44 protein-coding genes, 1 pseudogene and 1 riboswitch are annotated in these 44881 nt (G+C 70.2%); of the genes and pseudogenes, 20 read left to right on the top strand and 25 right to left on the bottom strand.

Translation table 11 applies throughout. From position 1 onward, the window contains the following. Positions 1 to 406 precede the first annotated feature (406 nt). Genes lnt through AC1DVZ_RS13940 form a run of 3 tightly spaced genes read left to right on the top strand, consistent with a single transcriptional unit; the run spans position 407 to position 3319 of the window. Complete coding sequence (lnt, locus tag AC1DVZ_RS13950; protein ID WP_477618800.1) at positions 407 to 2047, top strand: apolipoprotein N-acyltransferase; 1641 nt, start codon at positions 407 to 409, stop codon at positions 2045 to 2047. Next, positions 2040 to 2825 (top strand): polyprenol monophosphomannose synthase, encoded by a 786-nt coding sequence (locus AC1DVZ_RS13945; RefSeq protein WP_477618799.1) that lies wholly within the window; start codon positions 2040 to 2042, stop codon positions 2823 to 2825. Before lnt ends, AC1DVZ_RS13945 begins: the two co-directional genes overlap by 8 nt. Then, the gene (locus AC1DVZ_RS13940) at positions 2810 to 3319 is read left to right on the top strand and encodes an FxsA family protein (protein WP_477618798.1); all 510 of its coding nucleotides are present in this window, start codon (positions 2810 to 2812) and stop codon (positions 3317 to 3319) included. Before AC1DVZ_RS13945 ends, AC1DVZ_RS13940 begins: the two co-directional genes overlap by 16 nt. A gap of 77 nt (positions 3320 to 3396) precedes the next feature. On the opposite strand, the gene AC1DVZ_RS13935 is transcribed toward AC1DVZ_RS13940, so the two are convergent. The 4 genes from AC1DVZ_RS13935 to AC1DVZ_RS13920 all read right to left on the bottom strand — a co-directional run bounded on the left by AC1DVZ_RS13935 (position 3397) and on the right by AC1DVZ_RS13920 (position 7552). Further along, positions 3397 to 3756 carry an RNA polymerase-binding protein RbpA gene (locus tag AC1DVZ_RS13935; protein ID WP_179423005.1) on the bottom strand — a complete coding sequence of 120 codons (360 nt, stop codon included), beginning with the start codon at positions 3754 to 3756 and terminating at the stop codon, positions 3397 to 3399. 141 nt (positions 3757 to 3897) lie between these two features. Beyond that, positions 3898 to 5460 carry an MFS transporter gene (locus AC1DVZ_RS13930; protein WP_477618797.1) on the bottom strand — a complete coding sequence of 521 codons (1563 nt, stop codon included), beginning with the start codon at positions 5458 to 5460 and terminating at the stop codon, positions 3898 to 3900. Positions 5461 to 5541: 81 nt separating this feature from the next. Beyond that, positions 5542 to 6966, bottom strand: coding sequence for a D-alanyl-D-alanine carboxypeptidase family protein (locus AC1DVZ_RS13925; RefSeq protein ID WP_477618796.1), 1425 nt, complete (start codon positions 6964 to 6966; stop codon positions 5542 to 5544). 91 nt (positions 6967 to 7057) lie between these two features. Further along, on the bottom strand, positions 7058 to 7552 hold the full coding sequence (locus AC1DVZ_RS13920) for a GNAT family N-acetyltransferase (RefSeq protein WP_477618795.1): 495 nt from the start codon (positions 7550 to 7552) through the stop codon (positions 7058 to 7060). A 100-nt stretch (positions 7553 to 7652) separates the two neighbouring features. On the opposite strand from AC1DVZ_RS13920, the gene AC1DVZ_RS13915 reads away from it, so the two are divergent. The 5 genes from AC1DVZ_RS13915 (at position 7653) to AC1DVZ_RS13895 (ending at position 13238) form a co-directional block, all read left to right on the top strand. Next, complete coding sequence (locus AC1DVZ_RS13915) at positions 7653 to 9311, top strand: HAD family acid phosphatase (protein WP_477618794.1); 1659 nt, start codon at positions 7653 to 7655, stop codon at positions 9309 to 9311. Between the two features lie 154 nt (positions 9312 to 9465). Then, a complete protein-coding gene (locus tag AC1DVZ_RS13910; protein ID WP_477618793.1) occupies positions 9466 to 9807 on the top strand; it encodes a single-stranded DNA-binding protein in 342 nt (113 codons plus the stop codon). A gap of 89 nt (positions 9808 to 9896) precedes the next feature. After that, positions 9897 to 10346 carry a helix-turn-helix transcriptional regulator gene (locus tag AC1DVZ_RS13905; RefSeq protein ID WP_477618792.1) on the top strand — a complete coding sequence of 150 codons (450 nt, stop codon included), beginning with the start codon at positions 9897 to 9899 and terminating at the stop codon, positions 10344 to 10346. A 5-nt stretch (positions 10347 to 10351) separates the two neighbouring features. Next, positions 10352 to 10759, top strand: coding sequence for a VOC family protein (locus AC1DVZ_RS13900; RefSeq protein ID WP_477618791.1), 408 nt, complete (start codon positions 10352 to 10354; stop codon positions 10757 to 10759). Positions 10760 to 10847: 88 nt separating this feature from the next. Continuing rightward, the gene (locus AC1DVZ_RS13895; protein WP_477618790.1) at positions 10848 to 13238 is read left to right on the top strand and encodes an ATP-binding cassette domain-containing protein; all 2391 of its coding nucleotides are present in this window, start codon (positions 10848 to 10850) and stop codon (positions 13236 to 13238) included. On the opposite strand, the pseudogene helR reads toward AC1DVZ_RS13895, so the two are convergent. Continuing rightward, positions 13225 to 15398: pseudogene (helR, locus tag AC1DVZ_RS13890) on the bottom strand (RNA polymerase recycling motor ATPase HelR). The gene AC1DVZ_RS13895 and the pseudogene helR overlap by 14 nt on opposite strands. A gap of 225 nt (positions 15399 to 15623) precedes the next feature. Between helR and AC1DVZ_RS13885 the strand changes: the two are divergent. Beyond that, positions 15624 to 16481 (top strand): aldo/keto reductase, encoded by an 858-nt coding sequence (locus AC1DVZ_RS13885; RefSeq protein WP_477618789.1) that lies wholly within the window; start codon positions 15624 to 15626, stop codon positions 16479 to 16481. Here AC1DVZ_RS13885 and AC1DVZ_RS13880 read toward each other — a convergent pair whose 3' ends face one another. Beyond that, positions 16482 to 17102 (bottom strand): L-threonylcarbamoyladenylate synthase, encoded by a 621-nt coding sequence (locus tag AC1DVZ_RS13880; RefSeq protein ID WP_477618788.1) that lies wholly within the window; start codon positions 17100 to 17102, stop codon positions 16482 to 16484. It lies immediately after the preceding gene. A gap of 94 nt (positions 17103 to 17196) precedes the next feature. Between AC1DVZ_RS13880 and tdh the strand changes: the two genes are divergently transcribed. Both tdh and AC1DVZ_RS13870 read left to right on the top strand, forming a co-directional pair. Beyond that, on the top strand, positions 17197 to 18234 hold the full coding sequence (tdh, locus tag AC1DVZ_RS13875; RefSeq protein WP_477618787.1) for an L-threonine 3-dehydrogenase: 1038 nt from the start codon (positions 17197 to 17199) through the stop codon (positions 18232 to 18234). 4 nt (positions 18235 to 18238) lie between these two features. Beyond that, positions 18239 to 19447, top strand: coding sequence for a glycine C-acetyltransferase (locus tag AC1DVZ_RS13870; protein ID WP_477618786.1), 1209 nt, complete (start codon positions 18239 to 18241; stop codon positions 19445 to 19447). A 13-nt stretch (positions 19448 to 19460) separates the two neighbouring features. Here the strand turns inward: AC1DVZ_RS13870 and AC1DVZ_RS13865 are convergent, their stop codons facing one another. Genes AC1DVZ_RS13865 through AC1DVZ_RS13855 form a run of 3 tightly spaced genes read right to left on the bottom strand, consistent with a single transcriptional unit; the run spans position 19461 to position 21292 of the window. After that, complete coding sequence (locus AC1DVZ_RS13865) at positions 19461 to 19907, bottom strand: OsmC family protein (RefSeq protein WP_477618785.1); 447 nt, start codon at positions 19905 to 19907, stop codon at positions 19461 to 19463. Next, entirely contained in the window at positions 19908 to 20447 is a 540-nt protein-coding gene (locus AC1DVZ_RS13860) for a DUF1697 domain-containing protein (RefSeq protein WP_477618784.1), read from the bottom strand. Further along, entirely contained in the window at positions 20447 to 21292 is an 846-nt protein-coding gene (locus AC1DVZ_RS13855; RefSeq protein WP_477618783.1) for a PhzF family phenazine biosynthesis protein, read from the bottom strand. Before AC1DVZ_RS13855 ends, AC1DVZ_RS13860 begins: the two co-directional genes overlap by 1 nt. Positions 21293 to 21317: 25 nt before the next feature. Between AC1DVZ_RS13855 and AC1DVZ_RS13850 the strand changes: the two genes are divergently transcribed. Further along, on the top strand, positions 21318 to 21938 hold the full coding sequence (locus AC1DVZ_RS13850) for a histidine phosphatase family protein (protein ID WP_477618782.1): 621 nt from the start codon (positions 21318 to 21320) through the stop codon (positions 21936 to 21938). Between the two features lie 41 nt (positions 21939 to 21979). Here the strand turns inward: AC1DVZ_RS13850 and AC1DVZ_RS13845 are convergent, their stop codons facing one another. Next, positions 21980 to 22615 (bottom strand): RES family NAD+ phosphorylase, encoded by a 636-nt coding sequence (locus AC1DVZ_RS13845; protein WP_477618781.1) that lies wholly within the window; start codon positions 22613 to 22615, stop codon positions 21980 to 21982. Beyond that, positions 22612 to 23157 (bottom strand): hypothetical protein, encoded by a 546-nt coding sequence (locus tag AC1DVZ_RS13840; RefSeq protein WP_477618780.1) that lies wholly within the window; start codon positions 23155 to 23157, stop codon positions 22612 to 22614. The genes AC1DVZ_RS13845 and AC1DVZ_RS13840 overlap by 4 nt, the downstream gene beginning before the upstream one ends. Before the next feature lie 110 nt (positions 23158 to 23267). Here AC1DVZ_RS13840 and AC1DVZ_RS13835 point away from each other — a divergent pair, with 110 nt between their 5' ends. The 3 genes from AC1DVZ_RS13835 to AC1DVZ_RS13825 are packed head-to-tail and all read left to right on the top strand — an operon-like array spanning position 23268 to position 25164. After that, positions 23268 to 23942, top strand: a complete 675-nt coding sequence (locus tag AC1DVZ_RS13835) for a hypothetical protein (RefSeq protein WP_477618779.1) — start codon at positions 23268 to 23270, stop codon at positions 23940 to 23942. Next, positions 23939 to 24520: a hypothetical protein gene (locus AC1DVZ_RS13830; protein ID WP_477618778.1), complete on the top strand. Its 582-nt coding sequence runs from the start codon at positions 23939 to 23941 to the stop codon at positions 24518 to 24520. Before AC1DVZ_RS13835 ends, AC1DVZ_RS13830 begins: the two co-directional genes overlap by 4 nt. Before the next feature lie 38 nt (positions 24521 to 24558). Continuing rightward, the gene (locus AC1DVZ_RS13825) at positions 24559 to 25164 is read left to right on the top strand and encodes a hypothetical protein (protein WP_477618777.1); all 606 of its coding nucleotides are present in this window, start codon (positions 24559 to 24561) and stop codon (positions 25162 to 25164) included. On the opposite strand, the gene AC1DVZ_RS13820 is transcribed toward AC1DVZ_RS13825, so the two are convergent. Together AC1DVZ_RS13820 and AC1DVZ_RS13815 are read right to left on the bottom strand one after the other, a co-directional pair. Beyond that, a complete protein-coding gene (locus AC1DVZ_RS13820; RefSeq protein WP_477618776.1) occupies positions 25134 to 26453 on the bottom strand; it encodes a hypothetical protein in 1320 nt (439 codons plus the stop codon). The genes AC1DVZ_RS13825 and AC1DVZ_RS13820 overlap by 31 nt on opposite strands. A 69-nt stretch (positions 26454 to 26522) precedes the next feature. Continuing rightward, on the bottom strand, positions 26523 to 28004 hold the full coding sequence (locus tag AC1DVZ_RS13815; RefSeq protein ID WP_477618775.1) for a glutamate-cysteine ligase family protein: 1482 nt from the start codon (positions 28002 to 28004) through the stop codon (positions 26523 to 26525). A gap of 163 nt (positions 28005 to 28167) precedes the next feature. On the opposite strand from AC1DVZ_RS13815, the gene AC1DVZ_RS13810 reads away from it, so the two are divergent. Both AC1DVZ_RS13810 and AC1DVZ_RS13805 read left to right on the top strand, forming a co-directional pair. After that, positions 28168 to 29352 carry an exonuclease SbcCD subunit D gene (locus tag AC1DVZ_RS13810; RefSeq protein WP_477618774.1) on the top strand — a complete coding sequence of 395 codons (1185 nt, stop codon included), beginning with the start codon at positions 28168 to 28170 and terminating at the stop codon, positions 29350 to 29352. Continuing rightward, on the top strand, positions 29349 to 32426 hold the full coding sequence (locus tag AC1DVZ_RS13805) for an AAA family ATPase (protein WP_477618773.1): 3078 nt from the start codon (positions 29349 to 29351) through the stop codon (positions 32424 to 32426). Before AC1DVZ_RS13810 ends, AC1DVZ_RS13805 begins: the two co-directional genes overlap by 4 nt. Positions 32427 to 32445: 19 nt before the next feature. Here the strand turns inward: AC1DVZ_RS13805 and gcvP are convergent, their stop codons facing one another. The 10 genes from gcvP to clsA all read right to left on the bottom strand — a co-directional run bounded on the left by gcvP (position 32446) and on the right by clsA (position 41437). Beyond that, positions 32446 to 35328 carry an aminomethyl-transferring glycine dehydrogenase gene (gene gcvP, locus AC1DVZ_RS13800; RefSeq protein WP_477618772.1) on the bottom strand — a complete coding sequence of 961 codons (2883 nt, stop codon included), beginning with the start codon at positions 35326 to 35328 and terminating at the stop codon, positions 32446 to 32448. Between the two features lie 72 nt (positions 35329 to 35400). Beyond that, positions 35401 to 35508: riboswitch (glycine riboswitch) on the bottom strand. Positions 35509 to 35579: 71 nt separating this feature from the next. Further along, on the bottom strand, positions 35580 to 36170 hold the full coding sequence (locus AC1DVZ_RS13795) for a MerR family transcriptional regulator (protein ID WP_477618771.1): 591 nt from the start codon (positions 36168 to 36170) through the stop codon (positions 35580 to 35582). A gap of 213 nt (positions 36171 to 36383) precedes the next feature. Beyond that, a complete protein-coding gene (locus AC1DVZ_RS13790; protein ID WP_477618770.1) occupies positions 36384 to 36881 on the bottom strand; it encodes a bifunctional nuclease family protein in 498 nt (165 codons plus the stop codon). Positions 36882 to 36900: 19 nt separating this feature from the next. Beyond that, positions 36901 to 37602, bottom strand: a complete 702-nt coding sequence (ftsR, locus tag AC1DVZ_RS13785; RefSeq protein ID WP_477618769.1) for a transcriptional regulator FtsR — start codon at positions 37600 to 37602, stop codon at positions 36901 to 36903. Between the two features lie 60 nt (positions 37603 to 37662). Continuing rightward, positions 37663 to 38136: an FHA domain-containing protein gene (locus AC1DVZ_RS13780; RefSeq protein WP_477618801.1), complete on the bottom strand. Its 474-nt coding sequence runs from the start codon at positions 38134 to 38136 to the stop codon at positions 37663 to 37665. Between the two features lie 138 nt (positions 38137 to 38274). Further along, positions 38275 to 38661, bottom strand: coding sequence for a glycine cleavage system protein GcvH (gcvH, locus tag AC1DVZ_RS13775; protein WP_477618768.1), 387 nt, complete (start codon positions 38659 to 38661; stop codon positions 38275 to 38277). A gap of 73 nt (positions 38662 to 38734) precedes the next feature. Continuing rightward, positions 38735 to 39484, bottom strand: a complete 750-nt coding sequence (locus tag AC1DVZ_RS13770) for a DUF881 domain-containing protein (protein WP_477618767.1) — start codon at positions 39482 to 39484, stop codon at positions 38735 to 38737. Next, positions 39481 to 39813: a small basic family protein gene (locus AC1DVZ_RS13765; protein WP_056920954.1), complete on the bottom strand. Its 333-nt coding sequence runs from the start codon at positions 39811 to 39813 to the stop codon at positions 39481 to 39483. Before AC1DVZ_RS13765 ends, AC1DVZ_RS13770 begins: the two co-directional genes overlap by 4 nt. Continuing rightward, the gene (locus AC1DVZ_RS13760) at positions 39810 to 40811 is read right to left on the bottom strand and encodes a DUF881 domain-containing protein (protein WP_477618766.1); all 1002 of its coding nucleotides are present in this window, start codon (positions 40809 to 40811) and stop codon (positions 39810 to 39812) included. Before AC1DVZ_RS13760 ends, AC1DVZ_RS13765 begins: the two co-directional genes overlap by 4 nt. Next, positions 40808 to 41437, bottom strand: coding sequence for a cardiolipin synthase ClsA (gene clsA / locus AC1DVZ_RS13755; RefSeq protein WP_477618765.1), 630 nt, complete (start codon positions 41435 to 41437; stop codon positions 40808 to 40810). The genes AC1DVZ_RS13760 and clsA overlap by 4 nt, the downstream gene beginning before the upstream one ends. A 41-nt stretch (positions 41438 to 41478) precedes the next feature. Between clsA and AC1DVZ_RS13750 the strand changes: the two genes are divergently transcribed. Next, on the top strand, positions 41479 to 42636 hold the full coding sequence (locus AC1DVZ_RS13750; protein WP_477618764.1) for a MalY/PatB family protein: 1158 nt from the start codon (positions 41479 to 41481) through the stop codon (positions 42634 to 42636). Between the two features lie 61 nt (positions 42637 to 42697). Here AC1DVZ_RS13750 and AC1DVZ_RS13745 read toward each other — a convergent pair whose 3' ends face one another. Further along, positions 42698 to 43141 (bottom strand): YdeI/OmpD-associated family protein, encoded by a 444-nt coding sequence (locus AC1DVZ_RS13745; protein ID WP_477618763.1) that lies wholly within the window; start codon positions 43139 to 43141, stop codon positions 42698 to 42700. A 36-nt stretch (positions 43142 to 43177) separates the two neighbouring features. Between AC1DVZ_RS13745 and AC1DVZ_RS13740 the strand changes: the two genes are divergently transcribed. Together AC1DVZ_RS13740 and AC1DVZ_RS13735 are read left to right on the top strand one after the other, a co-directional pair. Further along, positions 43178 to 43846, top strand: a complete 669-nt coding sequence (locus tag AC1DVZ_RS13740; protein ID WP_477618762.1) for a DUF2461 domain-containing protein — start codon at positions 43178 to 43180, stop codon at positions 43844 to 43846. Next, a complete protein-coding gene (locus tag AC1DVZ_RS13735; protein WP_477618761.1) occupies positions 43843 to 44610 on the top strand; it encodes a class I SAM-dependent methyltransferase in 768 nt (255 codons plus the stop codon). Before AC1DVZ_RS13740 ends, AC1DVZ_RS13735 begins: the two co-directional genes overlap by 4 nt. 52 nt (positions 44611 to 44662) lie before the next feature. Here AC1DVZ_RS13735 and AC1DVZ_RS13730 read toward each other — a convergent pair. Further along, positions 44663 to 44881 (bottom strand): zinc-binding dehydrogenase (locus tag AC1DVZ_RS13730; RefSeq protein WP_477618760.1); only part of this gene is annotated, 219 nt, incomplete at its 5' end.

The following is a 44881-nucleotide window of genomic DNA, read 5'->3' as shown; positions in this document are numbered from 1 at the left end:
GGCGTGTCGCGCGCGACACGCCGACCGTTCGCCGATTGCCCGATGTTGCCTTGCAGCACAACGGATTTGGCGTGAGCACGCAACCGGCCGCAAAGCCGTCTCACACCGATGACCGCGGGGTTGACAGCCCTCGCGTCGGGGGTAAGTTTGCCCACGGTTGTATCACCGCAAGACCGTCGACCAGGGGGAATCCAGGCCGGAGACGTACGCATTGCCCGGTGGCTAGCGCGCGCAGCCACCGCTCGCCAGCAGTGACGTATGACCCGAACTGGTGCCCCGCTCTCGGCGGTGGTGGACGGCGGCTCGGCCCGCGCGCTTAGTAGACAACAGCAGGATGTCGGCACCCAGTCGGCCCCTTGCTGGTCCCAACGGCAGTGCGGGCCGTTCCGTGTCCTACCGTGGTCCCGTGCCGAAGCCGACCATCACCCTCCGCGTGGGAGCGAGACTCCTCGCCGCCCTGGTCTCCGGCCTCCTCACGTCGTACGCCTTCCCCGAGCACGACATCTGGTGGCTCGCCCCGGTCGGTGTCGGACTGCTGTCCGCGGCGGTGCTCGGCGCCCGGTGGCGACTGGCCCTGGTGCTGGGGCTGGCCCACGGCCTGGGCTTCTTCCTCCCCACGCTGTCGTGGACGGGCGTCTACGTCGGCAACCTCCCGTGGATCGCACTGGCCACGCTCGAAGCCCTCTACCTCGCAGCCATGTGCGCGCTGACAGCCGCGGCGCAGCGCCCCTTCCTCGACTCCCGGCTCCGCCCTCTCGCGTATGCCGCCGTCCCGCTTGCGTGGGTGCTCCAGGAGTGGGCGCGGGGGACGACTCCGTTCGGCGGCTTCCCGTGGGCGCGCCTGGCGTTCAGCCAGGCCGACGGCCCGTTGGCGCCGTTCGCCCGGTTCGGGGGAGCCCCCGGTCTCACCTTCGCCGTGGCCACCCTGGGCGTCCTGCTGCACCTCGCCGCCCGTGAGCTCACCCACAGGGTGGGCCGGCCCCGCCCGGCCCAGCCCGCGGCATACCGGCCCCTGGTGGTGGGGCTCGCGGTCCTGGCGCTCACACCGCTCGGGCTCGCCGTGGCGACGACGCCACCCACGGACGGGCGGAAGGTGTCGGTGCTGTTCGTCCAGGGCAACGTGCCCAAGCCGGGTCTGGACTTCAACGCCGAACGACGCAAGGTCCTCGACAACCACGTCCAGGGGACGCTCGGAGCCGTCGCCACGGGTCATCGGGCGCCGAGCCTGGTCGTGTGGCCGGAGAACTCCTCGGACATCGACCCGTTTCAGAACGCCGACGCGGCCGCCGACATCCGGCTCGCCGTCGAGACCGTCAAGGCGCCCATCCTCGTGGGCGCGGTGCTCAACGGCCCCGACCCCTACATCTCCAACGCCAGCCTGTTCTACCGCCCGGGCGAGACCGACCCGCAGCGCTACGTCAAGCAACACCCCGTTCCGTTCGCGGAGTACATCCCCTACCGCGACTTCTTCCGCACCTTCTCCGACAAGGTCGACCTCGTCACGCGGGACTTCACCAAGGGCGACGAGGCGGGCGGCTTCGAGGTGCCGGTGGCCGGGGAGCGGCCCTACTGGATCATCCCCACCATCTGCTTCGAGGTCGCCTACGACGGGCTGATGCGCGACTCGACGCTCCAGCCCGGGCGGGGTGCGAGCATCCTCGCCGTGCAGACCAACAACGCGACGTTCGGCTACACCGCCGAGTCCGAGCAGCAGTTCGCGATCAGCCGGATCCGGGCCATCGAGCACGGCCGCTCCGTCGTGCACGTCTCCACCGTCGGCGTCAGCGGGTTCATCAACCCTGACGGAACGTACGTCGACAAGACGACGTTGTTCACCGCAGCGGCCCGGTACGGGTCGCCGGTGGTCCGCTCCGAGGTCACCGTGTCCGATCGCCTCGGACCGCTGCCGGAGTATGCCGCGGGGCTGGCGTTCGTCACACTCCTGGCGCTCGGTCTGTGGCTACGGCGCCGGACCGCTAGGGTCGATCGCGCCACGGACGGACCGACCGCACCGGCTCAACCACGAAGGGATCCTGTCGTTGTCTGACGAGATCGTGTTGTCCGACCAGATCGACCGGGTGCTCGTGTGCATTCCGACGTACAACGAACGTGAGAACCTGCCCCGCATCGTCGAGCGCGTGCGGGCGGCGGTTCCGACTGCGGACGTCCTCGTCCTCGACGACAACTCCCCGGATGGCACAGGCCAGGTCGCGGACGAGATCGTCGCGGCCGACCCGCAGGTCCGCGTGCTCCACCGACCGGGCAAGCAGGGGCTCGGCAATGCCTACCTGGCCGGCTTCGCCTGGGCCATGGAGCAGGGCTACGGCGCCATCGTCGAGATGGACGCCGACGGCTCGCACCAGCCCGAGCAGCTGCCCGCTCTGCTGGCGGCCCTGACCGACGCAGATCTGGTCATCGGCGCGCGGTGGGTGCGTGGTGGCAGCGTGGTCAACTGGCCGCTGCACCGCAAGGCACTCAGTGTCGGCGCCAACATCTACACGCGGGTCCTGCTCGGCATGCCGGTCCACGACGCCACCGCGGGGTACCGCGTGTACCGCGCCAGCGCCCTGCAGGCCATCGGGCTGGACCACGTCGCGTCGCAGGGCTACTGCTTCCAGGTGGACCTCACCCAGCGCGCCGTCCGGCTCGGGCTGCGCGTCGTCGAGGTGCCCATCACCTTCGTCGAGCGAGAGATCGGTGACTCCAAGATGAGCGGCGACATCATGCGCGAGTCCCTGCACCGCATCACGTCCTGGGGGCTGGCGCACCGAGCCGACCAGGTGCGACGGCTCGGCCGCAGGGAACCCACATGGCACCGGCTGTAGGACGCACCCCCTATGCGCGGCGACGTCGGCCGCGCTGGCTGGCCGTTGCGTTCGTGCTCCTGCTCGTCGTCCCGGTCCTGGAGATCGCGGCGATCATCGCGGTCGGCAAGGTCATCGGTGGGTGGCAGACCCTCGTCCTGCTGCTGGTCGAGTCGGCCCTGGGCGCCTGGCTGGTCCGGCGCGAAGGGGCTCGCGCCTGGAAGGCGCTGACGACGGCGCTGACCACGGGGCAGATGCCGAGCAGGCAGCTCGCGGACGCTGCCCTCGTCCTCGTGGGCGGGACCCTGCTGCTCACCCCGGGGTTCCTCACCGACATCGTCGGGTTCTTCTTCATCCTGCCCTTCACCCGGCCCATCGCCCGGAACCTCCTCGAGGCCGTGGTCGCCAAGAAGCTCCTCGGGGGCGTCTTCGGCGGACGGGGCCCCGGTGCGTCCGGTGGCGCTGGGGGACAGCCGCCCAGCGGGCCCGACGTCATCGAGGGCGAGGTGCTCTAGCAGCTCGCCCCACGGCATACGGGGCATGACGAAGGCCGCGTCCCGTGATGGGGACGCGGCCTTCGTGGTCCTGCGGCTCAGGCGGTGCGCTTGCGGCGCGGCTTCTCGCCGCGCGACTCGCGCAGGAGCACCAGGCGCTCCTCGAGGAGCTCCTCGAGCTCAGGGATGGACCGGCGCTCCAGCAGCATGTCCCAGTGGGTGCGGACGTGCTTGACCTGCTTGACCTCGGGCTCGGGGCCGTCGACGAGACGGGCCTCCTCGCCGCAACGACATTCCCAGGTCGACGGGATCTCCGCCTCGATCGAGAAGGGCAGCTCGGTCCGGTGGCCCAGTGGGCACACGTAGGACGTGATCTGTCGCTCGCTCGGGACGACGTGGTCGTCTGTCTCGAGACTGTGCGAAACCATTCGGCTGCCCCGGAGGGTGCGCTCTGCCATGACGGGGTTCTCCCAACGTGCTTGGTACCCTGCCCGCTCGGGTGGGGGCTCGGGGATTCACTCGGCATAACGCCGTAGACCCGTGCAATGTTCCGACGTTGGGGACGTCCGTTTCGTTGGCAGTTGTGACGCAAATCACACTCAGACGATCGCGGGTACCTCATTGCCGGCGTCGAGGATCCCCTGGCGCACGTCGACCCTGCGCAGGAGCACGAACCCGAGCACGAAGAAGATGATCAACGCCACGATCGCCGGCCGGTAGGAGTCGGTCAGCTGGTGGACCAGGCCGAAGAGCAGCGTGCCGAACCACGACGTGCCACGTTCCATCGCTTGGTAGAAGGCGAAGAACTCGGCCTCCCGGCTCTTGGGCACGAGCTGGCTGAACAGCGACCGGCTCAGCGCCTGGCTGCCACCCAGGACGATTCCGATGAGGACGCCCAGGGCGATGAACGGGATGAACGCCTTGGCCGGGACGAAGAAGGCCGCGATCACGATGCCTGCCCAGGCCACCAGCGAGCCGAGGATGGTGCGCCACGCCCCGAAGCTGCGGGCGAACCGGCCGAAGAGCAGCGCCCCGCCGAACGCCACGAACTGGACCAGCAGGATCAGGGCGATCAGCTGTTCCTGGGCGAACTTGAGCTCCTCGGCGCCGTAGAGGCTGCTCGAGGAGATGACGGTCTGGATCCCGTCGTTGAAGAACAGGTACGCCAGCAGGAACATCAGCGTGTGGGGGTAGGTCCGCAGGTCGCGGAACGTGTGGCCGAGCTGGGCGTAGCTGCCGCGGATGATGCCCGAGGAGGGCTGGTCGACGCGAGCGATCTCGCCACCGCGCAGGTCCCACAGACCGCGCACGGGGATGAGGGTGAACAGGCCCCACCACAGCCCCGCCGACAACATGCTGATCCTGACCGCCATGCCCTTGTCGACGCCGATGAGGTCGGGCTTGGAGACGATGACCAGGTTGATCGCGAGCAGCAGCCCACCGCCGAGATAGCCCAGCGCCCAGCCGCGCGACGAGACGGCGTCGCGGTCGTCGGGGGAGGCGATCCGGCAGAGGATGGCGTCGTAGACGACCAGGGAGGAGCCGAGGGCAATGGTGGCGAGGATCATCATCAGCGCGCCGAAGCGCCAGTTGGACCCGTGCAGGAAGAACAACAGCGACGCGGCCACGGCACCCGCCCAGGCGAAGCCACCGAGCAGTCTGGCCGGGCGCGGGGTGCGGTCGGCGATCGCTCCCACGAAGACCAGCAGCACCGCCGAGATGATGGTCGCCAGGGTGACGGTGTAGGACGCGACCGACCCCGGGTCGAGGGGAGCCGTCAGGACGAGCACGAGGGCACCCACGGCGGCGACCGCCAGCGGGACGGCCGTCGGCATCAACGCCGGCTGGTTGCGGACCATCTGGACCACGGTGAACACCAGCGCGGCCAGGCCCAGGAGGGTGAGCACCAGCGCGACCTGCCAGACCCCGCTCGGCAGGTCGGCCGCACCCGGGACGACGTGCAGGTCGACGTGGCAGCTCGCGTCGTCGTCGAGTCCGGGACAGGCGGCCTCCTTGGCGACCGTCGTCAGGTACGGGGCGAAGAGCACCGTGCCCACGGTCGTGACGAAGGCGGAGTTCGCCCAGTCGTACCAGTACCAGGGCTTCTTGTAGTGCTCGTGCTCAGCCCACGTCGACTGTGCCGCGGCCGCCTCTGTTGTCATGCGTGAAGGGTGGCATAACGAGTACTCGTGAAGATGGGTATTCCTACCCAGAAGCGATGGCGAGTCGGGGCTCGGCGGTGACTAGCCGGCATACTCCCAGTGCCACGGCTCGGGCAGCGAACCGGAGGGTTCGGCCCAGTCCGGGTGGAACCACCCGTAGAGGGGCGCGTTCTGCTTCATCCACAGGTGCGCGGGCGTGCCGAAGCTGTTGATGCCTCCGCAGAGGTCCACGGCCCGGCCCATGCCGTGCTCACTGCGCCCGGGGGTGGCAGCCCACTTGCCCTTGACGACCTTCACCGCGACCTGCGCGGCGTACGAGCGGTAGGAGTCGGTGACGCAGATGGGGGAGCCCGTGTCCTTCTCGTAGGCGATGCTCATCGCGTTGAACGCGGCGGCCGCGCCGGGGCGAAGGCTCTGCCCCGCCGCGCCGACCAAGGGACACAGACCCGCCACCGGGATCTTGCCGTTGGGGTACTCGGTCTCGTTGGTGCTGCAGGCCTTGACCGACCCGTCGGCCAGCACGCCCGGCACGACGAGGGCGGCGCGCAGTCGCCTGGACGCCTCGACCGCTGCCGCGTTGCCGCTGCCGAGGAGCAGACCGGCCACCGGACCAGCCTTGACGACCTGCTCGGCATGCAGCTGCCTCGTTGCGTCCAGCTGGGCCTTCTGCTCCTGGACGACCACGTCGAGCTTCTTCTTGGCCTCGGCAACCTGCGTCGCGGCCTCCGTGGCCCTGGTGCTGGCCTCGACCGCCTTGATGGCGATGGTGCGCTGGAGCTGGGTCTGGTTCTGGACGCGTTCGATCTGCCCGGTGCGCTGGTCGGTGAGGTAGGACAGCTGGGCGGCGGTGTCGCTCGCCTCACTCGCCGACTTCGCGAGGGAGTCGAGGAGGGTGCCCATGTCGCTGATGGTGCCGCCGGTTCCGGCGTAGGCGAGGTAGGCCCACTGACCGAGGGCGCGGCGGTCCTCGCCAAGGCGGGTGCTCAGCTGCTGGTAGAGCAGCACGTTGCGGTTGGCCTCCTCGCGCGCAGCCCGTTCCGCGTCCCGTGCCGCGGCGTACTCCTGCAGGAGGGTGTTGGCTTCGAGGGCGAGCCGGTCGAGCTTGGTCGCGGCGGCCGCGATGCCGGCGTTGGAGGCGGTGAGGTCCCTCGTGAGCGCGTCGGCCTGGGCGATCTGCGCGGCCAGCTCAGCGGGGCTGAGCGTTGCCTCGCCGCCGGCGCCTGGTGTCGCTGTCGCGCCGGCCGTGACCGTCCCGCTGCCGGTCGTGAGGGCGTCCGTCGGGTGCGCGCTGGTGCCGTCGGTCGGGTCCGTTGGCGACGTGGAGGCCCTGCTCGACGTGGTCGACGGAGCTGGCGTCGACGACGTGGACGAGGTGGCGGGTGTGGACGAAGTGGCCGATGGTGCGGGTGGGGCCGTGGTGGCGGCRTACGCCGGTGTCCACCCTGCCAGCACCGCGGCGGTCAGGGCGCCTGCGGCTACGCCAGCTCTTCCTGCGAGCCCAAGCACGGTAAGCCAACTCCCTCTTCTGCCACCCTCCGGGCAGCTCTGAACTCCTCAACGCACCATAACCGCGATAGGTCACGTTTTCTCTCGTCCTTTAGTGCGAGAGCACCTGGGTCATCAGGCTGACCCGGTGACCGGGAGCGCCCAGCTGGGCGACCTCCCGATAGCCGCGGCGTCGGTGGAACTCCAGTGAGGGAACGTTCGGGGGATCGATGTTGACCTCGAGGACGAGTCGCCCCCGAGCTCGGGCGGCAGCTTCGACAGCCTCGTAGACGGCCGTCGCCAGGCCGCGTCGCCGGAAGCGGTCGTCGATGACGATCCGGTCGAGGTAGTCGAACTCGTTCCCGTAGCGCTCGCCGAACCAGCGGTAGTTCGCCGAGTCGTAGTCGGTCCCCGGCCCGAAGACGAGGACGAAGCCGGCCGTCTGCCCGTCGCACACGATCACGTCGGCGCGCGAGGCCCATCGGCGGAGGTCGTCGAGTCGGGGCCGGTCGAGCGGGGAGAGCAGCTCGACGTGGTCGGCGTTGAGCCGGAGCACGTCGGGCACGTCGCTGTCGACCATCGGGCGCAGCACTTCCGGGGCCTGCATGGCCGCGAGTCTGCCACCCGTGACAGTTGTCACTTCCGCCGAGGTCAGGGCTTACGTAGCCTCCGGCAGTCACCACCCCCACCTTCAGGAGCGTGCGTCCATGGCCATCCCCGTCCACAGCAGAAGGGGTGGCCCCACCGCCACCCAGGTCCGGAGGACGGCGGTGACGGCGGGTGCGGCAGTCCTGGCCCTCGCCGCTGCCACCCTCGCGGGCGCCGGGCCGGCCACGGCCCACGGCACGGACACCCGTCTGGCCCCGCGCACACACTTCACGGTGCAGGCCGACGGCTCGAGCGGGCTGACCGCCGGGGGAGAGGGCATCCCCAACATCGACTCGGTCAAGAAGACGATCTACGCCTACTACGGCGACCCGGCCGGCACCGGCGCAGCCGACCCGACCAGCTCGCCGTACATCTCGGAGCTGACCTCGATCCTGGACGCGCAGCGCCGCGCGCTGCCGCGCCTGCTGGCCGACGCCGAGCGGCACCACCAGAAGCCGGCCATCGTGTTCGATGCCGACGACACCACCCTGTGGACCTACCAGATGGAGGTCGGGGACATGAAGTTCGTGTTCACGCCCGCCGCCCAGGCTCCCTGGGTCAACGAGGAGCGGTTCCCTGCGGTCCCCGGGATGGTCGACTTCGTCAACGACGCCCAGGCGATGGGCTTCACGGTCTTCGGCCTCACAGGGCGCAGCGACAGCCAGAAGGCGCACACCGTCAGCAACCTGGCCAAGGTCGGCTACACCGCCTTCCCGGAGAACCGGTTCTTCACCAAGTACAACTCGGGCACGACCCCGCCGAGCTACCTCACCTGCGCGGCCGCGCCCATGTGCACCACCGTCGAGTACAAGGCGGGGACGCGCAGGCACATCGAGCAGGACCTCGGTTACGACATCGTCCTCAACGTGGGTGACCAGTGGTCCGACCTGCAGGGCGGGTATGCCGACCGGTCACTCAAGCTGCCCAACCCCACCTACTACCTGCCCTCGCCGAACCTGCCCGGTGTCAGCGAGCCGCGCCTGGCACCACGCACCCGCTTCACGATGAAGCCCGACGGGTCAAGCGGGCTGACCCAGGGCGGCGAAGGGATCCCCAACATCGACGTGGTGAAGAAGACCATCGCGGTCTACTACGGGGACACCGGCACCGGTATCTCCGACAAGGTCTCGTCGCCCTACATCTCGGAGTTCGCGCGAGTCATCGACCGACACAGCAGCCAGCTGCTCCAGCAGTGCCGCACCGAGACGAAGCAGGGCCGCAACCCGGCCATCGTGCTCGACGCGGACGACACGACGTTGTGGACCTACGACATGGAGGTCGCGGCGATGCACTTCGTGTTCAACCCGACCGTACAGGACCAGGAGTGGGTCCAGCCGCAGCGCTTCCCCGCCACCCCGGGCATGGTGTCCTTCGCCAACGCAGCGGCCGAGGCAGGTTGCACCCTGGTCGGCCTGACGGGTCGCAACACGACCCAGCGGGCCGCCACGCTCGGCAACCTGGCCAAGGTCGGGTACACCGGTTTCAGCCCGGACAACTACTACACGAAGTGGACGGCCACCGAGCCGATCCCGTCGTACGCGACCTGCGTCCTGGCACCCCGGTGCACGACGATCGAGTACAAGTCGCAGACGCGAGCACACGTGGAGGCTCAGGGCCTCGACATCATCGCCAACTTCGGCGACCAGTACAGCGACCTGATCGGCGGGTCCGCGGACCGCGCGATCAAGCTGCCCAACCCGACGTACTACCTGCCGTAGTCCCACCCTCGCGCAGAAGCGGCGCCAGGACGACCCGCGCCGCTTCTGTCGCGTGACGGCGCTCCGTGTCCACAGCTGTGCGCCGTCGTCGCCGTGGTCCACACGTGAACTCGTGGGCCTCGACCTGAGCGTTCGACACGGGCAGCGTGGTCGCATGGATGACACAGGGGAGTGGGTCAACGAGGTGCGACTCGTGGGCAAGGTGAGCGGTGCAGTGGACGAGCGCGAGCTGCCGAGTGGCGACGTCGTCGCCGCGATCCGCCTCGTCGTGCCGCGTCCGGCCGGCCGAGCTCGAGGGAGCGCCACGGTCGACACGATCGACGTGGCCTGCTGGACCGGACGGACCCGTCAGGCTGCGCGACGGCTGGCCGCCGGGGACCAGGTCGAGGTCGCGGGTGCCTTGCGACGCCGCTTCTTCCGGGCCGGGTCGGCCACCGCGAGCCGCTACGAGGTCGAGGCGCACCAGCTGACCCGGATGCGTCGTCCGCCGGGGTAGGGGAGCGGGGTAGTCGGGCACGATGCGGCGAATCGGCCCCGAACCCAAAGCGCTAGTCAGTGTCGCGCGCCACGTGGCACGATCTCGAGGTGACCAGTAGTCCCGCTGCCGAACAGCACCTGCACGACCTCGCGAGGCTGCGCCGCGTCCGCGACAGGATCGACCGTGAGTACGCGCTGCCACTCGACGTCGAGGCGCTTGCCCGCGGCGCGCACATGTCGGCCGGCCACCTGAGCCGGGAGTTCAAGCAGGCCTACGGCGAGTCGCCGTACAGCTACGTCATGACCCGGCGCATCGAGCGCGCCATGGCGCTGCTGCGTCGCGGTGAGCTCAGCGTCACCGAGGTCTGTTTCGAGGTCGGTTGCTCGTCGCTGGGCACCTTCAGCACCCGCTTCACGGAGCTGGTCGGCGTCCCACCGAGCACCTACCGGCGGCAGATGGCCACGCCCACGCCGGAGATGCCTTCGTGCGTCTCGAAACAGGTGACCAGGCCGATCAGGAATCGAGAAGCGCAGGCACCTGAGGCCCAACTAGCCTGAACGACATGGACATCACCATTCACGCGAGCTTCCTCCCGCAGAACGATCCGGACGCTGCCTTGTCCTTCTACCGCGACACCCTGGGCTTCGAGGTCCGCGGCGACGTCGGCTACAACGGGTTGCGCTGGATCACGGTCGGCCCCGTCGACCAGCCCGGCACCTCCATCGTGCTGCACCCGCCGGCCGTCGACCCGGGCATCACCGACGAGGAACGTCGCACGATCGTCGAGATGATGGCCAAGGGCACGTACGCCACGATGCTCCTGGCCACCGCGGACCTCGACGGCACGTTCGAGCGCGTGGCGGCCAGCGGCGCCGACATCGTCCAGGAGCCGACCGAACAGCCGTACGGGGTCCGTGACTGCGCCGTCCGCGATCCCGCCGGGAACCTCCTGCGCATCCAGCAGGGCTGACCCGCACCACACTGGTCCCCTCACGGAACCACCCACGGGGCCGCACCACGCACCGGGCATCGACTCACGGACGGAGACACGACCGAGCATGGCCACACCGAAGGACACCCAGCCGCCAGCGGCCCACGCCGCGGACAGCCACGACACGATCAGCGTGCTGGGTGCGCGCGAGAACAACCTGAAGGACGTCAACGTCGAGCTCCCCAAGCGCCGGCTGACGGTGTTCACCGGCGTGTCCGGTTCCGGGAAGAGCTCGCTGGTGTTCGCGACCATCGCCGCGGAGTCGCAGCGGATGATCAACGAGACCTACAGCGCGTTCGTGCAGGGGTTCATGCCGTCCCTGGCCCGACCCGAGGTCGACCTGCTCGAAGGACTCACGACGGCCATCATCGTGGACCAGGAGCGGATGGGCGCGAACCCCCGCTCCACGGTCGGCACGGCCACCGATGCCAACGCGATGCTCCGGATCCTGTTCAGCCGGCTCGGAAAGCCGCACGTCGGGCCTCCGACTGCCTTCTCGTTCAACGTCCCGACCCGCAGGGCGAGCGGGGTGATGAGCACCGAGAAGGCCTCCGGCCGCGTGGAGAAGAACGTGGTCCGCGACGTGGTCTACCTGGGTGGCATGTGCCCCCGGTGCGAGGGCATGGGCGCGGTCTCCGACTTCGACCTCACGGCGTTGTACGACGAGAGCAAGTCACTGAGCGGGGGTGCACTGACGGTCCCGGGCTTCAGCATGGACGGCTGGTACGGCCGGATCTTCGCCGGCGCCGGCTTCGACATGGACAAGCCGATCGCGAAGTTCACGAAGAAGGAACTGAACGACCTGCTCTACAAGGAGCCGACCAAGATCAAGGTGGAAGGCATCAACCTCACCTTCGAGGGCCTGATCCCCAAGATCCAGAAGTCGATGCTCTCCAAGGACGTCGACGCGATGCAGCCGCACATCCGCGCCTTCGTCGAGCGCGCGATCACGTTCCAGACCTGCCCTGAGTGCGACGGCACGCGGCTCACTCCTGAAGCCCGGTCCTCCAAGGTCGCGGGCAAGAACATCGCCGAGCTGTGCGAGATGCAGATCAGCGACCTGGCCGAGTGGGTCCGTGCGCTCGAGGAGCCGTCGGTGGCGCCGCTGCTCACCGGGTTGCAACACCTGCTCGACTCGTTCGCCGAGATCGGCCTGGGGTATCTCTCCCTCGAACGTCCGGCGGGCACCCTGTCCGGGGGAGAGGCCCAGCGCACCAAGATGATCCRCCACCTCGGGTCGTCCCTCACCGACGTCACGTACGTCTTCGACGAGCCGACGATCGGGCTGCACCCCCACGACATCGAGCGGATGAACCAGCTGCTGCTCCAGCTGCGCGACAAGGGCAACACTGTGCTCGTCGTCGAGCACAAGCCCGAGACGATCGCCATCGCCGACCACATCGTCGACCTCGGTCCCGGCGCCGGCACCGAGGGTGGAAGCGTCTGCTTCGAGGGAACTGTGGACGGCCTGCGGGGGAGTGACACCGTCACCGGTCGCCACCTCGACGACCGTGCGACCCTCAAGGAGTCGGTGCGACCGTCCTCCGGCGCGCTCGAGGTGCGCGGCGCGTCGACCCACAACCTCCGGGATGTGGATGTCGACGTCCCGCGTGGCGTGCTCTGCGTCGTCACGGGCGTCGCCGGTTCGGGCAAGAGCTCACTGATCCACGGCTCGGTCGCCGGTCGCGATGGCGTCGTGGTCGTCGACCAGGGGGCGATCAAGGGGTCGCGCCGCAGCAACCCGGCGACCTACACCGGTCTGCTGGAGCCCATCCGCAAGGCGTTCGCGAAGGCCAACGGCGTGAAGCCGGCCCTCTTCAGCTCGAACTCCGAGGGTGCCTGCCCGTCGTGCAACGGTGCCGGTGTGATCTTCACCGAGCTGGGGGTCATGGCCACCGTCGAGTCCACCTGTGAGGAGTGCGAGGGAAAGCGTTTCCAGGCGTCCGTGCTGGAGTACACGCTGGGAGGTCGCAACATCGCCGAGGTCCTGGCGATGTCGGTCACCGAGGCGGAGGTGTTCTTCGGCGATGGTGAGGCCAAGACACCTGCCGCCCACAAGGTCCTCGACCGGCTCGTGGACGTCGGGCTCGGCTACCTCACCCTCGGCCAGCCCCTGACGACCCTGTCCGGGGGAGAGCGGCAGCGAGTCAAGCTGGCCACACAGATGGCCGAGAAGGGCGACGTCTACGTCCTGGACGAGCCGACCACCGGGCTGCACCTCGCCGACGTCGCGAACCTCCTCGGGCTGCTCGACCGGCTCGTCGACTCCGGCAAGTCGGTCATCGTCATCGAGCACCACCAGGCCGTCATGGCGCACGCCGACTGGATCATCGACCTCGGTCCGGGGGCCGGCCACGACGGCGGCCGGGTCGTGTTCGAGGGCACTCCCAGCGAGCTCGTCGCCGACCGTTCCACCCTCACCGGCGAGCACCTGGCTGCCTACGTCAGGAGCTCGTGAGGATGACGAGCTGCCCCGTCGCCCGGGTCATGGCGACGTAGCGGTCGACCGCTCCCTCGATGCCATCGCCGAAGGCGTCGGGGTCGACGAGGACGACCAGGTCGAACTCGAGCCCCTTGGACAGCTCGGGCGTCAGGGACTGGACGCGGGAGGTCGCCCGGAACGCCGGGTCACCGATGACGCAGGCGATCCCCTCGGCGTGTGCGTCGAGCCAGGCGTCGAGGATCGCGTCCAGGTCTGACACAGCGCCGTGGACGACGGGGACACCGGTGCTGCGGATGGAGGTGGGCACGTTCGCGTCCGGGATCGCCGCCCGGATGACCGGTTCGGCCTCGGCCATCACCTCTTCCGGCGTGCGGTAGTTGATGCTCAGGGAGGCGAGGTCCATGCGGTCGAGCCCGACCCGCGCCAACCGTTCCTGCCAGGCCTCGGTGAACCCGTGCCGGGCCTGGGCGCGGTCCCCGACGATCGTGAAGCTCCTCGACGGGCACCTCGCCAGCAGCATCTGCCACTCCGCGTCGGTCAGCTCCTGGGCCTCGTCCACGACGACGTGCGCGAACGGGCCGGCGAGCAGGTCGGGGTCTGTGTGGGGGAGCGCCGCCTCGTCGACCATCGCCCCTTGGAGGTCCTCGCCACGCAGCATCGACATCACGTGCATCTCCGAGTCGTCCGTGGCGATCAGGTCGTCGACCACCCGGGCCATGCGTTCGCGCTCGGCGGCGACAGCCGCGTCGTGCCGGCGCCTGAGTCGTGAGGCTTCCGGGTCGCCGAGCCGCTGACGTGCTGCGTCCAGCAGCGGCAGGTCGGACACGGTCCATGTCTGGGCATCCGCGCGCCGGAGTGCCCCGATCTCGTCCGGGCTGAGCCAGGGCGCGCACATCCGCAGGTAGGCGGGCACCGACCACAGGTCACCGACGAGGTCGGCCGCGTCGATCAAGGGCCACGCGCTGTTGAGGACCGTCAACAGCTCCGTGTTCTGCTGGAGCGCCCTTCGGAGCAGCTCGGGGGATACCTCGCCGTCGTCGTCAGGGTCACCCTCGTGGTCGTCCTCCAGCCGGTCGACCAGGATCGTGAGCAGCTCCTCCCAGATCTGGTCGCGTGCCTCGTTGTGTGGAGTCCCGGGATCGGGGGCCTCGAACGCCGCCGCCCAGTCGTCGGCCCCCAGCCATACATCGGACCAGGGGTCGTGACGGTCATCCCCGTGGTGGGCGGCTCCTCGTAGAACCGGACGGCGGTCTCGATCGCCTTCACGAGGTCTGCTGACGCCTTGAGGCCGGCCACCCTCGGGTCGCTCTCGGGTCGGGCTGTGGCTCCCTCCGGAACGAGGTCGCGGATGGTGCACGTCTGCACGCCTTCCTCGCCGAGACTGGGGAGGACATCGGAGACGTACGCCAGGTAGGGCTGGTGCGGGCCCACGAACAGCACCCCGCCACGGCGGTGCCCCAGGCGTGGGTCCGCATAGAGCAGGTATGCCGTGCGGTGCAGGGCGACGACCGTCTTCCCCGTCCCGGGACCACCGTCCACCACGAGTGGCCTGCGGGACCCCGCGCGGATGATGGCGTCCTGGTCGGACTGGATCGTGCCGAGCACGTCCCGCATCCGGGTCGAGCGGTTGGTGCCCAGGCTGGCGATGAAGGCGGACTGGTCGTCGAGGGACGCGGCGTGCCCGGCATACCCGTCCGAGGTGAACACCTCGTCCCAGTAGTCGCCGACCCGACCACGGGTCCACCGGTACCTGCGCCGGCTGTCCAGGCCCATCGGGTTGGCGTGGGTCGCCCCGAAGAACGGTTCGGCCGCGGGGGAGCGCCAGTCGAGCAGCAGCCGACGGCCCGTGGGGTCCGTGAGGCCGAGTCGTCCGACGTAGACGGGCTCGGGGTGGTCGGCGAGGACGATGTGCCCGAGGCACAGGTCGAGGCCGAAGCGACGCAGGGCCCGCAGCCGGGCGGTCAGCCTGCGGACCTCCACATCACGCTCCAGCGCCTCCTGACCCAGTCGGCCCGGCGCCCTGCGCGCGACATCGAGACGGTCGGACAGGTCTTCGATCGCCTGTTCGAGGCTCTCGGCGATGGCAGCGAAATGCTGCTCGTCGCCGGCGATCAGGCGCGGGTCGGCCTTGGCGGTGAGGTGGGCGGGCAGGCGGAACGCGCTGGTTGTCGTCATCGGCCGCGATTCTGCGGCACGACCCGGGTCTTGCCGCAAGCCCCTGGGTGCGTTATACGTTGAGAGTGGAAGGGAGCATTGCTCACTTCCACGTTGTCGTCCACGGGCCCACCGTGGCGCTCGTTCGATCCCTACGATCAGCGTCGCCGCAGCAGGATGAATAAACGCCGATAATCGACATTATGTCAATCTAGTGATTCTGACAGCCTCCCCTACGGTGGTGGCATGGGCACTGACACACCGGCAGCCGACGACCTGACCTACGCACTCAACGACGGGACGTCGCTGCCTGCCATCGGCTTCGGCACCTATCCGCTCAAGGGTGGCGACGGCATCGACGCGATGGTCAGCGCCCTCGAAGCGGGCTACCGGCTGCTCGACACGGCCGTCAACTACGGCAACGAGGCAGAAGTCGGCAAGGCGCTGCGCCGGTCCGGAGTCCCCCGCGACGACGTCGCCATCGCGACCAAGGTCCCCGGCCGGTTCCATGCGAGAGACCTCGCGCTGCAGTCACTTCGGGACTCAGCCGACCGTCTGGGTGTCGATCGGCTCGACGTCGCGCTCATCCACTGGCCGAACCCCAGCCAGGACCTCTATCCGCAGGCCTGGCAGGCGCTGGTCGACGCCCAACGCGAGGGCTTGGTCCGCACGATCGGTGTCAGCAACTTCACCGCGCAGCACCTGCGCCGCATCATCGACGAGACGGGCGTGACTCCCGCGGTGAACCAGATCGAGCTGCACCCGTACTTTCCCCAGCGGCGGATGCGGGCGGTCCATGAGGAGCTGGGGATCCGCACGCAGGCGTGGAGCCCGATGGGCAAGCGGCAGGCGCCCTTCGACGAGCCGCCGGTGGCCGGCGCGGCAGCTGCGCACGGTGTCACCCCGGGTCAGGTGATCCTGCGCTGGCACGTCCAGCTGGGGTCGCTACCGCTGCCCAAGTCCGCGACGCCTGAGCGACAGCGCCAGAACCTCGACGTCTTCGGGTTCGAGCTGACGCAGGCCGAGATGGCTGCCATCACCGCCCTGGGACGCGAGGACGGCCGCCTGTTCGGCGGCGACCCCGACACGCACGAGGAGATGTAGCTACTCGAACGGCGTCGGGTCCCCCGCGCCGACGCGGGTCACCTCGGGAGTCCCGTCGGAGTAGTCGATCACGGTCGTCGGGTCGGTGCCGCACTCCCCCGCGTCGATCACCGCATCGACCTGCAGGTCGAGCTCCTCCTTGACCAGCCACCCCTCGGTCATCGGGGACTCCTCATCGGGCAGGATCAGCGTGCTGGAGAGGAGGGGTTCGCCGAGCTCAGCCAGCAGTGCCTGGACGACGCGGTTGTCGGGGATCCGCACGCCGACCGTCTTCTTCTTCGGGTGCAACAGCCGCCGTGGCACCTCCTTGGTCGCCGGGAGGATGAACGTGTAGGGCCCCGGCGTGGCCGCCTTGATGGCGCGGAACACGCGGTTGTCGATGTGCACCAGCTGCCCGAGCTGGGCGAAGTCGGCGCACACCAGGGTGAAGTGGTGCTTGTCGTCCAGGTGCCGGATCCGCACGATCCGCTCCTTGCCCTCCTGGTTGCCGAGGGCGCACCCGAGCGCGTAGCCCGAGTCCGTCGGGTAGGCCACCAGTCCGCCGTCCCGGATCAGCGCGACGGCCTGCCCGATCGCCCGCGGCTGCGGGTCGACGGGGTGGACGTCGAGATAGCGGGCCATGGGGTGACTGTATGCCGCGTGGTCGCGGCCGTGGGCACGCACCGCGGCCACGCGGCATACCTCCCCTCTCCCCCGGCCGACTATGTTGTTCGGCGTGCGCGCACTCGTGAAGACCCATGCCGGCCCGGGACTCGAGCTCAAGGACGTCCCCGAACCACAGCCCGGACCCACGGACGTGAAGATCCGCGTCCTGCGGGCAGGCCTGTGCGGCACCGACCTGCACCTCGAGCAGTGGGACGACTGGGCCGCCTCCACCGTCAAGGCACCGATGACCATCGGGCACGAGTTCTACGGCGAGGTGGTCGAGGTCGGTGAGGACGTCGACTCGGTGAAGGTCGGGCAGCGGGCCTCCGGCGAGGGGCACATCGTCTGCGGGACCTGTCGCAACTGTCGGGCTGGTCGGCGCCACATGTGCATCCACACCAAGGGAATCGGCGTGAACCGCGACGGCGCCTTCGCCGACTTCGTGGTGATCCCGGCCTCGAACGTGTGGGTCCAGCCCGACGACCTGGACCCCGACCTCGGCGCGGTCTTCGACCCGCTGGGCAACGCCACCCACACCGCCCTGTCGTTCCCCATGGCCGGGGAGGACGTCGTCATCACGGGCGCCGGACCGATCGGCGTGATGGCCGCCGCGCTGGCCCGCCACGTCGGTGCCCGCCACGTCGTCGTCACCGACCTGAGCGACTACCGTCTCGACCTGGCCAAGAACGCCGGAGCCGACCTCGTGGTCAACGCCCGGACCTCCGACCTGGGTGAGGCGATGAAGTCCCTGGGCATGAAGGAGGGCTTCGACATCGGCCTCGAGATGTCCGGGGTGCCCAGCGCCGTCGAGGACATGCTGGCTCACATGAACCACGGCGGCCGCGTGGCGATGCTCGGCCTGCCCAAGGATCCCTTCCCGATCGACTGGGGCCGGGTCATCACCCACATGATCACCATCAAGGGGATCTACGGGCGCGAGATGTACGACACCTGGTACGCCATGAGCTCGATGCTCGGCAACTCACCGGTGCTGCGCGACCGGATCGCGTCGGTGATCACCCACCGCCTCCCTGCCGAACAATGGCAGGACGCCTTCGCCGCAGCCCGATCGGGTCAGTGCGGCAAGGTCATCATGGATTGGAGCTGACGCGATGTACGGCACCGTGAAGGACGAGCTGGCCACGACGTTGCGGGAGATCGCCGACGCCGGGCTCTACAAGCACGAGCGCGAGCTGAGCTCGCCGCAGTCCGCCCACATCACGACGGCCCGAGCCGACGGGCAGCGGTCGGCGGCGCTCAACTTCTGCGCCAACAACTACCTCGGCCTGGCCGACCACCCCGACGTCGAGGCTGCAGCCGCAAAGGCGTTGCAGGACTGGGGTTTCGGCATGGCCAGCGTGCGCTTCATCTGTGGCACGCAGGAGCTTCACAAGCACCTGGAGCGCGCGATCTCGGACTTCCTCCAGATGGAGGACACCATCCTCTACTCGTCCTGCTTCGACGCCAACGGCGGAGTGTTCGAGGTGCTCTTCGGAGCCGAGGACGCGATCATCTCCGACGAGCTGAACCACGCGTCGATCATCGACGGCATCCGCCTGACCAAGGCCAAGCGGTTCCGCTACAAGAACGCCGACATGACCGATCTGCGCACGCAGCTCGAGTCTGCCGCCGCAGGGGGTGCGCGACGCACGGTCGTCGTCACCGACGGCGTCTTCTCGATGGACGGGTTCCTCGCCCCGCTCGACCAGATCTGCGACCTCGCCGACGAGTTCGGTGCCATGGTCCTGGTCGACGACAGCCACGCCGTCGGGTTCGTCGGCGACGGCGGTCGGGGTACCCCGGAGCGTTTCGGCGTGATGGACCGGGTCGACATCATCACCGGGACGCTGGGCAAGGCCCTCGGAGGCGCCTCCGGCGGCTACGTCAGTGCGCACCAGGAGATCGTCGACCTGCTGCGCCAGCGCTCCCGTCCCTACCTGTTCTCCAACGCCGTGGCCCCCAGCGTCGCGGCCGGTTCGCTCAAGGCTCTGGAGATCGCGGCTGCCTCGCAGGACGCACGGGCCCGGCTGCGCTCCAACACCGAGCTGTTCCGTGCCCTGATGACCGAGGCAGGTTTCACCCTGCTGCCCGGCGAGCACCCGATCACCCCGGTCATGTTCCCGGGCGAGGACGGCGCCCGGTTGGCCGCCCAGGTCGCCGACGCCATGCTCGAGCAGGGCGTCTACGTCATCGCCTTCTCCTACCCCGTGGTGCCGCAGGGCAAGGCGCGCATCCGCGTCCAGCTGTCCGCGGGGCACTCCGAGGACGACGTCCGTGCCTGCGTTTCCGCGTTCACGGCGGCTCGCGACAGCCTCGCCTGAGGATCGGCCGGGGCTAGTCCGGCGCGACGCCGCTGTCGATCGGCGTGCCGATCACCACGGTGCGGCTCACGGTGCACAACCGGTCGTGCGACATGGCGATCGCCTTGGGCAGCATGTCGCGCGCCGCGTCGCCGGAATCCCCCTCGGGGAAGGTCACCGAGAAGCGCACCTTGATGTCGCCGAGGTGGTTGCCGTTGTCGTCGCGGAGCTTGTCGCCCTCAGCGGTGACGGTGAAGCTCTCCGGCTCGGCCCGCTTGACGGTGATGAAGTCGACGTCCACGGCACTGCACCCGGCAATGGCGGTCAGCAGCAGCTCGACGGGCGTGAAGTCGGTGTTGTCCCCTCCCCCGATGCGCATCGTGCCACCGCGGACGTTGGTCACCTCGAAGACACCCTTGGAGACCCGCTCCATGCTGATCGAGCGGTGGCCCAGTCCGGTGCCACCAGTCTCTTCGGCCATTCAGGTTCCCCATTTCTGCGCCAGGGCGCGGACGACGGTCAGGTTCCGGGCCGTGCCCGGGATCCCGAGGATCTTCTCCATGCGGGCGCCGGTCAGCTTGAGCTCGTTGAACGGTACGGACAGCTCCAGGAGGACATCCTTGCCGATGACGGTCGCGCGCTCCCCCTCGACCTCCCACCCGTGCAGCTCCCTGGTTGCGGCGGCGGTCGGCGCGGTGGCGCAGAAGCTGACATAACGGCTCGCCTCGTGCGGCAGCTGCTCCGGCATGCCGTCGATCGCCTGCACGAGCGCCGGCAGCTCCGCGGCCTTCCTGACGATCGCGACGACGTCGAAGCCCGCATGCTCACCGAGGAGCCGCCCCACCTCGGCCTCGACCTTGGGGAGGCTTCGCATCGGGGTCGTGACGAAGACGTTGCCGGTCTGGATGTAGGTCTCGACATCGCCGAAACCGTTGTCGGACAGCACTTTTCGGGCATCCGCCATTTTCAGCTGCCGCTTGCCGACGTTGACGGCCCGCAGGAACACGACATAGCCGGGCATCAGAGCTCGACCTCCCCGGCGCCCACCGGACGCACGAGTCCACCCACGCGGACCGTGCCGTCGTCATCGACCGTCAGGTCGAGCAGCGACGGCCGCCCCACCTGGGCGCCCTGGCTGACCGTCCACCGGCCCGATCGACCCTGACCCACGAACCACGCGCCGAGGTTGGAGCAGGCCGAACCCGTGGCTGGGTCCTCAGAGACGGCGTCGCCGTCGCTGACCAGGGCCCTCGCCTCGATCCTCCCCTCCCCTGCCGGTGACCACACGTAGACGAGGGTCTCGCCACCCCTGGCGCCCATGCCGGCATACCGGGCGAGCAGCTCGGGTCGGACCCGGGCCCGTCGCACGGCGTCGACCGAGACCGCCCGCGCGATGACCTGGGAGGTCCCGACGCTCACCTGCTGCACCGGTCCCACGAGCTCTGCCGGAGCAAGTCCGATGGCCTGCGCCAGGTCGTCGATCGCCAGCTCGGCCTCGATCCGGCCGGAGTTCGCGGTCAGCGTCCACCGGTCACCGTCCGCCTCGACCGGGATCACCCCGGCCGGCATCGACAGGCCGAGCCGGTCACCGAGTCCGTGGAGGTCGCGGGCGACGTGGGCCGTGCCGAGAGTCGGGTGCCCGGCGAACGGCATCTCGAACGACGTGGTGAAGATGCGCACCCCGGCGTCCGCCCCGTCCAGCGGCGGCACGAGGAAGGTCGTCTCGGACAGGTTGAACTGCCTGGCCAGGCCCTGCAGCTGGTCCTCCGTCAGTCCGGACCCGTCCTCGAAGACGCACAGGGGGTTGCCCGAGAACGGGTCGGAGGGCAGGGCGAAGACGTTGAGCAACCGGTACCTCAGGCGCATGCGCACACTCTGTCATGCTTGCGCAGTGACCTCCCCGCCAGCGCCACCGGCCGGCCGCCTCGTCCTGCTGCGCCACGGCGAGACCGAGTGGTCGAGGTCCGGTCGCCACACCGGACGGACGGACATCCCGCTGACACCGCACGGCGAGGAGCTGGCCCGGCAGTCGGGGCGACTCGTCGCCGACTACGACTTCGTGCTCGCCCTCAGCTCTTCGTTGCAGCGGGCGCGCCGCACCGCCGAGCTCGCCGGGCTGACGCCAGAGGTGGACGACGACCTGCTCGAGTGGGACTACGGCGGCTACGAGGGCMTGACGACGGCCCAGATCCGCGAGCAGCTCGGCTACGACTGGACGGTGTTCCGCGACGGCGTGCCGGCCGGGGACACGCCTGGCGAGACCGTGGAGGAGGTCGCCGCCCGCGCGTCACGCGTCGTCAAGCGCGCCCTGGCGGCGATGGCCGAGGGTGACGTTGCCCTGGTCGGGCACGGCCACTGCCTGAGGGTTCTGGCCAGTGTCTTCCTGCGCCAGGAGCCGCGGTTGGGGGCCCAGCTGCTCCTGGACGCCGGATCGGTCAGCGTCCTTCAGTTCGAACGCGAGCAGCCCGCCATCCGGGTCTGGAACCACGGCCCCGCCGTCACCGGACACTGACGGCACTGACTGCACCAGCTGCACTGACGGCGGGGTCCGGGTCACTCGCGCGTGGTGCGCGTCCGCGGTGGGCGCACGACGGTGAGATCGGCTCGTCGCGGGGTCGGCAGCGATGTCGGCGCGCCCGAAACCTGTTGCGCTGGAACGGGGTCGGGATCGACCGGCCAGTCGGCCGCTCCTTCTGCGTGGAACAGCGCAACGGCGCTGGTGTCACCGGGCGTGAAGCGCGGTCCGTACTTCACTCCCCCACTGCCCGCCTGGTCGAACGCGCGCGCCCAGGCATGGGGCACGGCATACGGAACCATCGACTCGAGCTCGCGGGTGACGCCGAAGGGGGCAGCTCGCCCGTCCTGCACATCGGCAACCTCGCGAGGCGCCGTGAGCCGCAACCGCGACACCACGGAGGCCTCGAGCAGGCTCTCGGGCACCGCCTGTGAGCCCCCCAGCACGGGACCCAGGCGTTCGCGCAACGCGCTGAGCGGGTCGAGGGCGACGTAGCAGGTGCCGCGCGGCGGGCTCAGGTCGAACCGCCCGCTGCCGTCGTTGCCGAACCACCACGGCCCCAGGTCGACGCCGTGGGCGCGGAACAGGTCGGTCTCGGTGTCCACCCGGTATGCCGGGAAGCCGGCCAGCGACGCCGGCGGCGGTCCCAGCGCAGTGCGCTCCCGCGACGTCACGCGGCCCACTGGGACGCGTCGGCGACCGCAGCCGCGGCCACGCGGGCCACGGCCGTCGGTGACGACCGGTGCACGACGAGGTAGTCGACCGCGCTGTGCCCGTCGAAGACCGCGGACGGCGTCGTGAGCCAGGCCCCGATCGACCAGCCGTCCGCTCCCCTGCGGCTGAACGCCCCCACGGCGTCCTGCACCCCGGGTCGGACGGCGCCGTTGCGCCCGAACTGGAGCGAGGGATAGAGGAGGTGACCGTCTGCCGTGCGGCAGGCGAGCACCGTCCCCCGTCGGATCCGGTCGAACAGGGCCTGGCGGGAGATGCCGAGCCAGGCGACGAGCCCAGCCGTGTCGTAGAACGGGCCGAGCGGCTGGTCGAGCGGGTGCACGGTCGGCAGAGCCGCGAGCATCCGGTCGGCGAGCGCGTCGACGTCACCGAGGTCCAGCCGACGCCCCTGGGCCGCGAGCTCAGCCGCCCGCAGCTCGATCCTCGTGCGCACCGCTTCGGTGAGCGCGTCCACCTGTGTCGTCGTGCGGGTTCGTGGAGCCATGCCTCCTCCTTCGGGTGGGACGTCCGCCCAGACACGGACATCAACGTCAAGGGCGTCAAGGTATGACACGAGAATAGCGCCCCGGACCGACACCGCTACCATTGGCGCCCGTGGGGACGGAAACACTGGGGATCTCCAGCTGGTGGGGTCGGGCGCGAGGCTGGTTCGCGACGCTGACCGTGCGCCAGTGGCTGCTCGCTGCCTTCCTCCTCGTCCTGGCGGTGTCCTCCCCCTTCGGTGGGCTGCGTGCCCAGAAGGCCGATGCAGCGTCGCCGCTGGCAACGGGCACCGAACAGCGCGTCGCGCCCGTGCGGCTGACCGTGACCAAGGTGCGTTACGGCAACGACCTGGGGGTCCCGCTCGCGGGGAAGATCGAGGGACGCTATGTCGTGGTGTTCGCGAAGGTGACCGGCACCGACGACACCAGGTCCGTCCCCCTGTACGACACGCTGCGCGACCTGCTCCGGATCGAACAGGTCGCGGGTGTCACCCGCCCCCGGGGATCCGAACCGCAGCCCTCGAGCGACGACCTGCGCCCCGACACGATCCTGGTGGCCGATGACGCCGAACCGATGGGCGACCTCGCACCGGGCCTGACCTACGACCTCGCCTTCGTGTGGCGACAGGGGCCGGGACAGCCCGTGCCCACCTCGGTGCAGGTCGCGGCATACGGCCACACGTTCAGGCAGTCGAGCATCGACGACACCTACGACTGGCGCGACCCCACCCGGGCCGCGGTGGGGACCTTCACCGCGACTCCGTACGAGAAGGTGGCTGCGTCATGAGGCTGCCCCGCCCCAACCGGGCCCAGCTGGGTGCCGGCGCCCTGGTCCTCGCTGCGCTGTCCGTCGGCCGGGTGGTGACCGAGTGGCTCCCCGACGGTCCCTCGCCGGTGCGCCCGTTCGAGCGGACGGCGTCGGTCGGTGAGGACGTGCGCCTGCGCTTCGGCGCCCTGCGCGTCACTGACGTCGACGGCGGCCCGCAGCTCGCGACGAGCAGCGCGGCAAAGCTGTCCCCCGGGCTCTGGGTCACCGCCCACGTCGACTTCACCCCATCGGTCGACAAGATGGGCATCGGCTACGCGGAGCTACGCGACGCGCACGGGCGGGTCCTCACTCGCGGCGCGCGCAACGTCCTCACGTGCGAGGTGGTCAACCCCGGTATCCCGGGGCACTGCCTGGTGGCCTTCGAGGTGGATCCGACAGCCCTGGCCGGATCCCGCCTTGCCCTGACCCGAAACGTCAACGACGAGCGCGGTGACGACATGGCCGTCGTGGACCTCGGGATCAGCGCCGATGACGTGACGGCATGGAAGTCCCGCACCACCGCGGTGGAGCTCCTGATGCCGACGGAGACCCTGTGACCCGCCGGGTGCCGCTGTCTCGATCGAGCCGCCGATCGGTGCTCACGGTCGCCGCTCTGCCGGTCGCTCTGGCCCTGGCCCTCGGCGCGTCGAGCCAGCGGCTCGTGGACCGGTGGTGGCCGACCTTCCCGAACGAGCGGCTGTCGGCCGCGGCGGACGGCTCGGTGCGGCTCAGTGACACGCTCGAGGACGCCCGGGGCAGCCACCGGCGGGTCGTCACCATGCGCTTCGTCTCGCTCGAGCGCGTGAACGAGTACCAGGCCTCTCCCGGTTCGAAGGCCGAGCCGGCCAAGGTCCCGGCTGGCCAGTCCCTGTGGCGCCTCACGATGCACTTCGCCAGCGACCCGCAGACCATCCTGGGTGCGTGTGAGGTCCAGGTCCGCGACGCCGAGGGAAGGCAGTACAGCCCGGGCGTCGGCGATGCTGTGGAGGGTGCCTTCGAGTACACCAGCTGCACACCGCCCGGCCGGGCCGGCCCCATGCCTGCCCTGTCGGCAGACGCTCCCGCCCAGTCGTTCGACCCGCGACCCGCCGAGTACGACCGGCGCCAGCACCTGTTGCTGCCGTCGGGCGTCACGCCTGACAACGTACGCGTGTGGTTCGACACCCCGCTCTACGCGGAGTTCGACGTCCCCGGCACCTGAGCTGCCACGACCCGACCACCCTCGACCTGGTCGTCGTCGACCGGGTCACTGGGCCGGGTCGACTCGTCCTCGTCGAGGTGGCCGAGGATCCGGTCGATCGCTGCCCCGAGCAGCGCGACCAGCACCACGGTGTAGACCCCGCGGCTGATCAGCGAGAGGTAGGGCGAGAGGGTCAGGGCGTCACGGAAGTCTCGCGGACCGACGACCCGGCGCAGGGCCTCGGTCACGCCGACCTCGACCTGCCTGCTGAGCAGGAACACGAGGCAGAAGAGCAGCATCGGCGCCAGCCCCGCCACCGCGAGCAACCGGATCCCGTTGCCCAGGGCGGAGAAGCGTCCACGGAAGTTCGCGGTGGCCTCGCGTCCCACGCGACGAACGGGCGCGGGCAGCCGCGTCACCGCGCGCCCCCACGGGGCACCGGGGTGGTCCCCTGCCGGGGTGACCCGGCGACCACGCGCCTCGAGCTCGCGTCCGTAGACGACCGCTCCGACGGTCAGCCACGCGATCGGCACCACGATGACGGCGTCCGCCTGACCGATCGCGCCCCAGAACCACTGCACCACGGCATCCACGGGTCGTCCCAGTGGACCCAGCACGTCGACGAGCCCAGCCCAACGATCGAGCAGCCACCCTGTCAGCTGCCGGGTGCGCACCCAGCTCTCGATGTCGCCGGTGAAGTTGGACAGGCGCTTGGCGAGGATCCAGACCCAGAGCACCTCGACGTAGGCGGCGAACAGTCCCCAGCCGACCGCCTTCTCGGGCAGGTCGAGCCGGTCGAGGAGCCAACGGACCACCAGTGCCCCGACGACGATCCCCACGAGTGCGACGCCGCTGGCGATGTTGGTGCGGTCGCCGTTGAAGGTGCTGGGTCCGAGGCCACCGCTGCGCTCGAGGAGCTCGTCACTCGTGGCCGCGTTGAGGAACGCGCGGGTGTCCTCCTTGAGGTACTGCTGCGACACGTAGACGGTGAGGAACGGGACCAGCGTGCTCGCAAGGAGGGTCAACCGACTCACCGCCGGGGGCCGAACGTGGTGGAGGCTGGGCGCCAGCTCGCGCAGCGCGAGGACCAGCGCGGTCAGCGTGGCCATCGGCACGAGCGGCAGCACGAACGCGGCCGTGGTCGAGTGGGTCTCGCTGAGCCACACGCAGAACCACAGCAGCCCGTTGTGCGCCGCGGCGCCGAGCAGATAGATCAGCGTCAGCATCGGCCAGTGCCGCCCCAGCAGCTGCGCGGCACGAGCGATCACGGCCCCGGMGTCGCCGATCGCACCTACGAGAGTCCCCCTCACGGCACCAGATCATAGGGGCAGGTATGCCGCGGGGACGCCCCCGCGGCATACCTGGCCGGTTGCGTCAGCTCACGGCAGAGGCCACGTGTGCACCGGCTCGTTGCTGTGCATGTGCTTGGCGTAGAGGCGCAGCATCTCGGCCAGGGCCTTCTGGCGGTCCATCCCCGCCTGCTCGAAGCGCTCCACGGCGTCGGTCTGCCAGGTGGCGCCGTTGGTGCTGGTCTTGCAGCGGCCCTCGATGACCGAGAGGTAGCGGTCGCGCACCGCCTCGGAGACGCCCCAGTCGGCCAGTCCCTCGTGCGCCATCGGCAGCAGGTGGCGCAGCACCAGCTCCTCGGCGCGCACCTCACCGAAGCCCGGCCAGTAGAGCCGCGACTCGATACCGTCGCGAGCCGCGTTGTGGAAGTTCTGCTCGGCGGCGGCGAAGCTCATCTTGCTCCAGATCGGCCGGTCGTCGGAGGCGAGCTTGCGGATCACGCCGTAGTAGAAGGCCGCGTTGGCCAGGACGTCGACCAGGGTGGGGCCCGCCGGCAGGACGCGGTTCTCGACGCGCAGGTGCGGGGTGCCGTTGACGACGTCGTAGATCGGCCGGTTCCAGCGGTAGACGGTGCCGTTGTGCAGGCGCAGCTCGGCCAGGTTGGGCGCCTCGCCGGCCGCGAGCTTGGCCACCGGGTCCTCGTCGCTGACCTCCGCCAGCAGGGCCGGGAAGTAGCGGACGTTCTCCTCGAAGAGGTCGAAGATCGAGGTGATCCACCGCTCGCCGAAGAAGACCCGGGGACGGACGGCCTGGTTCTTCAGCTCGATGCTCCGGGTGTCGGTGGCCTGGCTGAACAGCTCGATGCGAGTCTCGGCGTGCAGCCGCTTGCCGAAGAAGTAGGGCGAGTTGGCGGCCAGCGCGATCTGCGGCGCGACGAGGGCCTGGGCGGCGTTCCAGTGCCCGGCGAAGTCCTGCGGTGCGACCTGCAGGTGCAGCTGCACGCTCGTGCAGGCCGACTCGGGGGCGATCGAGTCGCAGTAGGTGGCGATCCGTTCGCCCGTCGGGCCCTCGATGTCGAGGTAGATGTCCTCGCCACGGGCGTAGAAGATCGAGTCGTTGAGGGCCGTGTAGCGGTTGTTGGCGCTGATCCAGTCGCCCTCGAAGTGCTCGGGCATGATCGTCGGCAGGATGCCGACGGCGACGATGTGGGCGCCACGCTTCTCCGCGGCGGCGCTGGCCGCGTTGAGGGAGGCGCGCATCTCGTCCTCGAGCTCGATCGCCGAGTCGCCCGGCAGCGGGCGTGGCGGGACGTTGAGCTCGATGTTGTAGCGGGCCAGCTCGGTCTGGTAGCCGGGGTCGGCGATCTCCTCGAGCACCTCGGCGTTGGCGAACTTCGGCTGGTAGGAGTCGTCGACGAGGTTGAGCTCGATCTCCATGCCGGTCATCGGCCGGTCGAACTCGAACTGGCTGGTGGCCAGCATCCGCTCGAAGACGTCGAGGTTCTGGCGCACCTTCTCGCGGTAACGCTGGCGCTGCTCGCGCGTGTAGCTTTGCGCGTTGACCTCTTCGCCCACGGCACCTCCTGGGTGTGGCAGCTGGGATGTCCTCCCCAGTGCTGGGAGGACCCAGCGCTGTGATGACCTGACGCTGTCATGCATGACGTGACGCTGTGATGACCTAACCACGTGCAGGGCGCGCCTGCCAACGGCTGTCGGTGCGCACTCCTAGCCTGCAGGGGTGCGGTTCCTCCACACTTCCGACTGGCACCTGGGGCGTTCGTTCCACCAGGTGGGGCTCCTCGGCGCCCAGGCGAGCTTCCTCGACCACCTCGTCGACACGGTCCGCGCCGAGGGGATCGACGCGGTGCTGGTGTCCGGAGACGTCTACGACCGCGCCCTCCCCTCGCCAGACACCGTCGACCTGCTCTCGCAGGCCGTCACCCGCTTGATCGACGCGGGTTCCGCGGTGGTCCTTTCGAGCGGCAACCACGATTCCGCCATTCGCCTGGGTTTCGCCAGCGACCTGCTCGCGCGCTCGGGACTGCACATCCGCACCGCAGCGCAGTCGATCGGCGTGCCCGTGATGGTGGGCGACGTCGCGGTCTACCCCGTGCCCTACCTCGAGCCGGCCGTGGCTGCCGAGCCGCTGCGCACCGCTGAGCGGTCGCACGCCGGCGTGCTGCGCGCCGCGATGGCCAGGGTGGACGCCGACCGGGCCCTGCGGGGCGGGCGCTCGATCGTCATGGCCCACGCCTTCGTGACCGGCGGGGCGACCAGTGACTCCGAGCGTGACATCTCCGTGGGTGGTGTGTCGGCCGTGCACCCCAGGACCTTCGCCGGCACCGACTACGTCGCCCTGGGCCACCTGCACGGACGACAACAGGTCAGCGACAGGGTGCGCTACAGCGGGTCCCCCGTGGCCCTGTCCTTCAGCGAGGCCACCCAGACCAAGGGTTCGTGGCTGGTCGAGGTGACCGAGGCGGGGGTGCACGTCGAGGGCGTCGACTCACCGGTGGAGCGGCCGCTGGCCGTGCTCAGGGGCGATCTCGAGGCACTGCTCGCCGACCCTGCCCACACACGGGCGGAGGGGGCGTGGTGCCAGGTGACCCTCACCGACCCGATCCGACCACTGGGCGCGATGGAGCAGCTGCGCCGACGCTTTCCCCACACGCTGCTCCTGCAGTTCGACCCCCAGGGCGCGCCGGTGTCCGTGCGCAGCTACGCCCAGCGGACCACCTCCGAGTCCGACCTCGATGTGTGCTGCTCCTTCCTGACCCACGTCCGCCAGGGCCACCGGCCCACGAGTGAGGAGCAGGCGGTCCTGGCGTCGGCCGTCGAGGCCGTGCGGGTCCTTCGCGCGGGCAGCGACGACGAGGGGCAGCTGCCGCTGACCCTGCCCAGTGAGCGGGAGGGTGCGGCGTGAGGCTCCACCGGCTCCAGGTGACCGCCTTCGGGCCGTTCGCCGGCACCATCGAGGTCGACCTGGACGCGGTGTCCGCCGGCGGGCTGTTCCTCATCCGCGGTGCCACGGGCGCCGGCAAGACCAGCCTGCTCGATGCGGTGGCGTTCGCGCTCTACGCCGATGTCCCCGGAGCCCGCTCCAAGAAGCAGCTGCACAGTGACCACGCAGAGCGTGGCACGGTTCCCTCGGTCACTCTGGAGTTCACCGCCACCGGGCGGCGCCTGCGGATCGAACGCTCGCCGGAGTTCCACCGCCCCAAGTCGCGGGGTGGCGGCGAAACCAAGGTGCAGGCCAAGGCGGTGCTCTGGGAGCACCGTGGTGGTCAGTGGGTGGCCCTCAGCACCCGGCACGACGAGATCGCCGACCTCGTCGCAGACGTCCTCGGCATGGGGCTCGAGCAGTTCAGCAAGGTCGTGCTGCTGCCCCAGGGCGACTTCGCGGCCTTCCTTCGCGCCACGCCCGAGCAGCGCCGCGAGCTGCTCGGACGGCTGTTCGACGTGTCCGCCTTCGCGGGCATCGAGGAGTGGTTCGCCGCGCAGCGCAAGGACTCCGCGACGGTTCTGGCCGAGCACAGAGCGGCCCTGAGAGCCGACCTCGCCGTGCTGGCGGACGTGCTGGCGGACGCCCCGACGATCGAGGGCGGCGCTGAGGACTGGTCCGACCTGCCGCTGGCCGAGCTGCCGTCGGCGCTCGATGCCGCCCGCGCGGCGCTGGACGCGGGATCCGTCGCGAGGCTGACCACGGTGGACGCCACCCGACTCGCCGACGCCGCCGCAACGACCACCTACGCCTCAGCCGCCGAGACGGCTGCTCGGCGCCTGCGTGGGCTGGAGGCGCAGGAGGCCCTGGGCGTGCTCGAGGCGGAGCACGAGGCACAGGGCGCCGCCCTGGCCCGCATCGAGCTGGCCGAGCGCGCCGGCTCCGTCGCCGGTGACCTCAAGGCACTGGAACGCGTGGCGCTGTCCCTCGAGGCCGCCCGACGTGGGGTGGCGTCGACCGAGCCCGAGGTAGCGGGCTGGGCCCTGGTCGAGGGCAGCGTGGCCGCTATCGACCGCCTGGTGGACGGCCTGGCCACCGGCGACGGCACGCTGACGACCGCCGCGCGCCTGCGGGCCTCCGTGACGGAGCGTCACCGGGCCCACACGAGGCTGGTGCAGGAGCTCGCCGCCACCACGAGCGCGGTCGACGAGGCCACGGCCGCGTTGTCGACGCACCGGGCCGAGGCTGTCGCGGCGCAAGAGGCCGTCGCCCTGGCCCAGCGGGGCGCGGCCCGGCTCGAGACCGCGACGGCCACGGTGGAGCGCGTCTCGGCGCTGTTGAGGTCACGCACCACGCTCGACGCCACGCTCGCCGAGCTGGCTGAGTGCGAGTCGGCGATGGGTGCCCAGCGCACCCGTGCCCAGGACCTGCGCGACATCTACCAGGACCGACGCCAGGCCAGGCTCGACTCGATGGCCGGCGAGCTGGCGAGCCGGCTGGAGCAGGACCGGCCGTGCCCCGTGTGCGGCGCCGCCGACCACCCCGCCCCTGCACCCTCAGGCGATCTCGTCACGCCCGCCGAGGTCTCCGAGGCCGAGACTGCGTGGCAGGCGGCAGCCACCGCGCTCGGCGCCACCGAGCGCACCGCCGCCGCCCTGGGGGCCACCGTCGCACACCTGCGCGAGCAGCTGGGCGACGAGGCCCGCGACCAGGTGGCCCTTGGCGTGGCCGTTGCCGAGGCCCGGGGCGAGCTCGCGGAGGCGAGTCAGGCGGCAACGGCCCTCGAGCAGGCCCGCAACCACGCGGAAACGGTGCGGCTTGCCGTGGACTCGGTCGCTGCACAGCTGGCGGCCCTGCGCGAGAGTGCGGTCACGGTGGGATCACGCATCGGCGCGCTCGAGACCGAGCTCGAGACCGAGCGTGAAGCACTGACCGCGGCGGTTACCCAGCACGCCGACACGTGTCCCTGCGCAGAGTGGGGTCGAGCGCCAGAGTCGCAGGGCCAGACCCTGCGCGATCCTGATCAGCTGGGCCGGACCGCCGCTGCCCACGCCACGGCCACCGCAGCCGCCACCGCACACGCTGCCGGTGTTCGCGACCTCGACCGGGCGACCCGCGATCACGCCGAGGTCGTCGCCGCCACGGACGAGTCCTTCAGCGCAGCAGGGTTCCCCGACGCGGAGCAGGCGCGGTCAGGACTCCTGTCGGCAGCCGAGATCACGCGCCTGCGCAGCGCGGTGGTCGCCCACGACCAGGCCGTCCTCGTGGCCCAGACCACCCTTGCCGAACCAGGCGTACAGGAGGCCATGGAGGCGCCAGCGTGCGACGTGGCCACCCTCGCGAGGGCCCGCGACGCGGCGCACGCGGCGTACACGGCTGCGGTGGCAGCCGACACCCTCGTGCGGCGCACGCTGGACGGCCTGGACCGGGTCCGGGGCTCCATCACCCGGCGGTGTGGGCAGATCCTTGCGGCAGAGGCGAGGCATCAGGTGCTCCGTGAGCTCGCCGACGCCGTGGCCGGCACCAGCGCGAACAACGCCCTTCGGATGCGGTTGTCGGCCTTCGTCCTGGCCGCTCGGCTGGAGAAGGTCGCCACCCTCGCCAACGAGCGGTTGTCCGGTATGGGAGAGGGCCGCTACCAGCTGCGGCACACGGACCACCTGGCGGCCCGCGGGGCACGCAGCGGTCTCGGGCTCGAGGTGCTCGACCTGTGGACCGGGCACGCGCGCGACACCTCGTCGCTGTCGGGCGGTGAGTCGTTCATGGCCTCGCTCGCCCTGGCCCTGGGGCTGGCCGACGCCGTCCGTGAGGAGTCCGGCGGGTTCGACCTGCAGACCCTCTTCGTCGACGAGGGGTTCGGCACCCTCGACGACGAGAGCCTCGAGCAGGTCATGTCGGTGCTCGACGACCTCCGCGAGGGCGGCCGTGCCGTGGGGGTCGTGAGCCACGTCGCCGAGCTGCGCACCCGCATCCCCAGCCAGATCGTGGTTCGCAAGACCGAGCGCGGCTCGTCGGTGCACGTGACCACCACCGACGAGGCCGCGCCCGCGGCCTAGCGAACCAGGCTCACGCCTCTCAGCTCTCGAACGCCTCCGGCGGAGGGCAGCTGCAGACCAGGTTGCGGTCGCCGTAGGCGCCGTCGATGCGAGCCACCGGGGGCCAGTACTTGTCGGCTGCCTCGACCCCGACCGGGAAGGCCGCCGCGGACCGCTCGTACGGGTACTCCCACTTGCCGGCCAGCGCCTTGGCGGTGTGCGGAGCGTTGCGCAGCATGCTGTCGACGACGGCCACCTCACCGGACTCGACCTCGGCGATCTCCTGACGGATCGCGATCATCGCGTCACAGAAGCGGTCGATCTCGTAGCGGTCCTCGCTCTCGGTCGGCTCGACCATCAGGGTGCCCGCCACGGGGAAGGACATCGTCGGCGCGTGGAAGCCGTAGTCGATCAGTCGCTTGGCCACGTCGTCCACGCTGACCCCGCTGCGCTTGGTCAGGTCACGCAGGTCGAGGATGCACTCGTGCGCGACGACGCCGTCGTGGCCGGAGTAGAGCACCGGGTAGTGCTCGCGAAGCCGAGCGGCGATGTAGTTGGCGTTGAGCACGGCCACCTGCGTGGCGCGGGTCAGACCGGCGCCGCCCATGAGGCGCACGTAGGCCCACGAGATCGGCAGGATGCTCGCCGAGCCGTAGGGCGCGGCCGAGATCGGTCCGACTCCCGTCTCCGGCCCTGCCTCGGCCGCCAGCGGGTGGTTGGGCAGGTGCGGCGCCAGGTGCGCGCGGACCGCCACCGGACCGACGCCGGGACCGCCGCCACCGTGCGGGATGCAGAACGTCTTGTGCAGGTTCAGGTGCGAGACGTCGGCACCGAACTTGCCGGGTCGGGCCAGGCCCACGAGGGCGTTGAGGTTGGCCCCGTCGACGTACACCTGGCCACCCGCGTCGTGCACCAGGGCGCACAGGTCCGTGATCGTGTCCTCGAAGACACCGTGGGTCGACGGGTAGGTCACCATGATGGCGGCGAGGTCGTCGCGGTGCTGGCCCACCTTGGCCCGCAGGTCGTCCATGTCGATGTCACCGCCGGGGGCGGTCTTGACGACGACGACCTTCATGCCCGCCATCACCGCACTGGCAGCGTTGGTGCCGTGGGCGCTGGCGGGGATCAGGCAGATGTTGCGCTGCGACTGGCCGTTCGCCGCGTGGTAGGCGTGGATGGCCAGGAGCCCTGCGAACTCGCCCTGTGAACCGGCGTTCGGCTGCAACGACACCGCGTCGTAGCCGGTGATCTCGCAGAGCCAGTCGGACAGTTCGGCGATGAGGTCACGGATGCCCTCGGTCTGGTGGGCCGGGGCGAAGGGGTGCAGGTGGGCGAACTCGGGCCAGGTCACGGCGACCATCTCGGTGGTCGCATTGAGCTTCATCGTGCACGACCCGAGCGGAATCATGCCGCGGTCCAGGGCGAAGTCACGATCGGACAGCCGGCGCAGGTAGCGCAGCATCGAGGTCTCGCTGTGGTGGCTGCTGAACACCGGGTGGGTGAGGTAGTCACTCGTCCGGACCAGGTGCTCGGGCCACGAGAGCTCGGCGATGGTGACCTCGGTCGGTCCGGGAACGCCGAACGCGCTCCACACGGCCTCGAGGTCGCGCAGGTCGGTGGTCTCGTCCAGGCTGATCGACACGTGGTCGGCATCGACGCGCCAGACGTTCACCCCTCGCTGGGCTGCTTCGCTGAGCACCTCGTCGGCCCGACCGGGCACCGACACCGTGATGGTGTCGAAGAAGTTGGTGCTCACGACGTCGATGCCCGCAGTCGTCAGGCCACTGGCCAGGGTCTCGGCGTGGCCGTGGACTCGCCGCGCGATCGCGGCCAGGCCCGCAGGGCCGTGGTACACGGCATACATCGAGGCCATCACGGCGAGGAGCACCTGGGCCGTGCAGATGTTGGACGTCGCCTTCTCGCGCCGGATGTGCTGCTCGCGCGTCTGGAGGGCGAGCCGATAGGCCGGCGCCCCCTCGGTGTCGACGCTCACCCCGACGAGTCGGCCGGGCAGGGACCGTTCGAGGCCGGCGCGCACACTCATGTAGCCCGCGTGGGGACCGCCGAAGCCCATGGGTACGCCGAAACGCTGGCTGGTGCCCACGGCGACGTCGGCGCCCCACTCCCCCGGCGCCGTCGCCAGGGTCAGGGCGAGCAGGTCCGCGGCAGCGGTCACGAGAGCACCCGCGTCGTGGGCGGCCGAGGCCAGCGCGCGCCAGTCGCGCAGCTCGCCGTCTGCCCCGGGGTACTGCACGAGGACACCGAAGACGGCGCGGTCCCCCGCCGCGGCCCGGAGGGCGGCGGCGGAGTCGATACCGTCGAGGTCGGCCACGACGACGGCGAGGCCCAGCGGCTTGGCACGGGTCTGCATCACGGCGAGCGTCTGGGGGAAGACATGCCGGTCGACGGCCAGCACGGCGTCGGCCGCGACCTTGCTGGAGCGACGCATCAGCGTCATGGCCTCGGCGGCCGCGGTCCCCTCGTCGAGCAGCGACGCCCCGGACGTGGTCAGGCCGGTGAGGTCGCTGACGACCGTCTGGAAGTTGAGCAGCGCCTCGAGCCGGCCCTGGGAGATCTCGGGCTGGTAGGGCGTGTAGGCGGTGTACCAGGCGGGGCTCTCCAGGACGTTGCGTTGGATGACGGCAGGGGTGATCGTCCCGTAGTAGCCGAGCCCGATCATCGACGTCATCACCTGGTTGCGACGAGCCAGGGCGCGCAGCTCCTCGATGACGGCCGCTTCGGACGCCGCAGGCTCCACGCGGAGCGGGCCGTCGGTGCGGATCGCACCCGGCAGGGCGTGGTCCACCAAGGCATCCAGTGAACTGTGCCGGACGGCCGCGAGCATGACGTCGACATCGGCATCGGACGGGCCGATGTGGCGCCCGGCGAACTCGGGCAGGTCGGTGGTGAACTGGGCGGACATGAGGCTCCTGAGGCTCGGTGTGCTCGGATCGCCTCCCCTTCTGTCACGGCGCGGACGCCGCTTCAGAGGTGCCTGTCCCACGCAGTCCTGGCGCCTGAGAGGTTCCGGGGAGTTTGCCCCTTCGGCGCCCCGCCGTGCTACCCGTGAGGGTGCACGCGGGGACTCTCCCGCGCGGGATGTTCAGCGCAGCCAATCTACAACACAGCCGCCGTTCCCGAGGGAACGGCGGCTGTGTTGGACGTTCGGGCGGGTCAGGCCAGGCGGGCCGCGCGGCGTTCGCGCAGCTCATCACCGGGGTGGTCTGCAGGCACGTCGTCGTCGGTGCGCTCACTGGGGAGGGCTGCGAGCTCTCCCTCGACCTCGCGCCAGACGCGGCCGACGGCGATGCCGAAGACTCCCTGACCACCCTGGACGAGGTCGATGACCTCGTCGGCGGACGTGCACTCGTAGACCGAGGCGCCGTCGCTCATCAAGGTGATCTGGGCCAGGTCCTCCACACCACGCTCGCGCAGGTGGTTGATCGCCACGCGGATCTGCTGGAGGGACACCCCGGTGTCGAGCAGGCGCTTGACGACCTTGAGGACGAGGATGTCCCGGAAGCCGTAGAGCCGCTGCGTGCCGGAACCGGTGGCGCCACGCACCGACGGCTCGACCAGGCCGGTGCGGGCCCAGTAGTCGAGCTGGCGGTAGGTGATGCCGGCCGCCTTGCACGCGGTCGGGCCGCGGTAGCCGATGTCGTCGCTCAGCTCAGGTAGGTCGTCCGTGAACAACAGCCCCTGTGCCGAAGCCGGCACGCTCGTGTGGCCGTGCTGAGCCTCGTTGCTCGGGTTCACAGCGCTCACCTCCTGGAAACTTCTACTGGATACCGCTGCGGGCAATGCCGAGGCGGTGTAGTTACACCGATCGCATTACGGGTCTGTGCCGAAGGTACGGCCGCGCGGAACCAAAGGTCAACAACCACTCGACCTTGGCGCTTCGGCGTGTCGCGGCCGAACGGCATACTCTCGATGTTCAGTTGAGGGTGATGGTTGTGAGCACAGGCAGGGCATTTGTCCCTAGCCAGTTGTCCCGGTTTCGTCTGGTTTGGTCTCGAAGTCCTCGGCCGATACGTGGTCCAGGAACTCACGGAACCGCTCGACCTCGTCGTCCTTGTCCTCCTCGCCGGACATCGCGACTCCCGCCTCCTCGAGCAGCGACTCCCCCGCGACGATCTGCGTGCCGGTGCGCAGGGCCAGGGCGATGGCGTCGGACGAGCGGGAGGAGATCTCGGTGGTGCCGTCGAGGATCAGGGCTGCGTGGAAGACCCCGTCACGGAGCTCGACGATGCGCACCTCGGTCAGCCGGTGGCCCAGTCCCTCGATGACGTTCTTCATCAGGTCGTGGGTGAGCGGACGGGGCGGCTCGATGCCCTGTTGGGCGTAGGCGATGGCCGTGGCCTCCGCGGCGCCGATCCAGATCGGCAGGTAGCGGTCGCCGTCGCGCTCGCGCAGCAGCACGATGGGGTGGTTGGTGGGCATCTCCACCCGGACGCCGAGGACCTCGAGCACCTTCACCGTTCCACCTTAACCCGGTTCAGCCGCGCTGGAGCCCGTCCCTCACGAGTGCGGTGTGCAAGGCGATGCACAGGCGCAGGACGTCACCGGTCGGATCGGTCGTGGAGCCACCGCGCGCCGCCTTCGTCGACGTTGGACGGTGAGGAGTCACGACCTGCTGGACCAGACCGATCTCGCGGTCGGCCGCGGTGCGGAACGGCCTCAGGTGGCGGGGTTCGAGGCCGTAGGCCGCCAGCTCGGCAGCCGTGTGCGCCACCGTGAGTGCCGCGTCCCCGAAGTGCCCCGTCGCGTCGGGGTGCAGCAGGCCGTAGTTCTCCAGCGCGTCGACCGTGTCGGCATCGAGCCCCGAGGACGTCGCCAGCTCGGCCCGGGTGAGTCGCAGGGACCCGACCGCCGTGAGCGCCTCGGCGCTCGGCACCTCAGGGTCCGCGACCGGGGTCGGGACGGTGGGACGCGGCATACCGGTGTCCGTGCGCTCGGGTGTCAGGCCACGGTCCAGGGCGTCCAGCGCGGCCGCGATCACCTTGAGCGGCCAGAAGTGGTCGCGCTGGGCGGTGAGGATGTAGCGCAGCCGGTCGAGGTCCTGCACGGCGTAGGTGCGGTAGCCCGACCCGGTGCGCGCCGGCGTGACCAGTCCCTCGGCCTCGAGGAAGCGGATCTTGGAGATCGTGACGTCAGGGAAGTCCTGCTTGAGGGCAGCCAGGACCGCACCGATGGTCATGGACTGTCGCGTCGTGCGAGCACTCACCAGGAGCCTGTGTTCCGTGTCGGGAAGGCTTGGTCAGGCCCTGCCGGCATAGAAGACGAGTCGGAACTTGCCGATCTGGACCTCGTCGCCCGTCTGCAGCGTGGCCTCGTCGATCCGCTCGCGGTTCACGTAGGTGCCGTTGAGCGAGCCGACGTCGCGGACCACGAAGGTGTTGCCCTCACGCCGGAAGTTCGCGTGCTTGCGCGACACCGTGACGTCGTCGAGGAAGATGTCACTGTCGGGGTGGCGGCCCGAGTTCACCTCGTCGTCGTCGAGGAGGAACCGGGCTCCGGTGTTGGGGCCACGCAGGACGACCAGCAGCGCGGTGCCGGGGCGCAGCGCGTCCACGGTCGCCTGGTCGGCCTTGCTGAGGGAGATCTCGACCTCGGCGCTCGTGTCGACCTGCTCGAGGTCGTGGATGCCGGGCAACCGCATCGTCGTCGGCTCGTGCGGACGCGATGTCGGCTCGTTGTCGCCGCCGCTCGCGGGCGGTTGAGGGGACGACATCTGGTCGTCGTTCTCGGTGCCGTTCATCAGGTCCGCACTCCTCGTGGTGGTTCTGTCCGCCCCCTCTAGCAAAGCACAAACCCTAAGGGACGCCGGTGTCGTCTGCAGCGAAATGTGTGAACGGGCGCCCCCAACGGGTCAGAGGAGGGCCTGGTATGCCGCTGGGTCGAGCAGGGCTGCGACGGCTGCGTCGTCCGACGGTCGCAGCTCGTACATCCAGCCCTCACCATAGGGGTCGCTGTTGACCAGCTCGGGGGTGGCGTCGAGGGAGTCGTTGACTGCTGTCACCTCACCGGCGAGGGGCGCGTACAGGTCGCTGACCGACTTGGTCGACTCGACCTCGCCGCACGCGTCTCCGGCGGCCACCGTGTCGCCCACCGTCGGGAGGCTGACGTACACGACGTCACCCAGGGAGTCCTGCGCGAACGAGGTGATCCCGATCCGCACCGTGCCGTCGTCGCCCGACCGCACCCACTCGTGCTCGGCCGTGTAACGCAGGTCCTGGGGGTACTCCAGCTCGCTCATGATGCTCCTCGGTGGATGGTGGTGGGACGGACCCGTCGGCGACCGCGGTGCCAGCGAGCCACGCTGGTGGTGCTCAGGGTGACGGCGCCGGGACGGGCCGAGCGTAACGAGGCTCGCTCAGACTGTGCAATGCGGTGATGGCGACATCGTCGGACTGCCGCACCGTGGGCAGCGCACCGTCTCCACGGACCGACTCGCTCACGCCGCCGGGGATCTCCATGGCCGAGGCCATCGTCGCGCTGTCGCCGATGGCCTTGATGACGTAGGGCGGCGCGACCCGCTCTCCCCCGATCTCGATCGCACCGTCGACGTCGGCGAACCAGGTGTCGGCCACCACCCGCACGTCCCCGATCTGCACCGCCTCGGCTCCGGCGTCGCGCAGCTCCTGCAGGGCGTCGAGCAGTCGGGCGGCGGTGATCTTGTGGTCCGGGTCGTTGATGGTGATGACGACGCCGGGACCCGTGGCCGGTGAGGTGCCGGTGAGGATGCCCAGGGTGTCCAGCCGCTCCTGGGCGGACTTCAGGGCCTCAGCGCTGGAGTCGACCCCCGAGATCAGCTTGTCGCGGCTCACCTCGAGCTCGCGGGAGTCCGACGCCAGCCGGTCCTGCTCCTGGCTGACGTCGTCGAGGATGCGCACGAGCTCGTCCTCGCGCAGCTGTTCCAGTCCGCTCTGGTTGGTCTGCTGCACCTGGGTGGCGATGGCGAAGCCGAGCACGATCGCCAGCAGCGCGGCGAAGGCGTTCGCCCGGGTCGCCCGCGGTCGGGCCATCCGGAACAGGGTCCTCCACGACGAGTCCGGGGACTCCGGACGGTCAGCGCTCATGCCTTGAACAGGTGCCTGCGGATGGAGGCGACGTTGGAGAAGATCCGCACCCCGAGGACCACGACCACGCCGGTGCTCAGCTGCGAGCCCACGCCCAGCTGGTCACCCAGGAAGACGATGAACGCGGCGACCACCACGTTGGCCAGGAACGACACGACGAACACCTTGTCGTTGAAGATGCCGTCAAGGACGGCACGGACCGCTCCGAAGACGGCATCGAGCGCCGCGATGACCGCGATGGGCAGGTAGGGCTGCAGGGCGACGGGCACGTCAGGACCCCAGAGGAGTCCCACCAGCACGCCGCCGATCAGGCCGAGCAGGGGTATCACGGTGAACTCTCCGACGTGGACGGGGTGGACGAGCTGGACGACCTTGACGAGCCGGTCGAACCGGTTGAGCTGGAACCGGTCGGGGCCGGTGAACCGGTCTGGGGCTTGGGGACCGTCGCCTCACGCACGGTGAGCGACGTGGCGGCGGGCAGGGTGAGCCTGTCCGCCGCGTCTATGGAAACACGGATGCCGTAGTTGTCCTTGAGGGCGCGCGCGTAGGCACCGCCGTCGTTGTCCGCGAACTCCACCTGGAGGTCGTCGGGGTCGCCGATCACGCTGATCGTGTAGGGCCTGGCCAGCGGGCGGTAGTTGACGAGGATCGCCTCGCCCGCGAAACGGATCGCCGAGGTGGACGTCAGCCGCTGGCCGTTCACCGAGATCGCCTCGGCACCGGCCTCCCAGAGGCCGTTGACGACGATCTGCAGGTCCTTGGAGAAGACGATGCCGTCGTCCTTCTTCCCGTCGGTGCGCGGGTTGCCGTCGGCGCTGGTGTCGCCACTGCCCGGGGCGTTGTCGAGCTGGACCGTGATCCCCGTGCCCGTGACCGACTGGGCGCCGGAGGCCAGCGTCAGCGCCGCGAGCCGGGTCTGCAGCGAGGACTCGTCCTGCCCGAGGGCCTGAGCCTGGAGCCTGTCCACCTCGGCCTGCACGGCGCGCAGCGCAGCCCCCTGCTTCTCCACCGCGGCCCGTCGGGTCTCGATCTGGCTGACCAGGTTGGCCTTGGCCTTGATGGCGGACGACGACGGTGTGCGCAGCGCCACGGCACCGAGGGTCAGCAGCAGTCCCGCGACGACCGCGGCGACGACGACGGTCGGAGTCCGCGTTCCGGTGCTCGGCGGCAGCCCGGCGGCCTCGCGCTCTGCGGCTGCCGCGGCATACCCGGGGTCGAGGGGCCGCTCCATCATCGAGATGAGCAGCGTCATCGACTCGTCGGGACGCCTCCCCGGCGTGGTCACCGGTGGCGGCTCGCCGCGGTGCGACGTGGGTCCGGGGCTCATCTCGCCGGCACCGTGTGTGCGGCGACCACCTGCCGGGCCTGCACGATGTACATGGCCCCGGCGATCCAGTAGAGGACGGTGCCCCACCACGCGAAGGCCCAGCCGATCGGCAGCGCCCACTCGGCGAACGTGCTCGTGCCCTCACCGAGGAGCAGCAACGGGAACGCGTAGAGCAGGTTGAACGTGGCCGCCTTGCCGACGAAGTGCACCGGCAGACCGGTCTGGCCATAGCGACGGATCCGCCACAGGACCGCTGCGAGCAACACCTCGCGGCCCACCAGCGCCACGACCAGCCACCAGGGGATGATGTCTCGCAGGGCCAGGCCGAGCAGGGTGGTGGCGATGTAGAGCCGGTCCGCGAACGGGTCGAGCAGCTGGCCGAGGCGGGACTCCAGCCCGAAGCGACGCGCGATCTTGCCGTCGAGGTAGTCGCTGACGCCGGAGAGCATGAGCGTGACGAGGGCGATGACGTCGTGCTCGGCCAGGATCGCCCACAGGAAGATCGGCACGCCGACGAGTCGCAGCACGGACAGCACGTTGGGCAGGGTGAGGACACGGTCGGAGACGACGGGCTCACTGACGAGCCTCCCCCGATCTCGCTMCCCCCGATCCTGTTGTGCTGGCACGCAGGCAGCCTAACTGCCAGCCCGTCGTAGAGTTCGCAGGCATGGGCAACCCGCTTGTCGACAACCCACTCCTCGGTCCCGGCCTCGATCGCCTCCGTGAGCGGCGCAGCGTCAAGTGGCGGCTCTACGACCCGGACATCCTCCCCCTCTGGGTCGCCGAGATGGACGTCGTGCCGGCCGAGCCGATCCAGCGGGCCGTGGCCGAGGCGATGCAGCGCGGCGACACCGGCTACCCGTGGGCTGCCGACTACGCGGAGGCACTGTCCTCCTTCGCATCCGAGCGGTGGGCGTGGAAGCCGGACCCGACCACGATGCAGATCGTGCCCGACGTGATGCTCGGCGTGGTCGAGGTCCTCAAGCTGGTCACGGGTCCGGGTGACGCGGTCGTGGTCAACTCCCCCGTCTACCCACCGTTCTTCGACTTCGCGAGGCACCTGGACCGCCGCGTCGTGGAGGCGCCCCTCGATGACCGGGGCCGGATCGACCTCGCGTCCCTGGAGCGGGGCCTGACGGAGGCCACGCGCGGTGGTGGCCGCGCGGCATACCTGCTGTGCAACCCGCAGAACCCGACGGGCGTGGTGCACACCCCCGAGGAGCTCACCGCCGCGCTCGAGCTGGCGGAGTCCCTCGACGTCCGGGTGGTGGCCGACGAGATCCACGCCCCGGTGGTCCCCGCTGGCGCGAGCTTCACGTCGGTGGCCTCGCTGCCCGCGGGGTCGCGGTCGATCTCGGTCATGTCCGCCTCGAAGGCGTTCAACCTCGCCGGGCTCAAGGCCGCGATGGCCGTGCCGGGGCCGGACGCCGCCGCCGACCTGGCGCGGATGCCCGAAGAGGTGTCGCACGGAGCGAGCCACGTCGGGGTGATCGCGCACCGCGCCGCCTACCTCGACGGCGGGGCCTGGCTGGACGCCCTCCTGACCGGACTCGACGAGAACCGCCGCCTGCTTGCCACCCTCCTCACGGAGCACCTGCCCGAGGTGGGCTACCGCGTCCCGGAGGGGACGTTCCTGGCCTGGCTCGACTTCAGTGGGCTCGGGCTCGGTGCCGATCCAGCTGCGGTGCTGCGGGAGCGGGCCCGGGTGGCGCTGCACCCGGGGCCCGGTTTCGGCCAGGGCGGCGCCGGCCACGCGCGCCTGAACTTCGGCACGTCACCCGACATCGTCCGCGAGGCCGTGCGCCGGATCGCCGCCTCGCTCTGAGTCATCCCCCGCTTCGCTCTGAGCCATCGCCGCTGCGCACTGAGTCATCCCCCGCTTCGCTCTAGGCCTTGGCCTGCAACATCTCCACGGCCTTGTCGATGCGTCGCCGGCGCGTCTCGGGAGTCTTGGCACCATTGATGGCGTCCACGTGGGCCCGCTGGTGGCTGTAGGCCTGTCGGGCGAAGGCCGCCTTGGCATCGGGGACGACCTCGAGGGCCGCGGCGAAGTCCTCCGGCACCTCGACCTCGCGGGGGGCTGTGTCGAGCTCGAGGGTCACCTCGACGACATCGCCACCGGCCGCCCCCGTGAGCGCCCGGTTCTCCGCGCTCACGCCGACCATGAACGTCCCGCCCATCACGGCCACGCTGCTGCGGTAGGTCTTCCCGTTGATCGTGACGTTGACCTTGGGACGCTTGCCGCCCCCGAGGGCCTCGACCACCTCCGGCGGCACCTCGATCCCGGTGGCCGTCCCGCCTCCCTGCTTAACCTGCGTCGTGAACTTCATGACCGCGAGGGTATGCCGCGTGGCAGAGTGGGCGCCATGGCTGACCGTTCCGCCTTCGAGGGCTTTCCAGCCTGGGGTGTGACCTTCTACCAGGAGCTGGAAGGCAACAACACCAAGGAGTTCTGGGCGGCCAACAAGGCGCAGTGGGAACGCGACGTGCGCGAGCCGATGCTCGCCCTCGTCGATGCGCTCGAGGACGAGTTCGGCCCGGCGAAGCTCTTCCGCCCCCACCGCGACATCCGGTTCAGCGCGGACAAGTCGCCCTACAAGACCCACCAGGGGGCGATCGCTGGTCCGGCTGCGGGAGTCGGCTACTACGTCCAGCTCAGCGGTGACGGGCTCGCAGTCGGTGGCGGCTTCCGCACCCACTCCCCTGCCCAGACGGAGTCGTTCCGACGGGCGATCGCAGCCGACACCTCCGGAGTGGAGTTCGAGGGCATCGTCACCGAGCTCGCGCGCAAGGGCTTCGACCTGGAAGGCGACACACTCAAGACGCGCCCCAAGGGGTTCGACGCCGACCATCCGCGACTGGACCTGTTGCGGCGCAAGGAGATCATGGCGCTCAACCGCGTTGGTTCGCCCAACTGGCTGTCGACACCTGCCGCCCTCGACCAGGTCCGGTCGTCCTGGGCGGCGATCCGCCCCCTCACCGACTGGGTCATCGCCAACGTTCCGGCGGCAGAGGCGCGTGGGAGGGGACGATGAGCTTCCAGGTGCCCGCGCAGGCCTACGGCAGCTTCATGGGGCGGTTCTCCGAGCCGCTCGCCGACGAGTTCGTCGAGGTCGGACGACTGGCCCCCGGACAGCGCGCGCTGGACGTCGGGTGCGGACCGGGGGCGCTCACGGCCCGGCTCGTCGCCGTGGTCGGCGAGTCCGGAGTCAGTGCCGTCGATCCCTCCGAACCATTCGTGGCCGCCGCCAGGGATCGCTTTCCCGGTGTCGACGTCACCGTGGGTCACGCAGAGTCGCTGGCCTTCGAGGACGCCATCTTCGACGCAGCCCTGGCCCAGCTCGTGGTGCACTTCATGAGCGACCCGGTCGCCGGGCTTCGCGAGATGGCCCGGGTGACGCGGCCCGGAGGTGTGGTCGCGGCCGCCGTGTGGAACCACGCCGCCAGTGCTGGTCCCCTGTCGCTGTTCTGGGGAGCGGTACGCGCGGTGGACCCCCGGGCGGAGGGAGAGGGCGACTTCGCCGGCGTGCGGGAGGGCGACCTCGCCAGGCTGTTCGTCGCGGCCGGGCTGGACGCGCTCGAGGAGTCGGTCCTGACGGTGCACGTCCCGTTCGAGTCCTTCGACCAGTGGTGGGAGCCGTACACGCTGGGCGTGGGCCCGGCCGGTCAGTACGTCCTGGGCCTCGACGACTCCCGGCGGGACGCACTTCGGGACGAGTGCCGACGCAGGGTGCCCGAGGGCGCGTTCACGGTGGAGGCATCAGCCTGGTGCGTCGCCGCCACCGTCCCGACCGCCTGAGCGCCGTCGCGAGCACCTGAACCACGGCCCGCCCGCAGAGACGGCGCCACCATCACTCCGACGTCGTGCTGGGCACGACGCTGACGATGACGTTGCCGATCTTCTGGCCGCTGCCGGCATACCGGTGGGCCTCCACGATCTCGGCCAGGGGGTAGCTGCGGTCGATGACCGGGCGGAAGGCACCGGTCTCCATGAGCCCCGCCAGTTCCTCGATCATCGCCTGGTTGTGGGTGGGGATGGGGAAGAGCACCCGCTGGCCGCGACTGAGCGG

This window comes from Pedococcus sp. P2_E5 (assembly GCF_056403895.1).
This window is presented reverse-complemented; position numbering and strand designations above follow the sequence as displayed.

Coding starts and splice junctions, on each gene's coding strand:
- AC1DVZ_RS13920 (WP_477618795.1), bottom strand. CDS start 7,552: ATGCAGGCCCCGGAAGTGCTGCGCCCGATGGTCGACAGCGACGTGCCC.
- AC1DVZ_RS13910 (WP_477618793.1), top strand. CDS start 9,466: ATGGATGACACAGGGGAGTGGGTCAACGAGGTGCGACTCGTGGGCAAG.
- ftsR (WP_477618769.1), bottom strand. CDS start 37,602: ATGACCATCGGTGCGGTCCTGGCTGCCCTCAAGCAGGACTTCCCTGAC.
- AC1DVZ_RS13745 (WP_477618763.1), bottom strand. CDS start 43,141: ATGAAGTTCACGACGCAGGTTAAGCAGGGAGGCGGGACGGCCACCGGG.
- AC1DVZ_RS13770 (WP_477618767.1), bottom strand. CDS start 39,484: ATGAGCGCTGACCGTCCGGAGTCCCCGGACTCGTCGTGGAGGACCCTG.
- AC1DVZ_RS13880 (WP_477618788.1), bottom strand. CDS start 17,102: ATGGCCCGCTATCTCGACGTCCACCCCGTCGACCCGCAGCCGCGGGCG.
- AC1DVZ_RS13885 (WP_477618789.1), top strand. CDS start 15,624: ATGGGCACTGACACACCGGCAGCCGACGACCTGACCTACGCACTCAAC.
- gcvH (WP_477618768.1), bottom strand. CDS start 38,661: ATGAGCGAGCTGGAGTACCCCCAGGACCTGCGTTACACGGCCGAGCAC.
- AC1DVZ_RS13735 (WP_477618761.1), top strand. CDS start 43,843: ATGAGCTTCCAGGTGCCCGCGCAGGCCTACGGCAGCTTCATGGGGCGG.
- AC1DVZ_RS13870 (WP_477618786.1), top strand. CDS start 18,239: ATGTACGGCACCGTGAAGGACGAGCTGGCCACGACGTTGCGGGAGATC.
- AC1DVZ_RS13940 (WP_477618798.1), top strand. CDS start 2,810: ATGGCACCGGCTGTAGGACGCACCCCCTATGCGCGGCGACGTCGGCCG.
- AC1DVZ_RS13855 (WP_477618783.1), bottom strand. CDS start 21,292: ATGCGCCTGAGGTACCGGTTGCTCAACGTCTTCGCCCTGCCCTCCGAC.
- AC1DVZ_RS13935 (WP_179423005.1), bottom strand. CDS start 3,756: ATGGCAGAGCGCACCCTCCGGGGCAGCCGAATGGTTTCGCACAGTCTC.
- AC1DVZ_RS13760 (WP_477618766.1), bottom strand. CDS start 40,811: ATGAGCCCCGGACCCACGTCGCACCGCGGCGAGCCGCCACCGGTGACC.
- AC1DVZ_RS13840 (WP_477618780.1), bottom strand. CDS start 23,157: ATGGCTCCACGAACCCGCACGACGACACAGGTGGACGCGCTCACCGAA.
- AC1DVZ_RS13865 (WP_477618785.1), bottom strand. CDS start 19,907: ATGGCCGAAGAGACTGGTGGCACCGGACTGGGCCACCGCTCGATCAGC.
- AC1DVZ_RS13860 (WP_477618784.1), bottom strand. CDS start 20,447: ATGCCCGGCTATGTCGTGTTCCTGCGGGCCGTCAACGTCGGCAAGCGG.
- AC1DVZ_RS13830 (WP_477618778.1), top strand. CDS start 23,939: ATGAGGCTGCCCCGCCCCAACCGGGCCCAGCTGGGTGCCGGCGCCCTG.
- AC1DVZ_RS13930 (WP_477618797.1), bottom strand. CDS start 5,460: ATGACAACAGAGGCGGCCGCGGCACAGTCGACGTGGGCTGAGCACGAG.
- AC1DVZ_RS13900 (WP_477618791.1), top strand. CDS start 10,352: ATGGACATCACCATTCACGCGAGCTTCCTCCCGCAGAACGATCCGGAC.
- AC1DVZ_RS13780 (WP_477618801.1), bottom strand. CDS start 38,136: ATGTCGTCCCCTCAACCGCCCGCGAGCGGCGGCGACAACGAGCCGACA.
- AC1DVZ_RS13915 (WP_477618794.1), top strand. CDS start 7,653: ATGGCCATCCCCGTCCACAGCAGAAGGGGTGGCCCCACCGCCACCCAG.
- AC1DVZ_RS13750 (WP_477618764.1), top strand. CDS start 41,479: ATGGGCAACCCGCTTGTCGACAACCCACTCCTCGGTCCCGGCCTCGAT.
- AC1DVZ_RS13740 (WP_477618762.1), top strand. CDS start 43,178: ATGGCTGACCGTTCCGCCTTCGAGGGCTTTCCAGCCTGGGGTGTGACC.
- gcvP (WP_477618772.1), bottom strand. CDS start 35,328: ATGTCCGCCCAGTTCACCACCGACCTGCCCGAGTTCGCCGGGCGCCAC.